Origin of the sequence: Methylomonas sp. 11b (assembly GCF_000515215.1) — a bacterium.
GTDB lineage: Bacteria > Pseudomonadota > Gammaproteobacteria > Methylococcales > Methylomonadaceae > Methylomonas.
This window is the reverse complement of record NZ_KI911557.1, coordinates 5,172,287-5,228,824: the sequence shown is the minus strand read 5'-3', so window position 1 is coordinate 5,228,824 and position 56,538 is coordinate 5,172,287. Positions and strand designations below refer to the sequence as shown.

The following is a 56,538-nucleotide window of genomic DNA, read 5'->3' as shown; positions in this document are numbered from 1 at the left end:
CTCTTAAGGTCTCCGGACCGAAGGTTGAAAATACCAGTTGCCCACACTGGCGCAATAATCGCCGCACATCGGCAAACACCGCCGGCAAGTCCTGACACCACTGCACGGCCAGATTCGAATAAACCTGTTGCAAACTGTTATCCGCAAACGGTAGTTTTTCGGCATCGGCACAAACATATTCGACCGGTAAAGCACCGTTGTTCCGTCGCGACGTTTGCAGCATGGGCAACGCAATATCCAATGCCAAACAAGACTGATTCAGACAATCTAAGGGCAAACGGCGCGTCAAAAAACCGGTGCCGCACCCAACGTCCAGCACCCAACCCGGCGCGGATTGCAACGGAAATTTTTGCAGCAAGGCCAATCCCACCTGGCGTTGCAACATCGCCGCCGAATCATAACTCCCAGCCGCCGCCGCAAATGAACGCCTAATTTTGGCTTTATCCAACACGGCAAAACTCATTCAGCCGCGGCAACGATGTCGCATAGCTGCTGGGCGTGCGATAAAAATGGCACATGTCCGGCACTTGCCAGAACATGTAGTGTGACGCGTGTGTTTAAAGTCTTTACAGCTTGCCCGGTTTGCACCGGAATCAAAGTATCTTTATCGCCTTGCATGACCGTGATCGGACAGCGCAACCCCACGACTGACTTGCGCAAATCGCTATTTTTCAGAATTTGCAAACCACCCTGCAACGCATCGCGCGTCGGGGCATCGCACTCCTGCACGGCCAAGCGCAATTGCTGTAACAACTGCCGGCTCTCAGGCAAGCCTTGCACTTGCAAACCCAAAAAGCGTTGCAAGGTCAATTTCGTGTCATCGCTAAGCTGGGCGACAAAACCATCCAACACCTCCGGCCTCACTCCCGGCCAATCGGCAGTCTTAACAAACTTCGGATTGCCTGATAACAAGAACAGCGACTGCAATCGCTCGGGACAGCGCGCCGCCATATCCAAAGCCACCGTCGCGCCCAGTGACCAGCCCAACACGCTAAAGCGATTGACCGGAATCGCATCGAATAACGCGGAAGTAATAGCCGGTAGATCATACGCATCCAACCCGGCACTGCGACCATGACCGGGTAAATCCAGGCAAATCACCTGGCGATGCCGAGCCAACTGCCTGGCAAAATCACGCCAAATGCCGCTATGCATCGCCCAACCGTGCAGCATGACTAATGGTCTGCCCTGGCCGTATATTTCTCTATGAATTTCAGTCATGGCAAAGCCTTAGCCAATGCCTCCAACAAGGCATCGATCTGTTGTTCGGTGTGATTAGCGGAAAAGGTGATCCGCAAGCGAGCGCTGCCGGCCGGCACGGTCGGCGGTCTAATCGCACTGACCCAAAAACCTTGTTCCAGCAAGCGTTGACTAGCCGCCACGGTTTGGCCGCTGTCGCCAATCAGAACAGGTTGAATCGCGGTAAAAGAGTCCATTAGTCGCAGGCCTTGTTGTTGCGCACCTTGCCGGAAACGGGAGATTAGATTTTGCAACTGTTCGCGCCGCCAAGACTCAGCTTGCAACACCCGCAAACTGGCGCGAGTCGCCTCGGCCACAGCCGCCGGCAGCGCGGTAGTAAACACATAACTCCGGGCTTTTTGAATCAACATCTCGATCAAATCCTCGGAACCGGCCACAAAGGCACCGAACGTCCCAAATGCCTTGCCTAAAGTCCCGATTAGAATGGGTACGTCATCCTGACTCAAACCGAAATGCTCGACAATGCCGCCGCCGTTTTTACCGAGTACGCCAAAACCATGGGCATCGTCGATCAGCAAACCGGCATGATGCTTTTCTGCCAACGCCACCATGTCCGGCAGCGGTGCCAAATCGCCATCCATGCTGAACACGCCGTCGCTGACCACCAAAGCCTTGCCCACAGTATTCGACAGCTTAGCCTGCAAGTCTTGAACATCCGCATGCCGATAGCGCTGAAAGCGCGCCCGCGACAATAAACCCCCATCCAGCAGTGAAGCGTGATTCAAGCGGTCCTCCAACACAGTATCACTGCGACCCAGCAATGCGGAAATCACACCCAGATTTGCCATATAGCCAGTGGAAAACAGCAAGGCCCGCTCCCGCCCGGTAAAAGCCGCCAATTCTTCTTCCAAAGCATGATGGGCAGCGCTGTGCCCACAAATCAGATGTGCAGAACCACTACCAACGCCGTAGCGATCCACAGCCGATTTGAATGCTGCCGCGACCTCGGCATGATTGGCCAGCCCCAGATAGTCGTTACTGCAAAAATTGATTAATTGTCGACCATCGACATTCTGCATGATGCCTTGCGGACCATCGACTACCCGGCGGCACCGATACAGGTTGTCCTGCTCCAGCCGCCGCAGTTCACCGGCGAAGTCGTAGAAAGCGTTGGCCATTAAGCGTAACTTGATCCACCCATCCGCACACCCAAACGCTCGAACAACTGCTGGTCATGGTTGGTCATCGGGTTATCGGTGGTCAGCAGTTTATCGCCGTAGAAAATCGAATTGGCGCCGGCCAAGAAACACAGAGCCTGCATCTCGTCGCTCATGGCTTTGCGGCCAGCTGACAGACGTACCCGCGATTGCGGCATTAGAATTCTAGCGACGGCGATGGTGCGTACAAACACGATAGGATCTAGCGCTTCTATTCCGTGCAACGGCGTACCTTCCACCTGCACCAACATATTGATAGGCACACTTTCCGGATGCTTGGGCATATTGGCTAGTTGCAACAACAACTTGGCGCGGTCAGTCTCCGACTCGCCCATACCGACAATCCCGCCGCAGCAGACGTTGATACCGGCATCGCGCACCCGCTCCAGCGTATCCAAGCGGTCTTGATAGGTACGGGTGGTAATGATTTCGGAATAATAGTCTTCGGATGTATCCAAGTTGTGGTTGTAATAATCCAGGCCGCCGTCTTTCAAGGCTTGAGTCTGCTTATCGCTGAGCATGCCCAACGTGACGCAAGTCTCCATACCCAGCGCCTTCACGCCCTGCACCATTTCGACTACCCGCTCTATGTCCCTATCCTTGGGGCTCCGCCAAGCGGCGCCCATGCAAAACCGCGATGCGCCCTGCTCTTTGGCTTGCTGTGCGGCTTTTAACACCGCATCGACCGGCATCAAAGCTTCAGGGTTCAGATCGGAATCGTAGCGCGCACTTTGCGGGCAATAACCGCAATCCTCGGAACAGGAACCGGTCTTGATACTCAATAGACTGCTAACCTGTACCTCGTTAGGATCGAAATACACTCTATGCACGCTTTGCGCCTGATAAATCAGATCGTTAAACGGCAGTGCCAACAATGCTTCGACTTCGGGTAATTGCCAGTCGTGACGGATGGTAGCCGCTGATTCCAAGGGTTTCTGGCTTGCAGACATTCTGATAATCTCCGAGAGTAAGGACAACAGCGGCGCTAGCCGACTTATCAACCTATATTTAAAATTATGGTAAACAACTGGCTGAACATTATACAGAAGAAATTGCTGCCGCCACGTTGTGTGTTATGCGCAAGTCCGGGATACGGCAATTTGGATTTATGCCTGGGCTGCTTAACCGACCTGCCGCGCAACCTGTCTTGCTGCTACCGATGCGGGGAACACTTCGAGACCGCAATAGAGGTGCCGCAACTCTGCGGCCGTTGCCTAAAGAAATCGCCCGCCTTCGATGAGACCTATGCGCCATTTTTGTACCAAAGCCAAATGCGTTATTTGGTCGGCCAATTGAAGTTTGCCAACGATTATAAAAACGCCCGCTTAATGGCAGCCTTGCTGGCTCAACATATTGCCGATAGTGCGGAACTGCCGGATTGCCTGTTACCCGTACCGCTGTATCCCAGGCGCTATCGGGAACGTGGTTTCAATCAGTCGATAGAAATTGCCCGGCATTTGTCCAGGGAACTCGGCATTCCGCTGGATTTAAATAGCTGCGCTCGCCAGCGCGATACCTGCCATCAAACCGGCTTACCGGCGAAGCAGCGCCGGAAAAACATGCGTTTGGCGTTTAAGGTCGTTAAACCATTAAATTTTCAACATATTGCAATCATAGACGACGTCATGACCACCGGCGCTACCGCCTCTGCGCTGGCGGCAGCGCTAAAGCAAGCCGGGGTTGGCAAAGTTGATGTCTGGGTTTGCGCCCGCGCTTAAAGAAACACCTCAATTATCCCGGACGGCCGAGGCTGGGTGCGGCAAACCGGAATTTTGCAAGGCGTTCAGAACAGTCAGCAACTTTTCTCGCCGCGAACCCAGCAATTGAAAGCCATGCATCAGCATAGTGATTTCATCCTGCAAATTTTGTTGATCGACGCCCATGACTTCTAAGGCATCGACGGCAGAGGCCAGCGCCACTTCGTACTTACTTTGGTAAGGCCGCTTGAAGCGCGCCTGAAAACCATCACGCAATTTTTGCAGCAATGCCTCGAAACGCTGCTCGGTGAAATCCTCGGCTTGCATGCGCTCCAGCAACAACTGCTCGGCATCGAAGACCTCTTCGTGAAAAGCCTGCCGATAGGCCGTGCATAGCTGCTCCACCAACTCGCGATGCGGCCCCTGCTGCCCTTGCAGTTGCGCAACCAATCGAGCCGCGTTTTCTTCCAGGCTAAACATCGGCCGTTGATAACGCATCGCATGCAAAGCCTCCAAGGTCGTCAGCAATTCGACCAATCTAGGCTCGGCATAATTTTCAGTTTCCAGCCAGCGATAAAACAGCTGTTTGAAGGTATTCGGAAAACGGCCGAACTGCTCGCAGTAGGCTTCTACAAATTCGCCGGTAAAACGCTCCAGCTCCGGTTGATCGAGCAATTGATGTTTCATCGCCGACAACAGCCGCCGGCTCAACTCGCTGACACTAAGCTCCGTTTTATCGGCTGCAAGCCAGGAATTAACCGCCGCAGTCGGTTCGCTATCGGCAATATCGGCCACCGTATGTTTGAACGGCGCGGGGGTTAACAAGGCTTGCCAGTAATCCAACAGCCCATTGCCGGCCGTTTCGCTGCCGATATGCTTGATAATATTGTCCGCCAACGCAAACAAACAACGGCTAGCCGGAGAATTGGCGGCTAAATCCACCACCGACATTTGCAAAGCGACGGCTTTAGGCAGATTTTCGTCGCGAATGACAAAACCGCCGTACTCCACTTTCAGTTTCAAACATTTTTCCGCCACGGCGGCAAAGCGTCGATAGGTATCGGTCGCGGCCGGATAATCAACGGCCTGATTGACGACCACGCGCAGGCTGCCCGAATACTGACGGGCATTCAAAGCCTTCAGCAGCGCAAAGGCATCGGTTAGCGCCGCCGGATCACCGCTGACCACTAAAAACGTAGATTGCGCCAACTCGATAAAGCGCAACACGGTTTCGGTATGCGTCGCAGCGGTGTCGATCAAAAAATAATCGAATTGCGCCTCCAGCTCGGTCAATGCTTCCAACAGCTTAGTCATCTGCGCGGCAGAAACAGGTATGCCGCCCATTAAACTTGCGGCGGACACCACGCCCACATCCTCGGCGGTTTTCAGCAAAACCTCAGCAATCGTTTTTTCGCCGGATAGCACCTGCTCCAAACGGTGCGCCGGCCGCAGCCCGAGTAATGTGTTGATATTGGACAAGCCGGTATCGACATCCAATACACAAACGCGCTTGCCGCGCAATGCCATCGCTGCCGCTACATTAGCCACCACACTGGTTTTACCGACGCCGCTCTTGGCCCCGGCAAACGCAATAATGTGCGGTTTTGATTGAGCGTCAGCGCTGTCCTGTTCTGAAAAATGTAAACTGTCCATCGTGGCAATGAAATAGGCTGTTTAGGTCGGATTTAGATCGGCAAACCAAGCCAGCCGAATTCAAACGATATTGTAAGCCCAATCTTACAAATTCATGAATTCATAGCATAAACCTAGGTTGCACATATCGGGGCCTTAGCGGCGAGCGGTCGATTCGCCGCCATCTTCACGTATAATGCACCATCCACAAAACTACTGCATACCCCATGACCACCCCTCGTCTCGCCTGGGCTATTACCGGCTCCGGACACTATATTGAAGAATGCCTTGACTTCATGCTGACGCTGGATAACGTCGATCTGTATTTGAGTCAGGCCGGTGAGGAAGTATTGAAAATGTACGGCATCCGCCTGGACGACGTCAGAGCCAAGATGCCTGTATATCGGGACAAAGCCGCCTCCGCGCCGCCAGTGGGCTTGTTTTATAAGGGCTATTACCACACCTTTGTGATGGCCCCCACCACCTCAAATACCATCGCCAAATGCGTGCTGGGCATTGCCGACTCCTTGGTGACCAACTTGTATTCCCAGGCCGGCAAATGTCGCGTGGAAAGTATCGTCTACCCTTGCGACACCCAGCCGGAAATCGAAACCACCGCGCCCGGTAAGAAAAAATTCATGGTCTATCCGCGCCCTATCGATCTGGAAGCCACCGATAAAATCCGTTCTTTTCCTTACACACAAGTGGTTGATGATGTCGAGCAGCTAATCGTCGCGGTAAACGCCCGCCTAGCCAGCCTATGACCGAGCGCATCCTGTTCATCACCGGCCGACTGGCGGAAAAGCAAGTCCGGCAAGTATTGGAGAAAATGCAGCCGGAATTTCAATACAAAGTGTATGTGATGGGCGTAACGGTGGCCGCGTTGATTACCAGCGACATGATCATCCGCCGCATGCCCGACGCGCAAGGCGCTGATCGGGTGATCTTACCTGGCCGCTGCCGCGGCGATCTGGAGGCGCTGGGCCAGCACTTTGGCGTGCCGTTCGAGCGTGGTCCAGAAGAGATCAAAGATCTGCCCCAGCATTTTGGCATGGCCGCCCAGCATTACGACCTGAGCCAATACCAAACCAAAATTTTCGCGGAAATTACCGATGCACCCAGCATCAGCGTCGAGGCGGTGATCGAGCGGGCTTATTACTACAAAGCCAACGGCGCCGACGTCATCGACATTGGCTGCCTGCCCGGCACGCCGTTTCCGCATCTGACCGAGTGCATTCGCACCTTGAAACAAGAAGGCTTCACCGTCAGCATTGACTCCTTGGAAGACGCCGACCTGCTGGCCGGCGGCCAGGCTGGGGCCGATTACATGCTCAGCTTGACCACCAAAAGCCTGTGGATAGCTGAGGAAGTGGCGACCACGCCGATTCTGATTCCGGAAACGCACGGCGACTTGAGCACGCTGGATAAAGCCATCGAAATCTTGAGCGCGAAAAACCGCGCCTTCATCGTCGACCCGATTCTGGACCCGATTCACTTCGGTTTCACCGACTCCATCGTCCGCAATCATGAATTCCGCCGCCGCTATCCGCAGGTAGAAATGATGATGGGGGTCGGCAATCTCACTGAACTGACCCACGCCGACACCTCGGGCATAAATGCGATGTTGCTGGGGATTTGCTCAGAGCTGAATATCAACCATATTCTGGCTACCGAAGTGAGTAAACACGCGCGGCGGGCGATCAAGGAAGCCGACAGCGCCCGCCGCATCATGTACACCGCCAAGCAGCACAATACCCTGCCCAAACACATCGCCCCGGATTTGCTGACCGTGCATGATAGCTCGCCGTTTTTGAATAGCCGCGAGGAAATCGCAAGTTTGGCAGCGGAAATTAAAGACCCCAGCTACCGTATTCAAGTCAGCAGCGAAGGCATTCATGTGTTCAACCGCGATGGTCTGCACACGGCGCAAGACCCCTTCGATTTGTACCCTAAGTTGCACGTGGAAACCGACGGCGGCCACGCCTTTTATCTGGGTGTGGAACTAGCGCGCGCCGAAATCGCCTGGCAGCTGGGCAAGCGTTTCACCCAGGATCAGCAACTAAGCTGGGGCTGCGCCGCGCAAGGCACCGAGCCAACCGTGGATTTACATACTTTCAAACCGGCTGGCAGCACCCTAAAAAAGCACGAAGACTAAGCCGTTTGTCAGTGGCAGTTGTTGCAAACTCGACAAGCCGCTACGCTTTTCTCCGCATTGATCCTCGCTAAAACCCCGTAATTAAGGCCCTAGCCGCATTTGGTATTGCTCTTGCTTGGGTTTAACCAAACCTAATCAAGAGCCTCTTACATGAAATCTAAACAAGCGAATGCGCATGACTAAGTTCCCTTTAAAACTGGCCGTCGCCACCAAAGACAATATTTCCATCAACGAACATTTCGGCCACGCCACAAAATTTTCGGTGTATAGCGCCAGCGAGACCCGCTGCGAGTTACTGGAAACCCGTGAAGTGGCACACTACTGCCTGGGCCAACACGCCGACGAGTCCGCAATGCCCGGCATTTTGGAAACCATTAAAGATTGTTATGCGGTGTTCGTGGCGCGCATCGGTGACGGTCCGACCGCAAAAGTTAACGCCATCGGCGTCCGCGCCGTATCGGAATATGCGTATGCAGCGGTCGAGGAATCCTTGCTGGACTATGCTAAACGCACCGCCGCCGGCGAGGAGATCGGATGACGCCCGAACACGTCGCACAATGGGTGAACAGCCATCCCCTAAGCCCCATCCACGTCGATTGCGCGGTAACGGTGATGCTGAAAATCATCGACGGCAAATGCAAAATGCGGGCAACTGAAAAAGTGGTGATGGAACTGCTCTACGACTGTGTCAAACACTTGCCGGGGCAAATTCTGCAAGCCGATCTGCATCCTTTGATCGAGACCGCCCGCGCCGACGAAGACGACGAAGCTTTGAAAAACTTGATATACGAAAAACGCCTGATGGCGGAAACCGCGATTTCTCGCCCGGTGATGAAAGGTTTTAAAGCCATGATCCGGGAGCAAGGCCTGCTTGAGCGTCGAGAAGAACAGGAAACGGAAGAGTAATGCCTCATTCAATCGAAAAAATCGAAACTCATTTGTCCGCCTAAGTTTGGCGGGCGAAACAAATCGCTACGTAGCGGTGGCAGCGAACGGGTTAGTTCCAGCTTTCTGGTAATCAACTTGAAGCGCTGCGCAATCAAATCGGCATAACTGCCACTGCCCGTTTGGCGTTGATGAAAAGCCGCATCATAGGCTTTACCACCCCTGCTATCCCGCACCCGATTCATTACATGCTCGGCTTTTAAGGGGTAGTTTTGTTGCAGCCATTCTTTAAATAAATCCGCAGTTTCCAAGGGCAGACGCAGCAGAATGTATTGCACACTCTGTGCGCCGGCTTGATGGGCGGCGCCAACAATGCTTTCCAATTCGTAATCGGTCAGCACCGGAATCAGCGGCGCCACCATCACCCCAACCGGAATCCCCGCTGCCCGCAAGCGGGCGACAGCCTCCAACCGCCGCTGCGACGCCGCAGCCCGCGGCTCCAAGGTTCGCGCCAGCGTTCTATCCAGGGTGGTAATCGACAGATAAACTGACGCCAGACCTTGACCGGCCATGTCCGCCAGAATATCGATGTCGCGTTCGATCAACGCCGACTTGGTGACGATGCTGACCGGATGCCGGGTCTCGGATAACATTTCCAAGATTTGCCGCATGATGCGCTGCTGCCGTTCCAGGGGTTGGTAAGGATCGGTGTTGGTACCCAGGGCCAGCGGTGCGCAGCGATAACTGCGTTTGGCTAGTTCCTCCCGCAGTAATTGGGCGGCATTGGGCTTAACCAGAATTTTACTTTCGAAATCCAGTCCGGCGGAATAACCCAGATAAGCATGGGTCGGCCTGGCAAAACAATAAATACAAGCATGCTCGCAGCCGCGATAAGGATTTATCGACCTGTCGAACGGTATATCCGGCGAATCGTTGTAAGTAATCACGGATTTGGTGCTGTCGATGATCACTTCGGTCGGCAGCGGCGGAAGTGCCGCATCCAGACTGCCCCAACCATCGTCCTCAGCCACCGCGCTTTGCCTTTCAAAGCGCCCAGCAACATTACTGATACTAGCGCGACCTTTATAAATTAATGGCGTAGACATAGCTTCATCTGCAAGCAGCACATAATTTGAGTAAGGGGATTATACCGATCACACGCGAATTCAAGCTTCATGGGTTTTTCGAAGCAGTCCGCTCATGGCATTGGGTAGCCGGGTCTGAGGCTTAGTCGAAGATTCAGTCTAATAGGAAAAATGACCGTGCAAAAAAAAGCTCGCATCGCTGCAAGCTTTTTAAATTCAGGCCGTTGGTTTATCGGGACCACTAATTGATCAAAAACTCCGAAAAGAACACGTCGCGAAAGCCGTCGCTATTTTGACTCTTGGTCAACAAATCGGTGATCAATTGTTTGGTCTTCATTCGCAGCGCTTCGCGCTGTTCCATGGTTTGCAAGTCGGCGCTTTTCATGCCGCTCAGCATCATGATCATCTCATGCCGTAAAACCGGCATATATTTTTTGATTTTTTCGACGTGTTCGGCGCCTTCCGCCAGTAGTTGCACATTCAGCATCAAATATTTTTTAGGCTCGGCCAGATTGACGGTGAATTTAGGTTTCATCTCCACATACTCAATAACCGGACCTGCGCTCTCGTCGGCTTTCTTCTCGCCGGAATTGGCCCAAGTCATCGTCGGTAACAGCATCAAACTGATCAACAATATAAATGTTCGCACGGTTTCCTCATATAATGTGATGGTTAGACCAAAAGTATATTCCATTTTCACCATTAATCACCATGAAACCACAAGCTATCGGCCCGGTCATGATAGACATTGAGGCCCACAGCCTCAGCGCGCTGGACAAAGAAAAAATTGCTCACCCCAATACCGGCGCCTTAATCCTGTTCGCTAGAAATTACGACAGTCCTCGGCAAGTCGCCGATTTGATTAAACAAATCCGCGCCGCGCGTAATGGCGACATTTTGATCGCCGTCGATCAGGAAGGCGGTCGGGTGCAACGCTTTCAAACCGGCTTTACCCGCTTGCCGGCGGCAGCATTTTACGCAGAGCAACCCGAGTTGGCAGAAGCTGCCGGCTGGCTGATGGCTAGTGAACTGCTGGCGGTGGATGTGGACTTTAGTTTCGCGCCGGTGCTGGATGTGGATTGCGGCGTTAGCGAGATCATCGGCAACCGCTCATTTTCCCAAGACGCGAAATTAGCCGGAGAACTGGCCGGCGCGTTTCGACAAGGCATGCGTAGCGCCGGCATGGCGGCCACCGGCAAACACTTTCCCGGCCATGGCGCGGTGGCGCTGGACTCGCATTTGACGCTGCCGGTCGACGAGCGCGACTTGGAAACCATCCGCCGGCAAGATCTATTGCCGTTCAAACAACTGATTGAACAAGGCCTGGAAGCCATCATGCCGGCTCATGTGGTTTATCCGCAAGTGGACCGCTATCCGGCCGGTTTTTCCAGCTTCTGGTTACAGACCATTCTGCGCGGCGAACTGGGCTTTGATGGCGCCATTTTCAGCGACGATCTAAGTATGGAAGGTGCGGCGAGCATAGGCGACTTCACCGAACGCGCCGGTCTTGCCCAGCAAGCCGGCTGCGATATGCTGCTGGTTTGCAACAATTCGGCAGCCGCCGAACAAGTGCTGGACAAGTTGCCTATCAGCCAAAGCAGTAAACGCGAACAACGCTTACAAGCCATGCGCGGTAAATGCCTGCTCGACAAGGACGCCTTGGTAAAAAATGACAAATGGCAAACCGTTTCCAAACAAATCACGGAGTTTTATGAATCCCATGCTTGAAGAAATCGGCATCGTTAAACAACACGCGCTGTTGCTACACAGCGCCGAGGAAGTCGAAGCGGCGTTGGATGGCATGGCGGCGGCGATCACCGACAAACTGCAAGACAGCAATCCGTTGGTGTTGTGCGTCATCAACGGCGGCATCATCGCTACCGGCAAATTACTGCCCCGCCTGGACTTTCCGTTAAATCTGGACAGCGTCCACGCCAGTCGTTACCGCAACACCACCTCCGGCAGCGACATACATTGGCTGTTTAAACCCACGACACCGTTGGCCGGCCGCACGGTCTTGATAGTCGACGATATTCTCGACGAAGGCCATACGCTGCATGCCATTGTCGAATATTGCCGGGAACAAGGTGCTAGCGCCGTATACACGGCCGCACTGTTCGACAAAGACCTGCAAGTCACCAAACCTATCGAGCCGGACTTTATCGGCCTGACAGTCGCCAACCATTATCTGTTTGGCTACGGGATGGATTACAAGGGTTATCTTAGAAATGCGCCAGGCGTATTTGCCTGTAAGGAAGTGTTATGACATTAGCCATCATCGGCGGCACCGGCCTCACTCAGATCGAAGCATTGACAATCACCGGTGAAGAACGTCTCTCGACACCTTTCGGCGAGCCATCCGCAGCTTATGTGCTCGGCGAGTTAGACGGCCAGAAATTGGTTTTCCTGGCCCGCCACGGCAATCCGCACCGGATTCCGCCGCACAAGATCAACTACCGAGCCAATATCTGGGGTTTAAAACAGCTGGGCGTTTCCGAGATTATCGGCGTCGCGGCGGTCGGCGGTATCGGCGCAAAGATGGCACCGGCCGTTATTGCGATTCCGGATCAATTGATAGACTACAGCTATGGTCGGGAACATACGTTTTTTGCCGACGATCTGGAGCATGTCACGCATATCGATTTCACCGAGCCCTACACACCGTCACTCCGCGCCCGCATTATGCAAGCCGCGCATCAGGCAAACATTTCGATAACTTCCTCAGGCACTTACGGCTGCACCCAAGGACCGCGACTGGAAACCGTAGCCGAAATCAAACGAATGGCTAACGACGGTTGCGACTTGGTGGGCATGACCGGCATGCCGGAAGCCTCACTGGCGCGGGAACTGGGTTTGGCTTATGCAAATATCTCGGTGGTAGCCAATTGGGCGGCTGGTGTGGTGGAGGGTGAAATCACCATGGCCGAGATCGAGAAAAACTTGGAAGTTGGCATGGCCAATGCGATCGCCTTGCTGAAAGCAACAGTATTGTTCAACGACTAGCAGAAACAGAAACGGATTTTGACGGAGCCCGGATGCCCCACCAAAATCCGCAAATTTGGGAAACGCAGATTACATTTCCCGAAACGCTGAAAAGAGCTTATCTTTTCGCGCCACCGCTGTGAAGTACATCATTGCGGTAAGCTGAGTTGGCGGAGTCTTCGGCGATATTTTTTGCCGCGGTAGCATATTTATCATGCTCGGCATTTTTTACCATCAGTACAGCGCCAGCCGCCAAGACGACAGCAATGACGATATAGAGCCAGAAATTATCTTTTTCTTGTACTTCACTCATTTTGTACCTTCCTTTTGTTGTTTGTGATGGTGGTGCTGAAAAAATTTCAACGGGGCAAAAGATAACAAGCCGAGGCTTAAATTTTTTGATATACATCAAACTTTTTATGGTTATTAAAATTTATGCCTAGTCGCCGCCTATTTCTAAAGCACTCCGGTATTTTGCTGGCCGGGGCTTTGTTGGCGAGTAAGTCCGCCAGCGCACTTGCCGAGAGGTTGGCAAAGCACTTTGCCGCCGACGACTTCATCGCCCTCTACACCCAAATTATCGATCAGCGAACGGTGATTAATAGCGATAAACTCAATCTGATCCTGCCGGAGATTGCCGAAGATGGCGCAGTGGTGCCGGTGAGCATTGCTAGTGAGCTGGACGGCATCGAGAAACTGTTTCTATTCGCCGATAAAAATCCTACGCCGCTGCTGGCAGAATTCGAACTCACGCCGCTAGTAGCGCCCTTCCTTAGCGCGCGGATTAAATTAGCCGAATCTTGCAACGTGATTTTGCTTGCTAAACATAACGGAGAGCTATTACGCACCAGCCGTTGGGTCAAGGTAATGCGTGGCGGCTGCGGAACAGGTTGAGATGAACAACAGCATAAAAATCAGAAGCCAACGGCGCGACGGCCACATTGAAGTCAAATTGCTGATAATGCATCCGATGGAAAACGGCCGCAATCGCGACGCTAACGGCGAATTGATTCCGGCGCATTTTATCGAGCGGTTGGTGGTTAAATTAAACGATCAACTAATCCTAACCACCAACATGGCCGGCAGCATCTCCAAAAATCCGTTTTTTACGTTTAGATTGATAGCAAACAGCGGCGATAGGCTCAGCGCCGAATGGGCTGACAATAGACAAAACCAAGATAACGCCGAGCACGTGCTCGACTGAAGCAAAGGCTAGTTAAGAATAATTTCGGCGGTCTGATTCCGGGCGCTGACCACCAAAAAACTTAACGGCGATGCGGCGAATTGCCGTTCCAACTGCGCCAGCAACTCTGCCGCCCGTTGCGGATTGGCAACCGCGCAAAATCCGGTCGGCCCCCACGAGGTCTGGCCTATCGCCACGGCCCCTTGCACGGCGAGACTAGCCATTGCCGCCGCGACATCCGGGCTGGTAAACACCCCGCCCTGTACCGGCGCAAAATGCTCACCCACCGCCTGCTGCAGCGAGGTAATCACTTCGCCGAATTTATCAAGATCGCATTCCGCCAGAGCCGGCAAACCCTGCATCAACAGCAAGTAACATAAGCGCTCGGCCTGGGCTTGCGGAAACGGCGGCAATTGCTGAAAAGCGCTGACTTCCTGTTCGCCATGCAAACCTTGGCCGCGTTGATCGAACACCAAAATAAATCGCCAGTCTTCCGGCACCGCCATTTGCGCGACCATAGGCGGGGTTTTGGTGTCCGGTCCGCGACCGCCATCCACTACCAAGCCGCCTGTTTCGAAGATACCGATACCAATACCGGAACGCGCGCCGCGATCGGAAAGTTGCGCTATTTCCCGCACCGACAGACCCAAATCGTAAAAAGCATTCAACGCGGCACCAACAGCCAAAGCCATTTGCGTACCGGATCCTAATCCAATGTGTTCAGGGATGGCATTATCGATAGTGATATTGAGTGCATCGGAAACGCCCAGCAATTGACAAAATTGCCGGGTACATTTCAGGGCGCGCTCCGCTGACGGACCGCTGACTTGCAGGCTATCCGCCGCGCTTATGGTGAGCCTGGTATTGATTTCGTTCAGCGCCAAACCGATGCTACCGAAATGCCGCCCCAACGCGCCACTTAAATCGATAAAGCCCATATGTAAGCGAGCCGGAGCTATGACCGTCACTGATTGGTACCGCGCTTTCACCACCTGGATTCCGTCAAATACTAAGGAGCCGGCATTATAGCGGATGATGTTGGCGGGCCGAGATAAAATCGGCCACTTGGTGTAGATCTTCCATTAGAAAATCGGCGTGTTCGACAGCCCAGGCATCCGCCGGATGGAATGACGGCACGAAGACGCAGGGCGTCCCAGCGGCTAGAGCGGCGCGGACGCCTGTCGGCGAATCTTCCAGCACCAAACAGTCCTCAACCGGTTGTGCCAGTTCTGCGGCAGCGCGCAAAAAAATATCCGGGGCCGGCTTTGCCGCGGCGACCATATCGCCGGCAACAATATATGAAAAAACATCCGACAATCCGGCCCAGGCCAAGCACTGTTGCGCCGCCGCGAGCGGGCTATTTGTTGCCAGACAGAACGGCAAACCGTACTCAGTCAACACGTCCAAAACGGCAAAAAAACCGGGTTTTACGGCGATACCGTGGTGCTGAACATGAGCGAGCCAATAAACGCTACTTAATTGCTGAAACTTTTCCAGATTGAAACGAATCCCGCTTTGCTCCTGCAAACGCCGAGTCACCGTCATTCCGGAGCAACCGGACAAGCCATCCCAAAACTCCGTCGGCATCGCAAAGCCAAGCTCATCGGCAGCGGCCTGCCACGCTTTAACATAAGTCGGCTCACTATCCAAAACCAGACCGTCCATATCAAAAATAATCGCCCGCCAGCGCCGTTCCTTCACCGGATGACCTTAATAAATTCGCCTATGGCTTCCCGATTCGAACCGACTACTATGCGCTGGACACCGTCTTGATCGACTTCTAACTGCCCGGCCACGCGAATCCGTTCGCCGACTTGCGCCTGACCGTTATAAGTCGCGGTAAAACACACTACGCTATCGACTTGCGGATGCTTAATAACAAACCGAGCGGGATAATCGAAACTGAATTGGTCTTCACACACTTCGGCGTCGATAGTGACAAAGCCCAGTTTACGGTAACTTCTGTCCTGTGCTTCCGGGTCGGCAATCGCCAGCGACAAATCGAATTTACGCCCATTGATCATGCCCTTGTTGTATTTGCGCTGCTCATGCCAGACATAGTCGTCAAAGGCAAAATCGCAGGCTCGCCGCTGGTAAGCCTCCAACCAATCTTCATCGTTTAATGCTTGGCAACGATCTTCGGCAATCAAGGCTTGGACGATATTGCGCGCACGATGAAACTCGCCGCGCTCGTAGCAAACCAGATCAATATCGGAACTATGTTTTTGCATACCCACCAGCAGCGAGCCGGTCACGCCGAATCGGCTAAGTGCCAAGCCATTGGCCCGCAACAAGGCGCACAGTTTATGCAAATCGGCCAATACCGGGTCGCCGGGTTCGTCAGCCAACAAGCGTTGCAAGACTTGTCGAGGTTGGTAATGCCGAACAATAGCGGCGCTAGGCACGGCGTGTAAATGCGCATCGAGCAGTGCCGAGTAATGCAGATATTGCGGGCAATATTGCTCAAGATGGCGGTTCGCCAGCGCAGTGTCGACCTTACGCCAAACGCCCGCCAGACAGAGGTAGCGCAGAAAACATAAAACCTTCCCATTTTCCTGGCCCTGAACTACGACCGCGAAAATCAACCCTTCCGCAGTTTCTATAAAATCTTTGGCTCGATACACGATTTAATTGACTTCCACCCGGTTACGACCGCTTTGCTTGGCCTTGTACAAAGCGGCATCCGCCGCTTCCAACATCTCCAGCGCGGTTCTATATTGGCCTACATAGGTTGCCACCCCCAAACTCAGGCTAATACACTGAGTCTCAGTCTCGCCGTAAACGAAGTTTTTTTCAAAAACTTGCCGGCGAATATTTTCAGCGAGTACACGAGCATGTTGTAACGATGTATCGGGCAGGATCGCTACAAACTCCTCACCACCGTAACGGCAAATGAGATCGCTGCTACGCTCCAATTGCTCCGTGAGAACTTTCGCCACTGCAATTAAACACCCGTCGCCTTGCGGGTGCCCTAAGGTGTCGTTGTATTTCTTAAAGTAATCGATATCGCAAATAATCAAAGACAACGGCGCTTTATTGCGGCGGGACAGCGCAAACTGCATGGATAGATTGCTATCGAAATGGCGGCGATTGCCCAAGCCGGTTAATTGATCGCGCAATGATAAACGCTCCAATTCCAGATTGGCTGCCTGCAATTCGCGCTGGGTTGTTTGCAGCTTTTGCCGCATCACATAAATCCGCTCCATCGCGATCACTGTCAATCGCAAACGGGTAGGATTCAGCGGTTTAGGCAGGTAGGCATCGCCGCCGGCCAAAATGCCGTTGACGAACGATTGATCATCGTCATGCATGGTAAAAAAAATGATGGGGAACCAATCAGCCTTTTTTAACTCGCGGATTGCTTTAGTGGCCTCTACACCGGTCAGCAAGGGCATTTCCACATCCATCAGAATCAAGTCCACATCGTGGTCGGCGACATATTGCAAGGCTTCGGAACCGTTTTCCGCATAGGACACCGCATGCCCCATTTCTTTTAGGCATTCCACAACCAGCTGCCTGATCACTTTGCTATCATCGACCACCAATATTTTCATTGTTCTTCTAGTTGGCTTAAGCAGACTCTAGGATTCTAGCGTAATTCGCTGGGCTCACAGAAAACAATTGATAAAACCGGTTCAATCCCCTATCCTCGCCCGCTGGCTTTTCAGCCTAATAACCGTCCGTTATTCCCCTCCAAACCTTAGGAGAAATCATGAAAATCGGTGTTCCAAAAGAAGTTCACGACGGCGAAAAACGCGTCGCTACCACGCCAGAGGCCGCTGAAAAAATCATCAAACTAGGTTTTGAAGTACTGGTGGAAAGCGGTGCCGGCGACAATGCCAATATTTCCGATGACGCTTATCGCGCGGCAGGCGTACAAGTCGTCGCCTCGGCACAGGAACTATGGCAAAACAGCGACATTGTCATGAAAGTCCGGGCGCCCGAATTTCATCCGCAGTTGGCTATCGACGAAGCCGACTTACTGCGAGAAGGCCAACAATTAATCAGCTTCATCTGGCCGGCGCAAAATGAAGCGCTGATGCAAAAACTGGCAGCGAAAAAAGTCTCGGTATTGGCGATGGACAGTGTGCCACGCATGTCCCGGGCGCAAAAAATGGATGCACTCAGCTCCATGGCCAACATCGCCGGCTATCGAGCCATCGTGGAAGCCGCCCAGCATTTTGGCCGCTTCTTCACCGGCCAAATCACCGCTGCCGGTAAAATTCCTCCTGCCAAGGTGTTGGTAATAGGTGCCGGCGTAGCCGGTCTGGCCGCCATCGGCGCCGCAAAAGGCATGGGCGCCATCGTCCGCGCCTTCGATACTCGCCCGGAAGTGAAAGAACAAATCGAAAGTATGGACGCCGAGTTTCTGATGCTGGATTTTCAGGAAGACGGCTCGGGTAGCGGCGGTTACGCCAAAACCATGTCCAAAGAATTTATCGAAGCGGAGATGGCTTTGTTTGCCCAGCAAGCCAAGGAAGTGGACATCATCGTCACCACGGCCTTGATCCCCGGCAAACCCGCACCGGAACTGATTACCGCCGAGATGGTGGCATCGATGAAACCCGGCAGTGTCATCGTGGATTTGGCCGCCGAACAAGGCGGTAACTGTGCCTTGACCGAGAAAAATCAGGTTGTGGTCAAACACGATGTGACCATCATCGGTTACACCAATTTACCCAGCCGCTTGGCCAATCAATCCAGCCAACTTTACGCCACCAACCTGCGGCATCTGCTCACCGACCTCACCCCGGGCAAAGACGGCAACACCGTCATCAATATGGAGGATGAGGTGATTCGCGGCGCGACCGTGATTAAGGAAGGCAATATCACTTGGCCACCACCACCGCCCAAACTGTCTGCCGCGCCCAAGCAGGTGGCAGCAACGGAAGCGGCAACCACTGTCGAAACTAAATCGTTAATACCGGAACCGATAAAACAATGGCTACCGATTGCCTTGGCTGCTCTGGTGTTTTTTGCGGTCGGCGCGACGGCGCCTACCTCGTTTTTGTCACACTTCACGGTGTTTGTGTTGGCTTGTTTTGTCGGTTACCAAGTGATTTGGAACGTCTCGCCGTCGCTGCATACGCCTTTGATGAGCGTGACCAACGCCATCAGTGGCATCATCGTGATCGGTGCTCTGGTGCAGGTGTCCTCGCCTGACTCGATAATCGGCATTTTGTCCGCAGTGGCGATTCTGATCGCATCCATCAATATTGCCGGCGGCTTTCTCGTGACGCGCCGCATGCTTGAAATGTTTAGAAAATAAGGAGAGCTACATGTCAAACGGTCTAGTTACGATGGCATACATCGCAGCCTCGATTCTATTCATTCTCAGCCTCAGCGGCCTGAGCAAACAGGACACAGCGCGGCGCGGCAATTATTACGGCATGACCGGGATGGCGATTGCGATTGCAGCCACGGTATTCGGCGGCAGTGTCACTGCCTACGTAATACTCACGATTGCCCTGCTGATTGGTGGCTTCATTGGTACCAAAGCCGCCGCGAAAGTGGAAATGACACAAATGCCGGAATTAGTGGCATTGATGCACAGTTTGGTCGGTATGGCCGCCGTGTTAGTCGGTTACGCTAATGCGATGGATCACTCCAACAGTTTGGTCGGCGCCGAAAAAACCATCCACGAAGTAGAAACCTACATCGGTATATTTATCGGTGCGGTGACATTTTCCGGCTCGGTCATCGCTTTCGGCAAGCTCTGCGGTCGCATCAGCGGCAAACCGATCTTGCTGCCGGCGCGGCATTGGTTGAATCTGGCCATGTTGGTCATTACCGTGATATTGGGCGGCAACTTTTTGAGTGCGGCAGAATCCGGCGGCGGGATGATTCCGCTGGCGATTATGACCGTAATCGCCCTGGTTTTTGGCGTACACATGGTGATGGCCATCGGCGGCGCCGATATGCCGGTGGTGGTATCGATGTTGAACAGCTATTCCGGCTGGGCCGCGGCCGCTACCGGCTTCATGCTCAGCAACGACTTGCTGATCGTCACCGGCGCCCTGGTCGGCTCCAGCGGCGCAATTCTGAGTTATATCATGTGCCGCGCCATGAATCGGCACTTTCTTAGCGTCATAGCCGGCGGCTTTGGCAGCGCAGGCGGTGAAGCGGCGGAAGTGGTCGGCGACGTGCAGCCCATTGAAGTGGAAGAAACCGCGCAACTGTTGCTGGACGCCAAAGATATCGTGATCATCCCCGGCTATGGCATGGCCGTGGCACAAGCGCAGCACACAGTCAACGAAATCACCAAATTCCTGACCAGTCGCGGCAAAAAAGTCCGGTTTGCGATCCATCCAGTCGCCGGGCGCATGCCTGGGCACATGAACGTCTTGCTGGCCGAAGCGAAAGTCCCGTATGACATCGTGTTTGAAATGGATGAAATTAACGAAGACTTCCCGCATGTCGATGTCTCCATCGTCATCGGCGCCAACGACATCGTCAATCCCTCCGCTTTGGACGATCCTAACAGCCCGATAGCCGGCATGCCGGTCCTGGAATGCTGGAAAGGTGCAAACACCATCGTGCTGAAACGCTCGATGGCTTCAGGTTACGCCGGCGTCGGCAATCCGCTGTTCGTGCATGAAAACACCCGCATGCTGTTCGGCGATGCCAACGACAAATTGCAGGGATTGTTGAAGGCTTTGCAGGGTTAAATCTGAGGTAACTTATCGACCCGTAATTGCCAACTTTAGTTGTTGGCAATTACGTCAAACAAAATGGCGGGCTTTATCTTTAAATATTGGGAGGATTATTCAGCCTTCCCGGAATGCTTTCCATTGCCGCAATATGAATCGACCAAGTTTCGGCACAGGAGTTGATACTCTGTTCCGCTCATGGGACATTCAAACTGCCATGGCTAGATAGACCCAAAGCCATCTGACGATTTTGACAAGCAAATTTCGACCCATTTTTGCCACTCGAGTTTCTCCAAAGCCGCCAGTCGACCGAAGCCAGACTCTGCAAACTGGAGGACTACAAAGGCGACGTTGCCGACCTCAACCAAACGGCCAAATAGCAGCCTTTGGCCGCTACTGTTATGCTCTTAATTTCTCCATTCATTTGAGATTCTAATGACTATCGTCAAATGTTGAATCCTCTCAATTTCCTAGCTACCAAACCCAGGAAAGCAATCCAGGAAAAATCGCTAAGGGTGATCGGGCCAGTGAGGTTGTTTACTCCAATTAGTGTGCCAATCAAGCATTTCCTCAGCAGGCATGGGTTTGGCTATGCCATAACCTTGTGCCAACTCACAGCCGAGTTGCAGCAATAAGTCCCCATGTTTCTGACTTTCAACGCCTTCGGCAATAACCTGCTTACCAAAAGCGGCGGCTAAACTAATGACGCCATTCAAAATGGACAGATCGTCAGGATCGTCAAGCATGTCGCGCACGAAGCTCTGGTCAATTTTCAGCATTGCGACCGGCAAACGTTTCAGATAGGTTAGAGACGAATAACCGGTGCCAAAATCATCCAGAGCGAATGCCACCCCCATCTCGCTACAGGCGTTAATGACATCGGAAACATGGCTAATGTCTTCTAGCGCACTGGTTTCCAGTACCTCAAGCTCTAGGCTATTGTGACTAATTGCTGTATGGGCCACCAGCAACTGTCGCAGACGGTCGACAAAGTCCTTTTGCTGCAACTGGCGGGCACCGATGTTGACGCTAACCGGTATTTTCAACCCGGCGTTGTGCCAGATCTGTATTTGGGTTAGCGCCGTGTCTACTACCCATTCGCCAATTTCGACAGCCAGCGGATGCTCCTCGATTATCGGCAGAAATGCGGACGGTGGGAGCAGGCCGCTTTCCGGATGTTGCCAGCGGATTAACGCTTCCGCACCAATGACGCCTCCAGTACGAAGATTCACCTTGGGTTGGTAATACAACACCAGCTCATTTGCAACTAAAGCCTGCCTGATACGATTCAGTGATTCATGATGATTGCGTATACTGATGTCTTGGTCGGCATCGAACATATAAAATCGGTTTTTGCCGGCCAGTTTGGCCTGATACATGGCCTGATCGGCTTGACGTAGGAGTTGGTCGGCATCGACATCGTCGACCTGTGGAAAAAAGGTCACACCTAAGCTGGCCGAAACAGTAAACGCAATATCATCAGTCTCTATCGGTTTGGAGGCGGCGCCTAACAACCGGTTTAGCATGGGGATACTCGACGCCGTATCGGGCATATTCGGTAACACCGCGACGAATTCGTCGCCGCCAATTCTGGCCAAGGTATCTACTTCGCGCAGGGTTTGTTTCATCCGTTCGGAAACAGCCATCAACAACCGGTCGCCGGCCGCATGTCCATAGGTATCGTTAATGGCCTTGAAACCGTCTAAATCCAGATAGACTATCGCCAACAACCGTTGATCTCGATCCGTCTGCGCCATGGCCTGCCGCAGGCGGTCGGCTAACAGCACGCGATTGGGGAGGTTGGTCAGGGCATCGAAGTGCGCGATATGTTCCAGTTTTTTTTCATGCTCCTTGTGGGTGGTGATGTCAGAGAATAAGGACACGTATTGGCAGACATTGCCTCGAGCGTCTCGTATCGCGCTGATGTTTTCCATTTGGGCGTAAACTTCGCCATTTTTGCGTCGATTCCAGACCTCGCCATACCAGTGGCCGTTCTCAAGCAATTGACGCCAAAGCCTAGTATAAAAGTCACTACCATGGGATACCGGAACTTAGAATGCGCGGGTTACGGCTAACCGCTTCTTCGCGACTGTAGCCGGTAATCTGGACGAATGCGTCGTTGACTTCAATGATCCTCCCGTCTGTCTCGGTAATCATGATTCCCTCCCGAGCATTCGCGAAAACACTAGCGGCAAGCTGCAGTTTCTGTTGGGCTTGCTTACGCTCGGTGATATCGGTATGCGTCCCAATCATTCGCAATGGTTTGCCGTCGTGGCTCCGACTTACCAGCATGCCGCGCGCATGAATGTATTTATAGCTGCCATCCTTGCATTTCATCCGAAACTCTATGGAATAATTCGAGGTCTGGCCAAGCAGATAATCCTGAAGCATTGCGGTGACATCGGCTCGATCATCAGGATGAAGCCGATCAGCCCATTCCTGTTTAACCGCGCGAATGTCTTCGTCGGAATACCCTAACATCTCCTTGTAACGCTGGGAAAAATTCACCTCGTCCGTGACGATATTCCAGTCCCAAACGCCGTCGCCGGAACCTTCGATTGCGAATTTCCAGCGAAATTCGCTTTCGGCCAGTTGGGCCTCTGCGTGTTTACGTTCGGTAATATCCCGTGCCGTAGCATAAGTCACTCCGTCGACTCGATCAAAATAAGCCGTCCAAGACAAATAAACCAACTTGCCATCTTTGCAAAGGTAACGGTTTTCAAAAGCCATGGATTTTTGACCCAATATCTGGTGTGTCATTTCATCCTCGGTTTTTTGTCTGTCCTCGGCAAACACAAAGTCTATAAAAGGCTGGGTCAACAACTCGCTTTCGTCAAAGCCTGTCAGCGAAATAAATGCGGGATTGACTTGCTTGAAACAACCTTTGGGATCGGCTATACACATCGGCTCCGTGGTGAGTCGGAAGAATCGGAAATACTGCTCCCTTTCTTGTGCAAGGCGCTCTCGTTCGACGATTTCCGCCTGAAGCTGCTCGGTAAATGTCTGTAAGCGAGCCGTCATCGCATTGATAGAGGCAGCAAGCTCGCTAAATTCATCCGTACCGTCGCAGATAATACGGTAATCCAGATTGCCCCCGGCAATCCTCTTAGCTCCTTGATGCAAGGGCAATAATCGCTTGTTGATCAACCTACTGAGTCGCATCGAGCTTAGAATAGTGGTCAGTGCCAACAGCAAGGCGAATAGACAGACAATGCCAACCAAATATTGGTAACTTTTCTCAACCCGCTGGGCGCTGATATCCAGTAAGGCTGAAGCCAAATTAAGGCTCTTGGTGGACCTTAGCAGTAGTTGACTAACGAGTCGATGATCTAATTCCTCATAAATGCGTCGCTTATCGGTTACGCTTTTTAATGACTCGCTGTTTTCGACAATGCGCTGAAAAATATTTGCGGATTCGCCAAAACTCCTGCGCAACTCCTTCAAAACAGGCTCATCTTCTTGGTGGCCGTGTTGAGCCGAAATCCGGTCTATCACCTGGTTGACTATTTCCTTGTGGATGTCCCATTCCCCTCGCGCCCGCTCCTCGCGATACAGGAAATATTGGTCCCTGAAGACAGTCAGGTCGAAAAAACCATGATGGAGTTGGTCCATCAGCACGTAGTCGTTTTTTTCATGCTGGTAATGCACGAACGCCCAGAACAGGATTGGCAACAATACGATCACTGCGGTGATGGTTGAAGTTGACAGGATTTGTAAGCGTTTGATGACCCGCATGCTGGTCTAACGGTATAGGGTTAAGATTGCAGGTTTGATGGCCGCTAGACTATCCATATGAATAGATTGCTGGAAGTTAGGCATCGCGACTTGATCGGTTAGCCGGTTTTTCATTGCCCATCGGGTTTCATCTTCCAGGGTAATCAGCAGAGTTTGATCGAGTGTCAGCTCATAACTGAAATCGTCCCAGACACTCTTGATCAGCCCCAACTCGACCTTAGTTGCGCTTGCCATGATGGTTTGAGCCGCATCCGGTTGTTCGGCCACGAAACGTTCGGCCTTGAGCAAAGCGCGCAGAAAACTTTTGATTGTTTCGGGCTTTTTTTCGATAAACGCTTGCAGGACAGCGATATTGAAAGTTTCGGTGTAGATGTCCCGGTCGTAAAAAACCGTCACAGCAGAGCCGAGTTGTCGTTGAATTTGTATCAGCGGGTAGTTCCAGGTGCAAACTGCATCGACCTTTTTGAGGGTGAGACTCTCCTGCATTTCCTCGGGGTTTAGGGCGACAGGTTCAATCTCGGATCTCATCAGGCCGGATGCGGTCAAAATTGAATCCAGAAAAAATTCGGATGTGGTGCCGGGAGTAAAGCCCACGCGCTTGCCCTTTAAGTCCGAGAGTTTGGAGATGCTGGCATCTTGTCTGGCCGCAATCGCATGATTACTTGAACTGGTGACGATGTTGGCGATTACGGCGACCTTTTCTCCACGCAATATACTGAACATCAAGGGCGTTTCCGCGACGGTTGCGAAATCGGCTTTCCCCTCAACCACCGATTGTAAGGCGGCCTTGCCGAAGCTATGTATTTGAGGTTCAACTTCCAATCCTTCCTCGGCAAAATAGCCTTGCGCCATGGCGACATGCATCAGCACGGATTCCGGTTGATAAGTGAAGGCTACAGTGATTCTGCTGACGGACTTTGGGTTTTGTGGCGACGATTCTTGGCAGGCGGCCAATAGCGTGCAGTAAATTAATATGAGGAGGGATTTTGCCAGGATAGAGCCGCCGTGTCTGACATAAAACACTAGTTCAATACTCTCAAAAACGATCAAATTTGGTCAAGCGGCAAGGAGATAATAGCGGACCTGTTATGGCGTGCGACTGCTGCCGCGCACCTGTTATACAACAACTCGCTTGGTTAACCAAACACTTTCAGAAAAGGATTAAACGCCCTAAATTGTTGATTACCTTGGGCGTTAGTGCGTCTTTGCATCGGTCGGCAGCCGAATTGATTGAAGGTGGATTTAGTTGCTTAGTTGAAATCGGCTGGTCCGCAATTGGATAATAAGCTGAATCTGCGTTCGTGGAAGTAGTCTGGTTTGAATGATAATGAAACCCAACTAGAAGCCATTTAAGCTGGGTACGCTACCGCTCCACTCAGCCTACGGCCCTGCCAATCGGTATAGCTCGGAGTAGTATGAAATGAAGACGACAGGAATCGGGCGTATCGTGCTTTGGCGTGGAGGAAGTCTGTGGATCGGTCGAGCTGGTGAGCCCACGGATTTTCATTCCCATCATGCAGTCCAGATCACGTTGTCATTCTCCGAAGGCGGGATGCGATTTCGGCGCCCCGACGGAAACTGGAATGCCTATAATTCGGCAATCATCGCTGCGCACCAGCCTCACGCATTCGAGGCGCGTGGCGAGTTTGTTGCGATGATCTTTGTTGAGCCGGAGTCACGCGAGGGACGGGTGCTACACCAGTTATATCTCGGTGAGGGGATTTCGGCGCTTGCCTTTGGAACGCTTAAACTCGAACGTGCAGCCCTCGCCGCCTCCTACATGGAGGGCGCCCTAGATTCAGAACTCGCCTCCTGCGCACGATTCGTGATTACCAAACTTGCCGCAATGACCACGGTTCCGGTGGTAGCGCTGGATAAGCGAATTGAATATGCTGTGGAACTATTGCGTGAGAATATCGGTGAAACGGTTCAGCTTGCCGATATTGCTAATGCCACCTGTCTTTCTCCAGATCGCTTTCGCCATCTCTTCATTGAGCAAACAGGTATGCGGTTTCGGCCCTACCTGCTGTGGCTGCGCATCGAAATCGCGCTCACTGCATTAGCATCTGGCAGCAATCTGACCGAGGCTTCGTATGCCGGCGGATTTGCAGACTCCGCGCATTTTTCGCGGACGTTCAAGCGCATGTTCGGGATTGCGCCTTCTAGTTTCCAGCGCGAATAGCCGTTTCGTTCAAGCCGTAGCTGATGTGAGCTCGTAGACTAGGCCCCGCATCAAATCAATTTGAAAGGAAACATCTCATGAATAAAGCCTATGAAATTCTCTGTCACTGCGCCCCCTGTCCATGTTCGCACTTTAGCGTTGGCAGCCAAAAAACCATAGAGCAAAATATTTTTGCCCGCAGTTCGCTGGTCGGGTGTGCAACAAGCGTCCGGACAAGTCTGTTTAGCTGATATGAGCCCCAAGATACCATTCATGGACGCTGAAAACATTCATCAAGTATTTGACTGGCTCTGGACTTCCGGCCAATTATCTGAAAGGGACATTGCAAGTCTGACGGACCTTGGAATAGACGCCGTGATCAATTTGGCTCCCCCAACGTCATCAAACGCCCTATCCGGTGAGGCTGAATTTGTTACACGGCAAGGAATTACCTACATTCATATTCCCGTAGCTTGGGAGCAACCCGAGCTTCATCGGCTAACGCAGTTTTTCAGCACACTCAAGGCCCTCGAAAAGCGTAATGTTTGGGTGCATTGTGCAAAAAACATGCGGGTATCGGTTTTTATATACCTCTATAGGAGATTATGTCGCCTAGAGAGTGAGGAAGAATCAGTCCATCCAATGCAGGAGCTTTGGGTGCCCAATCAGACATGGCAAACATTCATTCGTAATGCTTTGAGTATGCACTCTAGCCCTACATTAAAGTTTTTACATCAGCCGGAATCTTCATAATGAACGCTATTGAACTCAGAGTTCCACCCGTCGCTTTGTCACTTTTCTTTGCAGGCACAATGTGGCTTACATCAGTGCAGTTTCCGGTTATGTCCCTTGTCATACCCGGGCGTCTTATCATATCGGTTGCATTGTGCGGTATTGGCATCGTCTTCGCTGTTGCCGGCGTAATAGCATTTCGTGCTGCCAAGACAACGGTTAATCCAACACGACCAGATGCCGTGTCTACCTTGATTAGTTCGGGCATCTATAGTTTCAGTCGGAACCCCATGTATGTCGGCTTCTTATTTGCGCTAGGCGGCTGGGCATTTTTTCTCGGGCATGTCCATGGATTTATTCTCTTGCCGGCGTTTGTCATATATATGAATCGCTTTCAAATTTCACCCGAGGAAAGAGCGCTGTCTTTAAAGTTCGGCAAACATTTCGTCACCTACACGCAGTCCGTTCCGAGATGGCTATAAGACATGACTCGACGGTCACTAAATTCAAACATTAGATAGCTGGAACCAAAATGGAATATCTCGCAGGTATTATCATCGCCTTAGTTGTTTCGTTGTTCGCTTCACTCGTCGGCTTTGACAAGGAACGTAGCTTCTACCCAACCGTGTTGGTAGTGATTGCATCCTACTATGGTTTATTTGCGGTGATGGGCGGCTCGTTTCAGGCTGCCCTTAGCGAGTCAGTCGTAATGGCCGTATTTTTAGGTGCCACTGTTCTTGGCTTCAAACGCAATTTGTGGTTTGTCGTTTTTGCGTTAGTTACCCATGGCATATTTGATTTCTTTCACGGCCATCTCATTTCCAATCCAGGCGTCCCTAATTGGTGGCCAATGTTTTGCCTGACCTACGATGTGGTGGCCGCAGCGTATCTCGCCTATCTTTTGCGGCATTCAAAAGTCATTGCAAATGCGCATTGACCAATGATTGAGGAAAGCAAATGAAGTGTTCCGCTTTGATAAAAATTACCAGTTTCGCGATAGTGCTGCTTGCAGCGTCAACGTACTACACGCGATCATGTCTGGGCGCAGAATCCGCACATGCGAACATCGCTGAACTGACGAAGAACTCGCTCACCCTTCCAGCGCCGAAAGACCGGCGTTTACGTCCGCTGGTCGTCATACTTGCCGACAATGCCGGTACAGAAACCACTGATTTTGTAATTCCTTACGGAGTCTTGAAGGAATCCGACGCAGCAGATGTGGTGACGGTTTCGACTGAGCCGGGCACGGTTGAGCTGATACCTGCGCTGCGGATACGCGCGCATATGACGATAGGGCAATTCGACGAATCAACCCCGAACGGAGCCGACATTCTGATTGTTCCCGCCATGGATAGAGCGGAAAATCCGGTGTTGCTCAACTGGGTGCGAGCCCAGTCCGAAAAGGGCGCGACAGTGGTATCGATTTGTGAGGGCGCACGAGTTATCGCGCATGCAGGACTACTCGAAGGCAAAGCGGCGACCACACACTGGTCTGGTTTGGAGGAAATGGCTAAAGCATTTCCTGGTACGACATGGGTGCATAACCAACGCTTCGTTATTGACAGACAGGTGATGACGACCACTGGTATCAGCGCTTCCCTGCCGGCATCGTTGGCGCTGGTCGAAGCGATTGCCGGTCGGCATGCTGCCGAGCTTACTGCACAACGACTGGGCCTGAGCACTTGGAAAATCGATCACGATACGTCTGCGTTCACTCTAACCGCAGACCGCATCTTTCTCGCAGCCGGCAATTGGCTCGCCGTGTGGCGACACGAGGTTGTCGAAATACCCGTTGACGGCGGTTTCGATGAAATTTCCGTGGCACTCATGGCGGATGCGTGGTCCCGAACCTTTCGCTCCGAAGCATTGGCGACGAATGTAAGCGGTGCGGTGCGATCCCGCCACGGCTTGCTCATGGAAACTGAGGCCGGCTCCGAGTTGGGTCGATATGTCCTACCCGTTTATGCCGGCACTTCGGCGAGCGCATTGGATGCGGCAATAGAAGGTATTGCCGGACGCTATGGTGCGCCGACTGCCGATTTTGTGGCCCTGCAATTCGAATATCCGCGACGGTAGTTCAATGCCTCATGCCTAACTTTTTAGACTCTGATGTAACTGATGTGAGTAGCTGGTTAATGTAAACATGACTTATAGTAAACTTTAAGGGTCAGGCTGCGGAAAACTGCGCGTCCAAGGAAAAACTGCTTCGGTTTGACGGCCAGTTAGCTTGCTTGGAATTGGGGCGATTATCGGCCGAAACGCATTGCTCGGCACGAAGTACGGAAGGCCCAGACGAAGAAAAATCTGATTATCGACTATATGAATCCGTTGCAGCGTTTGGCCGCTGGACGCCCATATCAATTCCTCCATTAGTCATAGAAAAATTGAGATTTGCCTGAATGAGGGCTTAGGAACATCGTTAGCCGCTCGCGATCTACGATTTGGTGACACCTTTTGGCCAGGTCGAGCCAAAGAGGACGTAAGGTTACTTGCCGAAAAGCTGCCATTCGCTGAATCAGAGGCCGGTTTTGGCCGAATGGGAGCATTTGAACTGGATAGCCATCAGCCCAACCAAACGGCTCGTCGGCATTGCGATCAAATTTAAATCCGTTAACAAATCAACCCCTCTTAATATTAGAGTTCGGATAGGTTTGAATCCTTGCCGATTTTCCACTACACTCAGCCGGCAACCGGTAGGCGAATCATTATAGACGTTTATTAGTTATGCTTTGCTGATCGGTTGTTTAAATAGGCGGTTTAAGCATGCAGAGACTGCTATCTCTCTACCCTCCCCTTTAATTACTGGGATTCGATCCGTTCGATACAAACATCGACAGGCATCCCGGTATCAATTTTTTTGACAAGGAGCGATTATGAACAACGATTTAGTCAAGGGCTAACTCTCCGCCGACCAACAGAATGCCGTGATGGGTTTGATCGGTCAAATTCAAAACCTGTTACCGTTTTTGATCGACTTAAACGCCGACGAGCGCCGGGCCTTGCCCAAGCTGGGCGATAAGAGCCGGGCGTTTGTGGACCAGGGCTTGGTGTTGGCCGTGCAAAATCCGGGCATCTTGCCTCGCAATTTCGATTTGGACGAATATCAGCGCGACGTGACCTTAGTCAGGCAGTTAGAACCGCTGGTGTTGGCCTTGGGCCAACTGCAAGGCCGGCTGGAGGATACGTTTTTGGCGGCAGGCAGCGATGCTTACAGCCAGACTTTACTGGTTTATCAAGCGGCGAAACTGGCCGGCAAGAATGGCGCGCTAGAACAACACCTGGACGGTTTGAGTCGCCGCTTCGCCAGAAAATCGACCAGCGCGACCGCCGCAGCAAATCCCCCGTCCGCTCACTAATCGCCCTCCCCGATTCGACTTATTTTCTTGGCCATTGGACAAATTTTCTGCAACGGCCAAGTTATTTTCTCCATCATTGGACAAAATAACGCCAACATTTTAGCTCGGAGCTTGAACGATGCAGTTCTGAGTGAGAATGATCGAGAAAATAGCTCGGCCGTTCTAGCTCAGAGCTCGATCAATTGAGAAAATTTCTCGGCCAATTGAGCTCCGAGCTTGATCGTTCAAGAAAATTTCTCGGTCATCCAAGCTCCGAGCTTGATCGATGCAGAAAATAACTCGAACATTGCTGATTGGAAACGATCACGGACTCTCCCGCCGGAACCATTCTCAGTAAACAACAGCTGTTCACCATTTGTCGGGGAGAATAGGCATAACGGCAAATTCGCTAGAGATAAACAAGCTTTTCGGATCGAATTATCCTGATTACCTCGACCGTTTAGCATGGTGGATTGCCTATAGGCAAATGGCGGAACGCCTGTCAGCTAGTCCGCGGCAAACATACGCGAAAGCAAGTGCCCTTACCGAGTTCGCTCTTCACTTCTATCCGCCCGTTGTGCTTTTTAACGATCCCATAGGATAACGATAGACCCAGGCCTGTGCCCATGCCGACCGACTTGGTGGTAAAAAATGGGTCGAAGATTTTTCCGAGCTGTTCGGGCTTGATGCCCTTGCCGGTATCCTCCACCTCAACCCAGACGCTTTGCTCGTCATAAGCGGTGCGAAGCGTAATTCGGCCATGATCCTCGATAGCTTGCACGGCATTGATCAGCAGGTTCATAAACACCTGGTTAAGTTGGGACGCGATGCAGTTGATTTCCGGGATTCCGCCATATTCCTTAACGACGTCGGCTTTGTACTTGATTTCGTTCCATACCACGTTAAGCGTGCTGTCGAGACCCGACTCAAGATTCGCCGATTGCTGTTCCAGTTCGCCAACGTGAGAGAAATCCTTCAGATCTTTAACGATGCGCCGCACTCGCTGCAAGCCGTCGAGGGATTCCGCCAGAAGGTCGCCGATATCTTCGCGCAGATAGCCGATATTAATTTCCTGTTTGAGGTGCGTAATATTTTGCAAGGCCTCATTCACCAACGACCCTTCGATCCGCTCGTATGCCGCCAACAGTCTGAGCATCCCATCGACATACTCCTGCAAGGTACTCAAGTTGGAGTTGACGAAGCCAATGGGATTATTGATCTCGTGAGCCACGCCGGCAGCGAGCTGGCCTATCGAAGCCATTTTTTCGGATTGCAGCAGTTGCATCTGAGTTTCTTCAAGCTGCCCGATAAGCTCCTCTTGACGTGCCTTCTCGGCCAACAATTGCGTATTCGCCATTTGCAGGGATTCAGTGCGCTTTCGCACCTGCTCTTCAAGTTCGTCTCGGGAATCGCGCAACGCTTCCTCGGCCCGTTTGCGTTCGGTAATATCGTTGAAGCCGAAGACGCGGCCGATGATGTGCTCGCCTAGATATTGCGGCCGCGATCTGCATTCGAAAATCCGGCCATCATTGAGACTCAGGATATCTTCGGTTTCGCTGTTGCCGACGAGTTCCTGTAGGCGAATACGCAATACTTCCGGCTCGGCAACCAGCCCGGCAATGAACTCGAGAATATCCGCTTCCTCCCTCTCCAGCAGCAACTCGTCGGAAATGCCCCACATGCTGCTGAACTGGCGGTTCATGTTGGCGATCTTGCCATGCCAATCGATGACCAGAATGCCGTTGCCTGTCGATTCCAGCGTTGCCCGCAGTTGCGACAATATTTGGGCCAGGGCATCCTCGGCCTTGTGTTCGTTCTGTACATCCCTGGCCTGAATCAGAATCAGAGGGCGCCCTTCATGGTGAATGACCTTGACGGATTTGGTCACCGTCAGCATCGAACCGTCGGCGCATTGGTAAAGTCCGTCCTGGGTCTCGATATCCTGGTATTGCCCGTTACGGACGTCCTCCCAATAAAAGACGTCTTGCAACGAACTTTCGATATTCGTGATGGCCATAGCCAGCAATTCCGCTTCCGAATAGCCAAGCATCTTCTCGACCATCTTGTTGGCAATGATGATCCGCAACTCACCGGGTTCAACCAGCAACATCATATGCTGGCTGTAATCAATCATCAGATGTTCGAGGCTGCTCATCTGGCGCTTTGCTCCTGGCCGGGATTGTTCGGATCGAAATAATAATTGACCCGCTTGCGTGGACTGAGATAGTTGTATATTTCCCGCGGAACCTGCGCCGGTCTGATCGCCTTCGCGATATTCGCATCCGCTTCGCACGCCATGTCCACCAGGATCGCTTCATCCCTGGGAATATCCGCATCGTAAATCAGCACCAGCGGTTTCATCGGCTTGGCCGTATTGACGGTGACGACCATGCCGATCACGCCATTGGAAAACTGCACGATCGTGCCGGGCGGATACACACCAAGACAATGGATGAAGACCTGAAGCAACTTCTGATCGAATTTGTTGCGCAACTTGGCGAACATCGTCGACAGAGCCTCATGAGGTGTCAGCGCATCGTTAATATTCATCGGGTTGCACAGTTCATCGTAATGGTTGGCAATGACGACAATGCGGGAAAGTAAACTGATCGCTTCGCCTTTCAATTTACTGGGGTAGCCGGTCCCATCGAACAGTTCGTGATGTTCGCGGATGATGGCCAAGACGGCAGGTGCAAGCCCCAGTCGCCGGCCGATATCCGCGCCGTACTGGCAATGCATTTCGAATAAATGACGCTCAGCCTGATTGAGCGGCTCCTTTTTCATCAGGATCTTTGACGGAATCTCCTTATGACCAATATCGTGGAACAGCGCGCCCAGCCCCAAGGTGCCGACCACCTCTTGGGGCAATTCGATGTCGCGCGCCATCATCAGGGACAGCATGGTGACATTTAAAGAGTGGTAATACATTTCCTCGGCCCCCGCCTTGCCTATCATGACGTGTATAGCAAGTTCCGGCGCGCAAAGCAGCGAGTCGACAATTTGGTCCACCAATTGTGTCGCCTTTCGCAAAGTCTCCGCCGGCATGGTATACAGGCTTTTCTCGATACCGTGTATCGTTTTAGCAGTATCGATAAAGGCATTTTCGATCCGTGCCGCCGCCTCTCGCTGCTGCTGGATTCGCTCGACTAGCGCCAGTTTGGTCGCCAGCGCCGGCAAAATATCCGGCTTGGTTGCAACCTGTGTTTGCTCTACCTGCTGTGGTTTTTTTGGCAGTGGATTGACATCGCTGAGGGCCGGATCGTAACGAATTGACTTCAGCCCAAGACTCTGGAGGGTCTTGATCTGTGCCTCGTTCTTTATCTTGAAATGGCTGAACGAGAATGGGTGATCAAACCACTTGAGATCGAGGTGAATATACAACCCGATTCGCAGCTGATCCACGGTAATGTTGAAGTCATCTTGCATCGGGATGGGCGGTCCGATCAACTTTTGTCAAATGGAAGAATGCCGAATTCATACCGTCTCTACCAATACTCTGCCCCAGGCCAATCCCAGCTTTGCGATCATCTTCAAACGGATTAGACGCGCCCTCAGTGTGTTTGTCCAAAAGCGTATGGGAAATAAGGAAAATAAGCAAACCAGGGAACTGAATAGCAAGTAATTCTCCTCTCTGCGATCCGCTAGGGAATTGCACCATGCGTTGCTATTCCTTCTGCATCCATGCGTTGGTCCATCAGCAGATAGCTAAGAATTGCCAGCTATTGCGTTAGCAATTACAAGAACGTGTTTAGCTTGATTTGTGGGAACTACCGGGATCTTTTATCCCGTTCCGGTTCCAAATATTTATGCCGTAAATCGACATAATTGCCGCCTATCCATTGCCAAAATGTCGCTGCTGCTTCCGGGTCGGTGCTGATTAATTTCACGGCTATCGCGCCGTTACTGCTGATATCGGTAATCTGTGCGTCGATGTCGATGCTGGCTTTGGTTTTGACAACGCGTCTGTCGGTATCGACCCGAAAAGTCACCGGCTCGCCCACTTGAAAGAGGATGTCGCGTTTTAAGCCGCCTAGAAACTTTAAGCGATATTCCGGAACGGATTGAAACGGCAATACAAACTCGGCATGCCAACGAAACGGCGGACACTGGATAGGTCCGGCGTTTTTGGGAAAGTGCACGGTGTAGCCGTCATCGACTTTGGCTTTAACCACCCCCCGGGTATAAATTTCGTGGCAATTGGTGAGCACTGCATCACCAGGCTCCAGGCCATATTTTGCAGCGTTTGCAGCCAAGCTGTTGAAAGCCAGGACAAATCCCAAAACGATTATTTTCATGCTGCTCTCCTGATTATTATTGTTAACTTTCATCCCTAAACTTTCGGCTCGGCCAACCGCATACTCGACATCAAATCCAATCCCTAACTTCGCGGGTGTGCCCTCAGTCTGTATCCGCCACCAGGCGTTGTCAATATGTTGCATGCAATGAAGCACAGCAGCAGACAGAAAACCCAATCTAATCTTTATCTCGGTTGCGGCGTGCTCGGTTGATATGGGCCAAGCAGGCTGCGCACCAAGGTATTGGTTTCGTCTATATCCACAGTGATCATGTGCCCGGTGTTAGTGCCTAAATAGGCCTGCATTGCCGCCGCCATATAAGGGAACACGAGGCGCAAGTCATTGCTGGAACCGTTACTTTGCACGCTGGTTTTCCATAGCTGTTTGCGTTGTTGCTGTTGCAAATAGGCTTCTTTATCGCAGGCTTCCAGCACCAGATAGCGCCGAAATGTCGTATAGGATTCGGTCCGTTGCGAATAGCCGCCGACGCCGAAACCCGGATAATAGCCGTTGTAAAATCTGGACATTCGGTACGGATAGTAATAACCCATGTCGTTCCACAACGGTACCTCGTAAGTGTATTGATGCACTTCCGGGGCACCGACACCGTAACTCAGGAACATCACCAAGTTGCTGTCCTGGATACTGTTGGCCTTGCTGTAACCGCGATTAGCCAGGACTTTTTCGATATAGGTTTTAAACTCGATAAACTGCAAATCCTGTTCGTTTGCGCCGGCATTGCCCGGCAATACGACGAATCGCATATTGCTTTGCGGAGCGCTTACGGCGACTAGCGAATCGATTTCCGTGCGAAATTGCAGCGGACGTGGTGTGGTGCTGCAAGCCGCCAGCAAGCCGGTCAACAGCAAAACCAACACCCGGTAACTTACACCTATCAATTTATTGCTCTGCATGATCACTCCCTGTTTCGTTCGTTGAACTATTCTCTTGCCATAAGCTTTGCGTGCGTTGCTGCAAGCGAATGTCGGCAAGTACCTTTTTATCGTGCAATTCCGCCTGATGGGTCAGTTGTTCTGTAAGTTGCTGACTTTCTGCAAGCCTTTGCCTAACCTGCTGGGTTTCCTGGGCCAGCAACTCCGCTTCCAGACGCATAGCCTTTAATTCGTTTTCGTGGCGTAGCTGTTCGGCATACAAACGCTTCTCAAGTTCCAGTTGCTGACTAAGCTGATCTTGTTTGTCTTCCAGCAAGCGCCGCTGTTTTTCCGCTTCCTGAGCCTGCATCTGCAATTCCAGCTCGGATACGCGACGCAAATGTTCCAGTTGCAGGCGCTTTTCGTGTATTTCCTCCTCTTCCAGCAACCTCTGCTGCCGGGATAGCTCTCGGGTGCGTTCTTCATTCAACTCAAAAGTCTTTTTCAACACGTTCAGATAAACACTGTCGCGGCCCAACTGCACGCTCGGAAATTCGTTAAAGCTGGCAGTGAGACTACAGAGGGCTTGCGATTGAATATGCTGTTGCATCAACACTTGGTTAATAGCCAGCGCAATGCGTTTCTCGGTGTCAATTAGACCGGTTTGAATCCAGTTGCCATCAGCCAGCGTTTGCAGTTCAAGATTAACCACATCGTCGATAATGTCGGCATACAACTGCTTGATGTGTTGGTTAATCGTGGGCAGCATTTCACTATTCTTCAACACATAAGCCAAAGTAGCCTGAAAGCGCAAATCTAGCGCCAAGTCCACCGTGCAAAAATCGTCGAACATACTCAGCTGCCGCCGGTATTGCCAGCTTTCTATCGTCAGAGGGTGAATGTGGTGATAGAAGCGTTTGACGAATTTCTTCGGACGTAAAAAAAGTTTTTTATACGGCCCGAGTTTTAGCTGCACCACTTGCCGGTCGGCGTCGAAACCAGCGATCCATTGCTCCGCCGAATCGGCAAGTGACTCTTCGAATAAATCGCCGCCTGCCAGCCAGATTTCCAATTCGCTACCGGCGCTATTCATGGCTAACAACACCGGCTGCGGCAACCGCTTTTTGTTTAAGCGCGGCGATTTTGTCGGACATTTTTTCCGCAATCAGCGGGTAAAGATTCGGCGCAAACTCCACGGTTCTATCGTCCACTTTACGCAAGAAGCCGCGACTGAGCAGCAAGCCGACCACGAACATGCGCGACCAATCGGAATAGCGTCGGGCTTTTTCCAAGTCGGACTTTTCGATGACCATTTCTAGTTCGTCATTTTCGTTGATCCGAAACTCGGTGAATTGCCGTAGGCATTCAAACACCAGTTCTTCTTCCTGGATCGTTAACGGTCCCGGTGCGGTAAATTCCAAGCGGTAAGACAGTAATACCGTGAAAAAATCCACCATCGCCGCACAGGCAAATGCGAACCAGGAAAACCCGCGCCACATCGCGAACGATGGCTTAACTTCTTCGACAAACTGTTTATAAGTCATTAGCAAGGGCGCGTCGGGTAAAGATAAGCCCATGCTGCTGGCCAGTTGATTCACGCCGAGTTGAATATCCTGATAATTCTTTAAAAATTGTGAATAAGTGGCTTCCTTGTCGTTAGTCACATCCAGTTCATTCAGGTTACTTTGCAGCAGCCTAATATTGCTGTCCAAGGTTTGAAACGCTTGTTCCTGCTGTTGCAAGGCCTGCTTTTTTTCTTGATAAATCTGATTGTAGTGGCGCCAGAACGGCCCTTCTCCCACCTGATTTTTATAGCCGGGTCCAATTTGATTATGCGTGCCAAAATACGCCTGACTGGCATCCAGCGAAGCTTTTTCCAGATCAAGTTTTTGTTGGTGCAGCATCTGGCTTTTAACTTGCAGAATGCCGTCCACATAGCTTTTAGTTTGCTGTCTTAACTCATTCAGCCGATTGATATGCAGGGTTTCCTGCTCGGATATTTCGTAAAACTTGAAATAGGAAAAAGTCACCGAAGCGGCAATCGCCACCGCTAGAGACGCTACCACAGTAAAATAGCGCATCCTGTTGGCTTTCCAATGGATGCCGGCCATTTCCAAAGAACAGATAACGATGATGGATTGAATGGCGACGGTAATCACCAACGCAATCCAGGGCGTAATAAAATGCGATAAACCGTAATAAGTGGTAAAGCCGGACGACAGGCTAAGCATCAGGACGATGGGTATCGTCCAGATACGCAACATGCTGACAAACAGGGTTTGAATGCGGTTGATAAAATAACCGAGTCCGGTGGAACGTATTTTGATGCTGGGATTTGTCATTGTTATTTTTTTTTGCTCCAGCAGAATGCGGGATAAAACGGCGTTAGCTCATACTCAAATAGCGCTCACCGGTATCGTGAATAATGGTCACCACGGTTTTACCGGCACCCATCTGCGCCGCGACGCGTACCGCCGCGCAAACAGTGGCACCGGAAGAAATACCGGCCATAATGCCCTCTTCTTCGATCAGCCTTTTGCGCATCGTAAAGGCTTCCTCGGTCGTGACCAATTCGATACCATCCAGCAGATCGACTTCGAGATTCTTAGGCACAAAACCTGGCCCTATGCCCTGAATTTTGTGCGGTGTATGCGTGCCGCCCGAGATGACCGGGGATTCAGCCGGCTCAACGGCAATCACTTGAAATTGCGGTTTACGGTTCTTGATCACGTCGGCAACCCCGGAAATGGTGCCGCCGGTACCTACTCCGCAAACAAAAGCGTCGACTTGGCCGTCGGTAGCCGACCAGATTTCCTGGGCGGTGGTTTGTCTATGAACTTCAGGGTTAGCCGGATTTTCGAATTGATGGGGCATAAATGCCCCCGGTGTCTGTCTGACTATTTCCTGCGCCTTGGCAATTGCGCCGGTCATGCCTTCAGCACCCGGCGTCAACAAGATTTCCGCACCATACAATGCCAATAATTGCCGGCGCTCGATCGACATAGTGTTCGGCATTGTCAAAATACAATGATAACCGCGGGCGGCGGCAATCATGGCTAAGGCAATACCGGTATTGCCGGAGGTTGGCTCCACAATAGTGCCACCGTTGCGTAAGCGACCCGCTCTCTCGGCGGCCTGAATCATGGCCAGACCGATTCTGTCCTTGACTGAACCGCCGGGGTTTCTCGATTCCAACTTTGCCAGCACAGTCGCGGAGTTTTCCAACACGACTTTATGTAATTTCACTAATGGCGTATTGCCGATCAATTGCGTTACATTGCTGGCGGTAGGCATTGAGTTACCTCAATTATTTCTCGATTTTAAACGCTAAAAACACCGGACTGCCGTTACGTTGTACCAAAAGTGCTATCGATTTTTCAACCGGTAATTTCGCGACGATGGAATTAAACTCGGCGGCATCGCGCACCACATTATTCTGAATGCGCAAAATAATGTCGCCTGGCTGAATGCCGGCATCCATCGCAATACCTTTGTTCACTTTTTGAACTATTACACCGTTTTTTTCCACCTGTGATTGTTGACGTTGTTCGGCGGTTAAATCGGCCACGGCCAAGCCCAGACGGTTCACGGCCACTTCAGGGGTAGCCGCAGGCCCGTTAGCCAAAGAGGAGGGTTGCGCAGGCAACAAACCGATTTTCACACTAAGATCCTGCTTATCGCCTTGGCGAATGATTTTAACCTTGGCTTTTTCATCGATAGGTGTCATTCCCACTCTAGGCGGTAACTCGCCGGAGGTCTCGATTATTTGCCCATTAAACTCGACAATAATATCGCCGATTTGAATGCCGGCTTTTTCGGCCGGTCCGCCTGGAATAACTTTAGAAACCAAGGCGCCGTGCGGCCGGTCCATACCAAACGACTCCGCCAACTGCCGGGTCACGTCCTGAATTTGTACACCCAACCAGCCACGCGACACTTTACCCTTGCTTTTGATTTGGTCGACTACGTTCATCGCCACATCGATAGGAATCGCAAACGATAAACCCATATAGCCGCCGGAACGGCTGTAGATTTGCGAGTTAATCCCTACGACCTTGCCTTGCATATTGAATAAGGGGCCGCCTGAATTGCCAGGATTGATGGCGACGTCGGTTTGGATGAACGGCACATAATTGCCATCCGGCAGACTGCGCCCTTTAGCGCTGACGATACCGGCGGTGACGGATTGATCAAAACCAAACGGCGTACCGATGGCCAAAACCCACTCGCCCACTTGCAATTGCTCCGGCGAACCGACTTCCACTACCGGCAGGTCTTTGGCCTCTACCTTCAACAAGGCCACATCGGTGCTTTCGTCGGAGCCGATCAATTTGGCGATCAACTCCCGGCGATCTTTCAATTTGACGACAATCTCGGAGGCATTGTTGACTACATGGTGGTTAGTCAAGACGTATCCGTCTTTGGAAATCACAAACCCCGAGCCTAGAGAGTTAGTCTCCCGTGGGGAGTTACCACGCCCCGGCCCCTGAAAAAACCGTCGAAAAAACTCTTCCATTTCCGGTGGCATATCCTCCGGCATTTGCTGCTGATCGACGCCGGCTTGCGGGTCGGCGGCCTTTTGGGTCGTGCTGATGTTGACCACCGCATCCCCATTGGTTTTCACCATTTCGGTAAAATCGGGCAATTGCGCATAGCTTGCGTCAATCGCCAATAAAAATATCAAAACTCCATAAAACAGCTTATTAAGCATGTAATCTCCACTCATACATTTGATTTGTTACAAAAAGGACACGCTAACGTAGCGCTATGCCGTCAGCAATTAGCTCGACTGTTTTGGCGGGTACTTCACCCAATACGGTGAATTGGGTATCGCCAATCACCTTACTGAACGAATTAACAGAACCCAGACTATGCAAACCGTTCATACCTTGCGATTCTTTGGCTTCCAGATACACCGACACCGTAGAAAAACCGTCGCTAATCAATAAATGATCTACGGCTTTTTGAGATTGCTGGATAGAATTGCGAATAAAAAATACCGGTTCAAACCCAGCCGGCCAATTCTTCAATACGAATGTGGCGTTTTCAAACGGTTCGGCTTGAGCAGTGTGGATATGTTTGACATGAAAGCTGTTGTCGTCGACATTGCCGGTGTGGGGCTCGGCTAAGGAATCGGTCATTAAATCGGTGAACACTACTTGCTCAAGGATACTGCCGTCCAAATTGTAAACTTCGACTTTCAGCGGCAAAAAATGTTGGGTATCCACCCAGATTTTTCTCGGGTAGCGAAGCGCATCGGTAGGCTCGACACTGACGATTTGCGTCGGCAACATCGCGATGGATTCCTGACCCGACAAAACTAATTGATAATTTTTTTCCAGGTTAGCGGTGTTCTGCGGCAAATTGACGATAAACGAACTATCCAGCGGATGGTGGTTGACCACTTTTTGACTGGTTTCCTTGAATGTGCAAGTCACTTCGTTCGATTTACGCGTCACTTCCCGCATCGGCGAATTCAAAGAAGCCAAGCGTTCCTGTTCGACGCCGTTTTCAACACTATGCTGATATTTCATCGTATCGAGCTGACCGTTTTTCATGAAGATCACGGTACCCCGATAGTTGAGGGTTTTCATCGCCCGGTTCATATGATCCAGCCATTGTCGGGCCGTCACTTGATCCTTCTCGGCAAAAGCGCTTTGGCAAACAACGCATAGCAAAAAAGCTTTTAAAACTCTCACGCGCTTATTCCTGCCGATAGCCCACCACCCGTGCGTAGGGTTGCCCCGCTTGCACGCTATTGACATACATCGCGTTGTCATGAGCTTCCAGATAATCCTTGAATCGAGCATGCATTTCCTCGGCTGACGCCTCTTTACCCTGAGCCACCATCTCGACCGCGCCGAAAGGGTTATGCATTTGCTTATCCACTTTAGTGCTGACCCACACCACGGCCAGTGCTACCGACGCGGCAATCGCCAACGCAGCTTTTTGCCAGTTTACCGCCGACTTTTTCCGAGGTAAGAAATAGGTAGGTTCTTGCCGAATCTGTTCGTGAATCTTGTCCACAAAATCGCTGGTAACGTGAGAATATTCGCCACTCCTCATGACTTGACTGGCAATTTGATAGCGACGCAACTTGTCTTTCAGCAAACCGTCGTTCTGCAAAGTTTTTAATAGCGACAGTGCTTGCTGACTATCCAGTTCGTCGTCTATCAGTTGAGAAAGTTTTTCGTTAAGTTGTTCTTGCATCGATACACCTTTAGTCGAGCAATGGGTTTAATTTTTGGTCTATGGCTTCGCGAGCCCTAAAAATCCGCGAGCGTACCGTCCCGATGGGGCAATCCATTGCTTCCGCGATTTCTTCGTAACTCATCCCTTCAAACTCCCTGAGCGTAATTGCAATCCGCATCTCTTCTGGTAACCTCTCGATAGCCGATTTAATGACCGCCACGATTTGTTCATTCATCAACAAATTTTCCGGCGTTTCTATATCTTTTAGTTGTGGCGCGTTTTCTACTTGTTCGGCATCTTGAACATCAATCTCGTAATCAAAATGACGGCGCGAACGCGACAACAAATAGTTTTTGGCAGTATTAATCGCTATGCGATACAACCAAGTGTAAAAAGCGCTGTCACCGCGAAAATCTCCCAAGGCCCGGTAAGCCTTGATGAAGCTATCCTGCGCCACATCCTGAGCTTCGCTCGGATCCTTGACGTACCGATTCACCAAGTGGACGATCTTGTGCTGGTATTTGATCACCAAAAGATCGAAGGCGGATTTATCGCCTTGCTGCACACGGCGCACCAGCTCTTGATCCAGATCTTCGGTATTCGTTTCTTGTTCGTTCACTGCGCTATTTTGATATTGAAGTGGACAGAATTAAACCTCATTAGTTCTGGCAACACAAAAAAAATTACCGCAAGATTAAAACCAGATATTATTCAAAAACGCTAAAACTATTCATCCGGCCGCAAAGTTGACCACACTGACAGCAAACCAACCCATCAACACCGCTGATTCCTATTATGACATCCTTATCGCCGGCAGCGGCGGCGCCGGCCTGAGTCTTGCGCTCCATCTCGCCGACACCTACAAGGTGGCGGTGCTCGCCAAATTCGCACTGACCGAATGCAGCACTTATTACGCCCAAGGCGGTATCTCCGCGGTATTCGACGAAGAATACGATTCCATCGAATCGCATATAGAAGACACCTTGATTGCCGGCGCCGGCCTGTGCGACCCGGAAATCGTCAGACTCACCGTCGCTCAAGGCCGTCAAAGCATCGAATGGCTGCGTCAGCAAGGGGTAAACTTCACTGAAGAGCGTAATGCCGACGGCGCCAAACAATTGCATTTAAATCGCGAGGGCGGCCACTCGCACCGCCGCATCGTCCATACCGACGATGCCACCGGCAAAGCGGTATCGCTATCGTTGATAGAACGCGCCCAGGCTCACCCCAACATTACCCTGCTGGAGTATCACAATGTCGTCGAACTAATCACCGCCAACAAATTGGGCGTGAGCGACCAACGTATATGCGGTGCCTACGTGTTGGACAGCAAATCCGGCAGCATCAAATCGATAGCGGCGAAAGTGGTGGTATTGGCGACAGGCGGCGCCAACAAGGTTTATCTGTATTCAACGAATCCGCATATTTCCAGCGGCGACGGCATTGCACTGGCCTGGCGGGCCGGCTGCCGGATCAGCAATATGGAATTCATGCAATTTCATCCGACCTGCCTGTATCACCCGACCGCGCGTTCGTTTTTAATCAGCGAAGCGGTGCGCGGCGAAGGCGCACATTTGATCCTGCCTGACGGCGAACGCTTCATGCGCCGCTACGACGAACGCATGGAACTGGCGCCGCGCGACATCGTCGCCCGCGCCATTGATAGCGAAATCAAAAAACACGGTATCGAATGCGTCTACCTGGACATCAGCCACAAATCGCGAGAGTTTATCCAGAAGCACTTTCCCACCATTTATATGCAATGTCTGGAACTGGATATAGACATCAGCCAGCAACCGATTCCCGTGGTACCTGCGGCGCATTATACCTGCGGTGGCGTGTTAACCGACGCCAACGCCCGCACTGACATCCCCGGCTTGTACGCCATCGGCGAGGTCGCCTGCACCGGATTGCACGGGGCTAACCGCATGGCCAGCAATTCACTGCTGGAGTGTTTAGTATTCGCCGAACAAGCCAATCAGGACATTCGCCGCAGATTCGCGCAATTGCCGGAACCGCTGCCACTACCGGATTGGGACGAATCTAAAGTCGGCGACTCTGACGAGGAAGTGGTAATCGCGCACAATTGGGACGAATTACGCCGCTTTATGTGGGATTATGTCGGCATCGTCCGCACCAACAAACGTTTGGAACGGGCGATGAACCGACTAGTCTTGTTGAAAGAAGAAATCGCCGAGTATTACGGCCAGTTCCGCATTACTAGTGACCTGCTGGAACTGCGCAATCTGGTCATCGTGGCCGAGCTGATCATCCGCTGCGCGCAGCAGCGCAAGGAAAGCCGGGGCTTGCATTACACCAAGGATTATCCGGATCTGGACAACAGTCAGCCGCCGCAAAACACCGTATTGACACCCGAGAAACCCAGCCGGAAAGCTCACTGATTATCGTCGTTGTTGTTTGAAAGCACGACTAAAAACGGGTTCGATAACCTATTTCGGCCCGCCAACATCCGACACCTAAACCGCAATTTTTGCTAAGAATAAACCACACCAACAGCCTTCTCTGCCGTTTGGGGCAAGTCGTTTAGGGCTTATCAACCATTGGCTGACTGGCATTTTCATCAGCCTGCGGCTGACATATTTCTGACATATTTGCCCACTAGAATCGCCGCCATACTCCTTTTTCCAGGACACTGAGCGATGATCGATGCTGAACGCATTCTGCAAGAAACTTATCCCGACTTTAAATTTGGCAAAGACAATAAGCTGGTCGTACAAGCTTTAAAAAAACTGATCCACGAAGACGATTTCAACGACGTCATCCGCAAAAACCAACACCTGCGCGGCTTCGCCTTTCTCGACAAGCTACTGAATTACTTCAAATTCAATTATCAAGTCAGCAACGATTGCTATAACAATATTCCCTCGGAAGGCCGTCTACTGATCGTTGCCAATCACCCAATTGGAACGCTGGATGGTTTGGCCTTGGTGAAATTGATTCGTTCCGTGCGGCCCGATGTGCGTATCGTTGCCAACCGAGTCTTGTCGCACATGGAGCCTTTGCAATCCATATTTCTGCCGGTCGATGTACTGTCCGATAAGAAAAAGCTAAAAGATGTTTATAAGGTGATGCTGGATGCGTTGGAAAACGAAGAAGCCATCATTTTCTTCCCGGCCGGCGAGGTTTCGCGCATCACACCCAAAGGCATCCGCGACGGCGCCTGGCAATCCGGCTTTATTAAGCTGGCCCGCCGGGCACAGTGCCCTATCCTGCCGATCTTTATTAAGGCCAAGAACTCGGCCTTATTCTATAGTGCATCGACGTTGTACAAGCCGTTGGGCACGATGCTATTAGTTAAGGAGATGTTCAACAAAAAGGGCCAGGAGATTAAATTCATGGTCGGCGCGCCGGTGCCTTATCAAGTCGTTGCCGATAGCGAGGAAAGTAATAAACAGCTCAGTCAGCGCTTTCGTAAGCACGTGCAAAACCTGGGCAAGAAAAACAAACCGGCGCTATTCGAGACCGTCGCCACCGTGGTGCACCCTTCGGATACCAAAGCCGTGAAGAAGGCGCTGTACCAATCACGTTTGCTTGGCGAAACCCGCGACGGCAAAAAGATCTTTTTATACCAGTTTCAAGACGATTGTCCAGTGATGCGGGAAATCGCCCGTTTACGCGAACTGACATTCAGAACCGTCGAAGAAGGCACCGGGCTAGCATTGGATCTGGACAAATTCGACATTTACTACAGCCACATCGTGCTGTGGGACGATAACGATCTGGAAATCGTCGGAGCCTACCGGGTCGGAGACGGCCCTGCCATTATGGCCAGCCATGGTATAGACGGTTTTTATACGCAAACCCTGTTCGATTTACGTAACGAATTCGAAGCTTATCTACCTCACAGCATCGAGCTAGGCCGCAGCTTTGTGCAACCGCGTTATTGGGGACAACACAGCCTGGATTATCTTTGGTACGGTATAGGCGCCTATTTGCGCGAACGGCCGGACATAAAATATCTATTCGGCCCGGTCAGCATCAGCAATGCCTACCCGCAGGCCGCGAAAGAACTGATTATCGGATTTTATCAACAGCAGTTCGCTTCCGACTTACAGAACACCAAGGCCAGAACGCCCTTCGTGATGTCCCAACAGTGCAAAGCTTTCGCGGCCACGGAATTCAGCGCCGACTACTCCACCAGTTTCAAAATATTGAATAGCGAACTAAAAAAACTGGGCGTCAAAGTCCCTACTCTTTATAAACAATATGTGGAATTATGTGTCGATAAAGGCTGCCATTTCGTCGCCTTCAATATCGACCCGGACTTCAATAATTGTATCGACGGCCTGATCATGGTGGAGGTCGATAAAATCGCGCCCAAGAAAAGACAACGCTACATCGAAAAATCGCTGGCCGGTTAGAGTTGCGCGAATTCATGGAAAATCGTTCATTCCCGGAGCTGGAACAGCTGGAAACTCTGATCGAGCAATTCGGCGACCGCGCCCATTGCGAGATCGTCGAGCAAATCACCTATAAAGACAGGCAATTTCCAATCCACTGCCTCAGCCTTGGCTCAACCAGTCCGGATGTTCCGGTATTGGCTTTTTTCGGAGGCGTGCATGGCTTGGAGAAAATCGGCTCGGAAGTAATCCTGGCGTACTTACAAACCATCCTGCAATTATTGGATTGGGATGAGGAATTTAACGCCCGCTTGCAACATTCGCGGCTGGTATTCGTGCCCATCGTCAACCCGGTAGGTGTCTATCGAGGCACGCGCTGTAACGGTAATGGCGTGGATTTGATGCGTAACTCTCCCATCGAAAGTATCGGTAATACGCGGCTATACAGCGGTCAGCGTTTCAGCGCCAAGCTGCCCTGGTACCGCGGCGATGAATCGAAAATGGAAAAAGAAGCCCAGGCATTATGTCGGGTGGTGCATAAACATCTGTTTGACGCGCCCTTGTCGATTGCTATCGATCTGCATTCGGGGTTTGGCATCCACGATAGATTATGGTTTCCCTATGCGTCCTGTCAAACGCCGTTTCCGGGCATAGCAGAAGCTTATTGCTTAAAACAATTGTTTGATCGCTGCTACCCGCACCATTTCTATAAAATAGAGCCTATGAGCCAAGAATACGTTATCAGCGGGGACTTATGGGATTATCTATATGACGATTTTATAGACCGGCACGGCAAACAACGCGTATTTCTACCCTTAACCCTGGAGATGGGCTCTTGGCTGTGGCTACGCAAAAGTCCGACGCATTTGTTTCAACGTCACGGCTTGTTCCATCCCTTGCTGCCGCATCGTCAACAGCGCATTATGCGCAGGCATCTAACCTTATTCGATTTCTTATATCGCAGCCTGCTCTACCCGAAAAAATGGGCGACGTTGAACAGCCAACAACAAGAGCACAATCGGCAAAAGGCTATGGATTTCTGGTATGCCTGAGTCATCAGCCAAGCAGCATTGGTTATTACTGCGTGGACTGTGCCGAGAGGCTGCACATTGGGGAAATTTTCCGGATTTGTTGCAGCAGGCTTTTCCACAATCAACCGTCAGCACTATCGATTTGCCAGGTACCGGCCGATATTACCGAGAACCCAGTCCGGACAGTATCGAAACGATAACGGAACAAGTCCGCCGCGAGGCTTTAGCGGTCGGTTTACTGGCAAAACCTGTCACGGTACTCGCATTTTCCCTTGGCGGCATGGTGACCTGGGAATGGTTGCAGCGCTATCCGCAAGACATCGCTGCAGCCGCCCTCATCAATACCAGCTTTGCGGGCCTAAGCCCATTTTATCGGCGCATGCGTTGGCAGAGTTATCCGCAGTTTTTTGAGTTATTGCTAGAAAGGGATTTATATAACAGGGAACTGGCAATTCTTCAGCTGGTTAGTAACCGGCAAGACCTCTACGCGGAAACGGCCAAGGCCTGGAGCGCCATACAGCAAGTTCGGCCTATCAGCCTTGCTAATGGTGTCAGACAGCTGAAAGCAGCGGCACGCTATCGACCTAGCCAGAGAAAACCGGAAACACCATTGCTGTTATTGAATGGCCGGGGCGACCGTTTAGTCGCACCGGCTTGTTCCGACGCCATTCATAACAAATGGCAAATCGACATCTTCACGCACCCGTGGGCGGGCCATGATCTATGTTTGGACGATGGAGCCTGGGTAGCAAACCGTTTAAAAGACTGGATAAACCAGACTACGGTTTAAATCCGAAGATTATTTGATTTCAAACTCAGCTTTACTGCGACCGGAAGCCAGCAATTCCTGCATCCATTTCGGCGCCAATCCACGGCCAGACCAGGTTAAAGATGCATCGTCAGGACTACGGTACCTAGCCGCAACTTTACCGGTTTTTCTTTCGGATTTCTTCTCGCCGTCTTGAATATCGACAGTTACGCCAATAGAAGCCGCCAATTCCTTTATTTGCGCAATAACTTCCTTGCGTTTACTGGATTGTCTTTCTTTTAATGCTTTTTCGGCATTATCAATAACAGCCTGTAATTCGGCTTCGGATAGTTTATTAAAGTCAGTCATATTTTCCTCGTTAATCAAAAAACGCAATCAATTCTATCACCCGGCGTTTCTAAATAAAACTATTATTCAGAATTTACTGAAAAATTGACTTCGGAATATACCTTGCCTTTCTTATCCGTCAACTGTACTTGCCATTCGCCCTTATCTTTGGCAGACAGGGTTTTACTAGACCATACCTTGGTTATTTTATCTTTCATATCCAATTGTTTTTGATGCACGATTTGACCGTTACGCGACCATCGATGAAACAAAGATCTACCCTTCATGTTTTTTATCTCACTAAAATAAAAAACTTCCTGGGATTGGTTAGGAATAACTCTCAGCGGCGACTTAATCGGCTCACCGGGTTCATCATCCTTGGGCTCGGTATTTAAAGATGCTCTGATAACCTTTCGGTCCAATATAATCGCCGCCGGCTTTTTAACACTGTCGATTTTTTTAACACTTTCAGAGTGGGCTGCTTCCTTAGGCACTATCGCCGGCACTGGCTTTTCTATTAGCGCCGACTCTTGCCGTTCAACAATTTCAGCATCCGGTGTATTAAATTTTTGAACTTTTTCCGTGGTATCGATCAGAGTATCACTATCTTCGTCAGCGCCGCCAAACCATGAAAACAATACTATTAGCATCAAAACTAACACCAGAACCGCAACCAGTATCCTGCGAATATGCCAAACCGTTACCGTTTGCGGCTCCGTGCTTATGCCTGGGTGTTTCTTATCATAATTAATTTTGATAACTACTTTATTATCAGCCATGTTTTTTCCCGATATTGAATCAACCAAACGAAACTGGAATCATTTGATGCACTAGCCCGTTACAACACATTGTCCTTGGTAATATAACATTTTAGTTCTAACATAATCGGTTCAACTTGCCGAAAACCTGGATGTTTGCATGAGTAGCCTGCTTAAACAATTCGAAGAGTCCTCCTCATTGTACGGAGGCAACGCCCATTTCATCGAGTACTTGTACGAACAGTACTTGAGCAATCCGGAATCCATCAGCCCAAGCTGGCGGCAACGCTTCGACCACATTCGCAGCGGCGCCACCGAAGACACACCGCATAGCGTGATTGTGGAGCGCTTCGAAAAACTGGCGATTGCGGAACCGGGCAGGCTGGCCAGAATGCAGGGGTTTACCGAGCAAAGCGTCAAGAAGCAATCAGCGGTAGCCCGCTTGATCAATCATTACCGGGTCAAAGGCCATCAGATAGCCTCTAACAATCCGCTTGGTCAATCGCAAAGCGTCCCTGCTGACTTGGAACCTATATATTATGGTTTGACCGATGCGGATATGAGCACGCTGTTCGACACCGGCGGCTTGTGCGGCGTTGATCGCTTACCCCTAAAAGCGATTATTCAAACGCTTAACGAGATTTACTGCGGCAGCATCGGCAGCGAATACATGCACATCGTCGATGACGAAAAGAAACGCTGGATCAAGGATAAACTGGAAGGCGCGAAACCGGATTTCAGCAGCCATCCGGAAAAACGCCAATGGCTGTTAAAGTTGTTGATTGCCGCAGAAGGCCTGGAAAGATTCCTGCACCGCAAATATGTCGGCCAAAAACGCTTTTCGCTGGAAGGCGGCGAGTCTTTGATTCCAGTGCTGGACGAATTGATCCAACGCGCAGGCGAACACAAAGGCAAGGAAATCGTCATCGGTATGGCCCATCGCGGCCGTCTGAACGTACTTATTAATATACTGGGAAAAAGCCCGGCGGTACTGTTCGGGGAATTCGAAGGCACCCACACGTCCTCGCCCGGCGTACTAACCGGCGATGTCAAATACCATCAAGGCTTTTCGTCCAATATTGCCACACCGGGCGGCCCGATTCATTTGACGCTGGCCTTCAACCCCTCGCATTTGGAAATCATCAATCCGGTGGTGGAAGGCTCGGTAAAAGCCCGCCAAGATCGGCACGGCCCGGATGGTTTTGACGCGATCTTGCCGATATTGATTCACGGCGACGCCGCTTTTGCCGGCCAGGGTATTGTGATGGAAACCTTGAACATGTCGGAAACGCGCGCCTTCTCCACCGGCGGCACCGTGCATATTGTCATCAACAACCAAATCGGTTTTACCACCAGCAATCCCTTCGATGCCAGATCCACCCTGTACTGTACCGACGTAGCCAACATGATTCAGGCGCCGGTATTTCACGTCAACGGCGACGATCCGGAGGCGGTGATTTTCATCACGCAATTGGCATTGGATTACCGTAACACCTTTCATAAAGATGTGGTTATTGACTTAATTTGCTACCGCCGTCATGGTCACAACGAGGCGGACGAACCGGCGGCTACCCAGCCGATGATGTATAAATCCATCCGCGATCACCAGACCCCGCCGCAAATCTACGCACAGAAATTAATTGCGGAAGGCGTGGTCACGGAAGACATGGTGCAGAAAATGGAGCAGGATTACCAACAACTGCTCAACGAAGGCCAACCGGTATCACGGCCGATTATAGAAAACAACGTTTATTCATACTCGGCGCGCTGGGTGCCTTATCAAAACAAACATTGGGACACGCCGGCCGACACCTCTATAAGCTTGGAGCATCTCCAATTCTGCAACCAGCGTTTGCAAAGCTTGCCGGAAGGTTTTGAACTGCATCCCAGAGTCGCCAAAGTCATGGAAGACCGCAATAAAATGGCGGCCGGCGAAATTCCAATGGATTGGGGCTTTGCGGAAAATTTGGCTTATGCGACGCTACTATTGGAAAAATACCATATGCGCTTGACCGGCCAGGACATCGGCCGCGGCACGTTCTCGCATCGCCACGCCATTTTGCTGAATCAAGCCAACGGCGAAAATTACATCCCGCTCAAACATTTAAGCGAAAACCAGGGCCGCGCACAAATCTTTAACTCCTTACTGTCGGAAGCCGGCGTGTTGGGTTTCGAATACGGCTACAGCTCCACCGAACCGAATAAACTGGTGATCTGGGAAGCGCAATTCGGCGATTTCGCCAACGGCGCGCAAGTAGTCATAGACCAGTTCATTTCCTCCGGCGAAACCAAATGGGGCAAGCTCAGCGGCTTGGTCATGCTGCTGCCACACGGTTTTGAAGGTCAAGGCCCGGAACATTCCTCGGCTCGCCTGGAACGTTATTTACAGCTATGTGCCGACCACAATATCCAAGTCTGCGTCCCCACTACACCGGCACAAATTTTTCATTTGCTGCGTCGACAGATGCTGCGCCAATATCGCAAACCGCTTATCGTCATGAGTCCGAAAAGCCTGCTACGGCACAAGCTAGCGGTATCGACACTAAGCGATTTGACCCATGGCGAATTTTTGAACGTGATAGGCGAACAGGACGATATCGATCCCTACCACGTCACGCGCATCGTATTGTGCGCCGGCAAGGTATATTTCGATTTGTTGGAAGCTCGCCGCCTGGATCAGGAGCAACTGCGCCATGTCGCGATTATTCGTATCGAGCAGCTCTATCCGTTTCCGAACGAGCAATTCAAACGCGAAATCGACAAATACCCCAATGTCGAACATATTGTCTGGTGTCAGGAAGAACCGAAAAACCAAGGCGCCTGGTACCAAAGCAAGCACCATTTTTTCGATTTGCTAGACAAGAATATCCCGATCAGCTATGCCGGCCGGGTCGCGTCGGCATCACCGGCGGTCGGCAATTACAAAACCCATCTCAACGAACAACGCGCCGTGGTAAACGCCGCGCTCTATGGCAGCAACGAAGGAAATACACATGAGCTTTGAAATACTGGTCCCCAGCCTTCCCGAATCCGTATCCGATGCCACCCTAGTCGCATGGCACAAACAGGCGGGCGAATGGGTCAACGAAGGCGACAATCTGGCCGACCTCGAAACCGACAAGGTCATCCTGGAAGTACCTGCACCAAAATCCGGAACACTGGTAGAACTGGTGGTACAAGACGGCGAAACCGTAGTCGGCGGTCAGCTACTAGCCAAACTGGATGCCCAGCCAGCCAAACCGGCTCAGGTAACCGAAAAAACCGAAGACGCCGTCCTTAGCCCTTCCGTTCGCAAATTGGTCGCCGAAAAAGACCTTGACCCGCAAGCCATCGCCGGCTCCGGAAAACATGGCCGAATTCTGAAAACTGATGTTTTGGATTTCTTGAACACACAAGCGAAAGACGCGCCACCTACTCCAGCCCCCGCGCCACCACCGGCAACGGAAACCCACTCGCCCTTATCGGCCACAGCCGTGGCCAGCCTAAGGCCGGAACAGCGGGTGCCGATGACTCGCTTGCGTGCCAAAGTGGCCGAACGCTTGCTGCAAGCCCAGCAAAACGCGGCGATGCTGACTACCTTTAACGAAGTCAATCTCAGTGCGGTCATCGATCTGCGCAATCACTACAAAGATCGTTTCGAAACCAAACACAGCATCAAGCTGGGCTTCATGTCGTTCTTCGTGAAGGCATCCATTGAAGGCTTAAAACGCTTCCCGGCGATTAACGCGTCTATTGACGGCAGCGACATCATTTACCACGGCTACTACGACATCGGCATCGCCGTCACCACACCGCGCGGCTTGATCGTGCCGATTTTGCGCGACGCTGATCAGCTGGATTTTGCCGGCATCGAAAAAGGCATACACGATTTTGGTAATAAAGCCCGCAACGGCTCGATCAGCGTTGAAGATCTCAGCGGCGGCACCTTTACCATCACGAATGGCGGAATTTTCGGCTCCATGCTCTCTACACCCATCCTGAATCCGCCGCAATGCGCGATTTTAGGCATGCACGCCATCAAAGACCGGCCGGTGGTGGAAAACGGTGAGATCGTTATTCGGCCTATCATGTACCTGGCTTTGTCCTACGACCATCGTTTGGTGGACGGCAAGGAAGCGGTGCAGTTTTTGGGCATCATCAAGGAATGTCTGGAAGCGCCGGCGCATTTATTACTAAATATCTAACTTACTGATCCATCACTCCCGCGCAAGCGGGAGTCCAACTTCCAGCCATCATCGATTTCATGCGCTACACCATTATTCCCGTCACCGCCTATCAACAAAACTGCACCTTACTGGTCTGCGAACAAACCAATAAAGCCGCTCTGGTCGATCCGGGCGGCGACCTTGATGTATTGCTGAAGGAAGTCAAAAAACAAGGCGTGGCGTTGGAATCGATACTGGTCACCCACGGCCATCTCGATCATGTTGGCGGTGTTGCGGAGTTGGCCGAAAAACTCTCGTTGCCAATCATCGGCCCGCAAATTGAAGATACCTTCTGGATCGAGGCCTTGGCGCAGCAATGCCGGATGTTCGGTTTTCCGGAATCGAAAAGCTTTACTCCTCAACGTTGGTTGAACGACGGCGATACGGTAAAGGTTGGCAACGAGGTATTACAGGTGATCCATTGTCCGGGACACACGCCGGGCCATGTGGTGTTCTTCAGCGAGGCACAGCGCTTGGCGCTGGTTGGGGACGTGTTATTCAAAGGCTCGATCGGTCGCACCGATTTCCCCAAAGGCGACCATCAAACTTTGATCGACTCGATTGAATTAAAACTCTGGCCCCTGGGCGAAGATGTGAAATTCATCCCCGGCCATGGCCCGATATCTACCTTTGGCGTGGAAATGCGCAGCAATCCCTTTGTTGGAGCCTACCGCTAATCGAACAAAACCAGCCCAAGGACAGGTTAAAACGGAGGAACTAGCATTCTGGGTAAATAGCTGCCAGCGGATTTTATTGACAACGGTAGGATGGGTAGAGGCGATAGCCGAAACCCATCGCATCAGTTTGAGGATACTTGATGGGTTTCGCTTCGCTCTACCCATCCTACACATTGCAATGCCTCAACCCTGTTTTAGCGGTACGCCATCCAAGCCACCCGGCCGGGGCCCTGGCACCAAATCGCTCAAAACCGCCTTATCCAAAGTCTGTAAAAACTGCTCTATAGCGCCGCCTAATAATCCTATCAGCCCACAATCTTTCTCCAGGGCGCAACGGCCCTGTTTTTTGGGATTGAAGCATTCGGCCATCTGAAAGTGTCCCTCCACTTCCCGTACCACATTGCCGACACTGATCTCCCGCGCCGGCCGCGATAAACGAATACCGCCGCCCTTCCCCCGCACAGTTTGCACAAAGCCTTTTACGCCCAGTTTGTGTACCACCTTGACCAAGTGGTTTCTGGAAATGCCGAAATACTCGGCCAATTCAGTGATTGTCACCAATTTCTCGGTGTTAATTGTCAGATAAATCAATACGCGCAGCGCGTAATCGGTGTGTGCAGTCAATTGCATGTCGATGAGTTCAGTTAAAGCTGTATTTGAAATAAATGTTAATGACGCTTACACTTGCCAAAAGTTGCATTTATAAACCATGTTATAAAACTGTCCGGCGGTAAATTTAATGTTGATCGAACCCGTTGCCCTGTCCGATTTTTTCCTGAGCTTTTTCAGCGCGGCGTTGATCATCTTGCTGGCTACCGTGTATGCCGCTTTATATGCCTGGTCCAAGATCAGCGGCCGCCGCGCGTTCGGGATTGCCGCTTGGGTAATCTACGCCGGGTTGCTGATTTGCGTCGGCGTGTTCAGCTACGTCAACCATTTTAACGATTATTGGCTGCTGCTGTCGTTGTTAATGGTACTCGGCTACGGCTGGATGCCGCGTCTGATCTGGAAGTTGTGTGCCGCGACGCACGACGACGAAACTCATCACTCTCATCAATCTGGAGGTCATCATGACTGAGCAAAGCCCGCCCCGCTGGGCGTCGGAAACATTCTGGAAAAAAACCGCGATCTGGGTCACCGGCGGTTCTTTTGTGTTACTGGTCATTTTAAGCTTCGATTCGATGAAACAAATCAGCGCCGGCGGTCCCCGCGTGCCGGCTTACAGCGTGATAAACAAAGACGTCAGCTACCGCTTCGACAAGGCCAAACAGCGTTACCAACCGACCATAGGCGACGACGCACCGTTGTTCGGTAAAACTTTAAGCGAAGCAGAAGCCGAAAAACTGGTCGATCATGGCAAGAAAACCGTACAAGCTAAAAACTGCATGAATTGCCATACCTTGCTCGGTAACGGTGCCTATTTCGCGCCGGACTTGACTAAAGCCTGGCTGGATCAAGGGTGGGGCGCCAAGGAATCTCGCGAACAAATGATGGTGAACTTCCTGCTCGATCCGGAAAAAAATGCCCGCACTTACGGCTCCAACCGCAAGATGCCCAATCTGGACATCACGCCGCCGGAAGCGGAAGCCATCGTGGCCTTCCTGAAATGGATGTCGTCTATCGACACCAACGGCTTTCCGCATAATTTCATCGCGCTCGGCGAAGAGGACAAATAAATGACGCTACAAGCCTATCAAGAAAAAGCCGAGGTTTGCGCGGCCAATTGCAAGCAACGCTATGCCGCATTCATGGCCAATCCAAATTTGAGCGGCGGCCAAAAACTGGCCGTGCATTATTTTACCGTGGCGATGGTGCTGTTTATGGCGCAACTGTTGTTCGGCCTACTGGCCGGGTTGCAGTTTATCTTCCCGAGCTTTCTGTATGAAATCCTGGATTTCAACGTGAACCGCATGGTGCATATCAACGCCATGGTCATATGGATGCTTTACGGCTTCCTCGGCTCGGTTTACTGGTTTCTGGAAGACGAAAGCGGCGTACCCATCGTCGGTTTGAAATGGGGCCAGCTGGCGTTTTGGGTGCTGACCGGCGCTGTCACCATTGTGGTACTGGTTTACCTGCTGATTCAAATCGGCAGCGGTACCGATACTTCATTGTGGTTGATTAACGAAGGCCGCGAATACATCGAAGCGCCGCGTTGGGCCGACATCGGCATCGTCGTGGTGATGCTGACCTTCTTTTACAACGTCGCCGCTACCTTTGCCAAGGGCAAATGGTCGGGGATTGCCGGCGTTTTAACTCTGGACTTGGTCGCCTTAGCCGGCTTGTATCTGGCCGGCATGTTTTATGTCACCAACATTTCCGTCGATCAATACTGGTGGTGGTGGGTCATCCATCTCTGGGTGGAAGCCACCTGGGAAGTGCTGGTGGGCTGCATCATGGCC

The 56,538-nt window shown here is 51.6% G+C and carries 58 protein-coding genes (2 of these 58 only partly in view); 28 read left to right on the top strand and 30 right to left on the bottom strand.

Going from position 1 to position 56,538, the window contains the following annotated elements; translation table 11 throughout:
* The 4 genes in view from bioC to bioB are tightly spaced (each overlapping or abutting the next) and all read right to left on the bottom strand, a layout consistent with a single transcriptional unit that may run on beyond the window.
* Window positions 1-463, bottom strand: partial view of a malonyl-ACP O-methyltransferase BioC gene (bioC, locus tag METH11B_RS0125025; RefSeq protein ID WP_026604392.1) — the 5' portion only. Its footprint begins 326 nt before the window's first position; only the first 463 of its 789 coding nucleotides appear in the window; its start codon is at window positions 461-463; the stop codon falls past the left edge of the window.
* Window positions 460-1,221, bottom strand: coding sequence for a pimeloyl-ACP methyl ester esterase BioH (gene bioH, locus METH11B_RS0125020; RefSeq protein ID WP_026604391.1), 762 nt, complete (start codon window positions 1,219-1,221; stop codon window positions 460-462). The genes bioC and bioH overlap by 4 nt, the downstream gene beginning before the upstream one ends.
* A complete protein-coding gene (gene bioF, locus METH11B_RS0125015; protein WP_026604390.1) occupies window positions 1,218-2,378 on the bottom strand; it encodes an 8-amino-7-oxononanoate synthase in 1,161 nt (386 codons plus the stop codon). Before bioF ends, bioH begins: the two co-directional genes overlap by 4 nt.
* Window positions 2,378-3,367, bottom strand: a complete 990-nt coding sequence (bioB, locus tag METH11B_RS0125010) for a biotin synthase BioB (RefSeq protein ID WP_026604389.1) — start codon at window positions 3,365-3,367, stop codon at window positions 2,378-2,380. Before bioB ends, bioF begins: the two co-directional genes overlap by 1 nt.
* 66 nt (window positions 3,368-3,433) lie before the next feature.
* On the opposite strand from bioB, the gene METH11B_RS0125005 reads away from it, so the two are divergent.
* A complete protein-coding gene (locus tag METH11B_RS0125005) occupies window positions 3,434-4,135 on the top strand; it encodes a ComF family protein (protein WP_026604388.1) in 702 nt (233 codons plus the stop codon).
* A 9-nt stretch (window positions 4,136-4,144) separates the two neighbouring features.
* Here the strand turns inward: METH11B_RS0125005 and METH11B_RS28145 are convergent, their stop codons facing one another.
* Window positions 4,145-5,767 (bottom strand): AAA family ATPase, encoded by a 1,623-nt coding sequence (locus METH11B_RS28145; RefSeq protein ID WP_026604387.1) that lies wholly within the window; start codon window positions 5,765-5,767, stop codon window positions 4,145-4,147.
* A gap of 206 nt (window positions 5,768-5,973) precedes the next feature.
* On the opposite strand from METH11B_RS28145, the gene METH11B_RS0124995 reads away from it, so the two are divergent.
* From METH11B_RS0124995 to METH11B_RS0124980, 4 genes are all read left to right on the top strand, one after another.
* Window positions 5,974-6,510 (top strand): flavoprotein, encoded by a 537-nt coding sequence (locus tag METH11B_RS0124995; RefSeq protein WP_036276443.1) that lies wholly within the window; start codon window positions 5,974-5,976, stop codon window positions 6,508-6,510.
* Window positions 6,507-7,901, top strand: a complete 1,395-nt coding sequence (locus tag METH11B_RS0124990; protein WP_026604385.1) for a DUF6513 domain-containing protein — start codon at window positions 6,507-6,509, stop codon at window positions 7,899-7,901. The genes METH11B_RS0124995 and METH11B_RS0124990 overlap by 4 nt, the downstream gene beginning before the upstream one ends.
* Before the next feature lie 175 nt (window positions 7,902-8,076).
* Window positions 8,077-8,439 carry a NifB/NifX family molybdenum-iron cluster-binding protein gene (locus METH11B_RS0124985; protein ID WP_026604384.1) on the top strand — a complete coding sequence of 121 codons (363 nt, stop codon included), beginning with the start codon at window positions 8,077-8,079 and terminating at the stop codon, window positions 8,437-8,439.
* Window positions 8,436-8,807, top strand: coding sequence for a hypothetical protein (locus METH11B_RS0124980; protein ID WP_026604383.1), 372 nt, complete (start codon window positions 8,436-8,438; stop codon window positions 8,805-8,807). The genes METH11B_RS0124985 and METH11B_RS0124980 overlap by 4 nt, the downstream gene beginning before the upstream one ends.
* A gap of 8 nt (window positions 8,808-8,815) precedes the next feature.
* Here METH11B_RS0124980 and METH11B_RS0124975 read toward each other — a convergent pair whose 3' ends face one another.
* On the bottom strand, window positions 8,816-9,892 hold the full coding sequence (locus METH11B_RS0124975) for a PA0069 family radical SAM protein (protein WP_026604382.1): 1,077 nt from the start codon (window positions 9,890-9,892) through the stop codon (window positions 8,816-8,818).
* A 220-nt stretch (window positions 9,893-10,112) separates the two neighbouring features.
* On the bottom strand, window positions 10,113-10,520 hold the full coding sequence (locus tag METH11B_RS0124970) for a flagellar basal body-associated FliL family protein (RefSeq protein ID WP_033194064.1): 408 nt from the start codon (window positions 10,518-10,520) through the stop codon (window positions 10,113-10,115).
* 62 nt (window positions 10,521-10,582) lie between these two features.
* Between METH11B_RS0124970 and nagZ the strand changes: the two genes are divergently transcribed.
* The 3 genes from nagZ to METH11B_RS0124955 are packed head-to-tail and all read left to right on the top strand — an operon-like array spanning window position 10,583 to window position 12,874.
* Window positions 10,583-11,599, top strand: a complete 1,017-nt coding sequence (gene nagZ, locus METH11B_RS0124965; RefSeq protein WP_026604381.1) for a beta-N-acetylhexosaminidase — start codon at window positions 10,583-10,585, stop codon at window positions 11,597-11,599.
* Entirely contained in the window at window positions 11,592-12,137 is a 546-nt protein-coding gene (locus METH11B_RS0124960) for a hypoxanthine-guanine phosphoribosyltransferase (RefSeq protein ID WP_036278324.1), read from the top strand. Before nagZ ends, METH11B_RS0124960 begins: the two co-directional genes overlap by 8 nt.
* Window positions 12,134-12,874 carry an S-methyl-5'-thioinosine phosphorylase gene (locus tag METH11B_RS0124955; RefSeq protein WP_026604379.1) on the top strand — a complete coding sequence of 247 codons (741 nt, stop codon included), beginning with the start codon at window positions 12,134-12,136 and terminating at the stop codon, window positions 12,872-12,874. The genes METH11B_RS0124960 and METH11B_RS0124955 overlap by 4 nt, the downstream gene beginning before the upstream one ends.
* 97 nt (window positions 12,875-12,971) lie before the next feature.
* On the opposite strand, the gene METH11B_RS0124950 is transcribed toward METH11B_RS0124955, so the two are convergent.
* Window positions 12,972-13,166: a hypothetical protein gene (locus METH11B_RS0124950; RefSeq protein ID WP_020482153.1), complete on the bottom strand. Its 195-nt coding sequence runs from the start codon at window positions 13,164-13,166 to the stop codon at window positions 12,972-12,974.
* Window positions 13,167-13,288: 122 nt separating this feature from the next.
* On the opposite strand from METH11B_RS0124950, the gene METH11B_RS0124945 reads away from it, so the two are divergent.
* Both METH11B_RS0124945 and soxZ read left to right on the top strand, forming a co-directional pair.
* On the top strand, window positions 13,289-13,747 hold the full coding sequence (locus METH11B_RS0124945) for a thiosulfate oxidation carrier protein SoxY (RefSeq protein ID WP_026604378.1): 459 nt from the start codon (window positions 13,289-13,291) through the stop codon (window positions 13,745-13,747).
* A 1-nt stretch (window position 13,748) separates the two neighbouring features.
* Window positions 13,749-14,057 carry a thiosulfate oxidation carrier complex protein SoxZ gene (gene soxZ / locus METH11B_RS0124940; protein ID WP_026604377.1) on the top strand — a complete coding sequence of 103 codons (309 nt, stop codon included), beginning with the start codon at window positions 13,749-13,751 and terminating at the stop codon, window positions 14,055-14,057.
* An 8-nt stretch (window positions 14,058-14,065) separates the two neighbouring features.
* On the opposite strand, the gene METH11B_RS0124935 is transcribed toward soxZ, so the two are convergent.
* Genes METH11B_RS0124935 through METH11B_RS0124920 form a run of 4 tightly spaced genes read right to left on the bottom strand, consistent with a single transcriptional unit; the run spans window position 14,066 to window position 17,590 of the window.
* A complete protein-coding gene (locus tag METH11B_RS0124935) occupies window positions 14,066-15,004 on the bottom strand; it encodes a beta-ribofuranosylaminobenzene 5'-phosphate synthase family protein (protein ID WP_269319492.1) in 939 nt (312 codons plus the stop codon).
* A 55-nt stretch (window positions 15,005-15,059) separates the two neighbouring features.
* The gene (locus tag METH11B_RS0124930; protein ID WP_026604375.1) at window positions 15,060-15,737 is read right to left on the bottom strand and encodes an HAD family hydrolase; all 678 of its coding nucleotides are present in this window, start codon (window positions 15,735-15,737) and stop codon (window positions 15,060-15,062) included.
* Window positions 15,734-16,660, bottom strand: coding sequence for a hypothetical protein (locus METH11B_RS0124925; RefSeq protein ID WP_026604374.1), 927 nt, complete (start codon window positions 16,658-16,660; stop codon window positions 15,734-15,736). Before METH11B_RS0124925 ends, METH11B_RS0124930 begins: the two co-directional genes overlap by 4 nt.
* A gap of 3 nt (window positions 16,661-16,663) precedes the next feature.
* The gene (locus METH11B_RS0124920) at window positions 16,664-17,590 is read right to left on the bottom strand and encodes a GGDEF domain-containing response regulator (RefSeq protein ID WP_026604373.1); all 927 of its coding nucleotides are present in this window, start codon (window positions 17,588-17,590) and stop codon (window positions 16,664-16,666) included.
* Between the two features lie 158 nt (window positions 17,591-17,748).
* On the opposite strand from METH11B_RS0124920, the gene METH11B_RS0124915 reads away from it, so the two are divergent.
* Entirely contained in the window at window positions 17,749-19,305 is a 1,557-nt protein-coding gene (locus METH11B_RS0124915) for a Re/Si-specific NAD(P)(+) transhydrogenase subunit alpha (RefSeq protein ID WP_026604372.1), read from the top strand.
* Between the two features lie 10 nt (window positions 19,306-19,315).
* Window positions 19,316-20,704: a Re/Si-specific NAD(P)(+) transhydrogenase subunit beta gene (pntB, locus tag METH11B_RS0124910; RefSeq protein WP_036276439.1), complete on the top strand. Its 1,389-nt coding sequence runs from the start codon at window positions 19,316-19,318 to the stop codon at window positions 20,702-20,704.
* A 491-nt stretch (window positions 20,705-21,195) separates the two neighbouring features.
* On the opposite strand, the gene METH11B_RS29635 is transcribed toward pntB, so the two are convergent.
* Genes METH11B_RS29635 through METH11B_RS0124895 form a run of 3 tightly spaced genes read right to left on the bottom strand, consistent with a single transcriptional unit; the run spans window position 21,196 to window position 25,444 of the window.
* The gene (locus METH11B_RS29635) at window positions 21,196-22,689 is read right to left on the bottom strand and encodes a putative bifunctional diguanylate cyclase/phosphodiesterase (RefSeq protein WP_231499671.1); all 1,494 of its coding nucleotides are present in this window, start codon (window positions 22,687-22,689) and stop codon (window positions 21,196-21,198) included.
* Between the two features lie 28 nt (window positions 22,690-22,717).
* On the bottom strand, window positions 22,718-24,421 hold the full coding sequence (locus METH11B_RS29630) for a PAS domain S-box protein (RefSeq protein WP_026604369.1): 1,704 nt from the start codon (window positions 24,419-24,421) through the stop codon (window positions 22,718-22,720).
* A 6-nt stretch (window positions 24,422-24,427) separates the two neighbouring features.
* Window positions 24,428-25,444, bottom strand: a complete 1,017-nt coding sequence (locus METH11B_RS0124895; RefSeq protein WP_197027000.1) for an ABC transporter substrate-binding protein — start codon at window positions 25,442-25,444, stop codon at window positions 24,428-24,430.
* A gap of 397 nt (window positions 25,445-25,841) precedes the next feature.
* Between METH11B_RS0124895 and METH11B_RS0124890 the strand changes: the two genes are divergently transcribed.
* The 6 genes from METH11B_RS0124890 to METH11B_RS0124860 all read left to right on the top strand — a co-directional run bounded on the left by METH11B_RS0124890 (window position 25,842) and on the right by METH11B_RS0124860 (window position 30,670).
* On the top strand, window positions 25,842-26,603 hold the full coding sequence (locus METH11B_RS0124890) for a helix-turn-helix transcriptional regulator (RefSeq protein WP_026604367.1): 762 nt from the start codon (window positions 25,842-25,844) through the stop codon (window positions 26,601-26,603).
* 252 nt (window positions 26,604-26,855) lie between these two features.
* Window positions 26,856-27,335: a protein tyrosine phosphatase family protein gene (locus METH11B_RS0124885; protein WP_197026999.1), complete on the top strand. Its 480-nt coding sequence runs from the start codon at window positions 26,856-26,858 to the stop codon at window positions 27,333-27,335.
* The gene (locus tag METH11B_RS0124880) at window positions 27,335-27,796 is read left to right on the top strand and encodes a methyltransferase family protein (RefSeq protein WP_026604365.1); all 462 of its coding nucleotides are present in this window, start codon (window positions 27,335-27,337) and stop codon (window positions 27,794-27,796) included. Before METH11B_RS0124885 ends, METH11B_RS0124880 begins: the two co-directional genes overlap by 1 nt.
* A 50-nt stretch (window positions 27,797-27,846) precedes the next feature.
* Window positions 27,847-28,251 carry a hypothetical protein gene (locus METH11B_RS0124875; RefSeq protein WP_026604364.1) on the top strand — a complete coding sequence of 135 codons (405 nt, stop codon included), beginning with the start codon at window positions 27,847-27,849 and terminating at the stop codon, window positions 28,249-28,251.
* A gap of 20 nt (window positions 28,252-28,271) precedes the next feature.
* Window positions 28,272-29,390: a DJ-1/PfpI family protein gene (locus METH11B_RS0124870; protein ID WP_026604363.1), complete on the top strand. Its 1,119-nt coding sequence runs from the start codon at window positions 28,272-28,274 to the stop codon at window positions 29,388-29,390.
* 848 nt (window positions 29,391-30,238) lie between these two features.
* Window positions 30,239-30,670 carry a hypothetical protein gene (locus METH11B_RS0124860; protein ID WP_197026998.1) on the top strand — a complete coding sequence of 144 codons (432 nt, stop codon included), beginning with the start codon at window positions 30,239-30,241 and terminating at the stop codon, window positions 30,668-30,670.
* A 481-nt stretch (window positions 30,671-31,151) separates the two neighbouring features.
* On the opposite strand, the gene METH11B_RS0124855 is transcribed toward METH11B_RS0124860, so the two are convergent.
* The 12 genes from METH11B_RS0124855 to rpoE all read right to left on the bottom strand — a co-directional run bounded on the left by METH11B_RS0124855 (window position 31,152) and on the right by rpoE (window position 42,627).
* Complete coding sequence (locus METH11B_RS0124855) at window positions 31,152-32,804, bottom strand: ATP-binding protein (protein ID WP_026604361.1); 1,653 nt, start codon at window positions 32,802-32,804, stop codon at window positions 31,152-31,154.
* Window positions 32,801-34,075, bottom strand: a complete 1,275-nt coding sequence (locus METH11B_RS0124850; RefSeq protein WP_026604360.1) for an HD-GYP domain-containing protein — start codon at window positions 34,073-34,075, stop codon at window positions 32,801-32,803. Before METH11B_RS0124850 ends, METH11B_RS0124855 begins: the two co-directional genes overlap by 4 nt.
* A complete protein-coding gene (locus METH11B_RS0124845) occupies window positions 34,065-34,307 on the bottom strand; it encodes a hypothetical protein (protein WP_026604359.1) in 243 nt (80 codons plus the stop codon). Before METH11B_RS0124845 ends, METH11B_RS0124850 begins: the two co-directional genes overlap by 11 nt.
* 109 nt (window positions 34,308-34,416) lie before the next feature.
* Entirely contained in the window at window positions 34,417-34,944 is a 528-nt protein-coding gene (locus tag METH11B_RS0124840) for a hypothetical protein (protein WP_231499669.1), read from the bottom strand.
* Between the two features lie 185 nt (window positions 34,945-35,129).
* Window positions 35,130-35,858 carry a hypothetical protein gene (locus tag METH11B_RS0124835; protein WP_026604357.1) on the bottom strand — a complete coding sequence of 243 codons (729 nt, stop codon included), beginning with the start codon at window positions 35,856-35,858 and terminating at the stop codon, window positions 35,130-35,132.
* Entirely contained in the window at window positions 35,845-36,909 is a 1,065-nt protein-coding gene (locus METH11B_RS0124830; RefSeq protein ID WP_026604356.1) for a hypothetical protein, read from the bottom strand. The genes METH11B_RS0124835 and METH11B_RS0124830 overlap by 14 nt, the downstream gene beginning before the upstream one ends.
* Window positions 36,902-38,158, bottom strand: coding sequence for a hypothetical protein (locus tag METH11B_RS0124825; protein ID WP_026604355.1), 1,257 nt, complete (start codon window positions 38,156-38,158; stop codon window positions 36,902-36,904). The genes METH11B_RS0124830 and METH11B_RS0124825 overlap by 8 nt, the downstream gene beginning before the upstream one ends.
* A gap of 43 nt (window positions 38,159-38,201) precedes the next feature.
* Entirely contained in the window at window positions 38,202-39,110 is a 909-nt protein-coding gene (gene cysK, locus METH11B_RS0124820; protein ID WP_026604354.1) for a cysteine synthase A, read from the bottom strand.
* Between the two features lie 13 nt (window positions 39,111-39,123).
* On the bottom strand, window positions 39,124-40,527 hold the full coding sequence (locus tag METH11B_RS0124815) for a DegQ family serine endoprotease (protein WP_026604353.1): 1,404 nt from the start codon (window positions 40,525-40,527) through the stop codon (window positions 39,124-39,126).
* A 43-nt stretch (window positions 40,528-40,570) separates the two neighbouring features.
* Window positions 40,571-41,515, bottom strand: a complete 945-nt coding sequence (locus METH11B_RS0124810) for a MucB/RseB C-terminal domain-containing protein (protein ID WP_026604352.1) — start codon at window positions 41,513-41,515, stop codon at window positions 40,571-40,573.
* A 4-nt stretch (window positions 41,516-41,519) separates the two neighbouring features.
* Window positions 41,520-42,026 (bottom strand): sigma-E factor negative regulatory protein, encoded by a 507-nt coding sequence (locus METH11B_RS0124805; RefSeq protein WP_020482181.1) that lies wholly within the window; start codon window positions 42,024-42,026, stop codon window positions 41,520-41,522.
* A gap of 10 nt (window positions 42,027-42,036) precedes the next feature.
* The gene (rpoE, locus tag METH11B_RS0124800; protein WP_020482182.1) at window positions 42,037-42,627 is read right to left on the bottom strand and encodes an RNA polymerase sigma factor RpoE; all 591 of its coding nucleotides are present in this window, start codon (window positions 42,625-42,627) and stop codon (window positions 42,037-42,039) included.
* A 127-nt stretch (window positions 42,628-42,754) separates the two neighbouring features.
* On the opposite strand from rpoE, the gene nadB reads away from it, so the two are divergent.
* The 4 genes from nadB (at window position 42,755) to METH11B_RS0124780 (ending at window position 48,190) form a co-directional block, all read left to right on the top strand.
* Window positions 42,755-44,410 carry an L-aspartate oxidase gene (gene nadB / locus METH11B_RS0124795; protein WP_026604351.1) on the top strand — a complete coding sequence of 552 codons (1,656 nt, stop codon included), beginning with the start codon at window positions 42,755-42,757 and terminating at the stop codon, window positions 44,408-44,410.
* Between the two features lie 258 nt (window positions 44,411-44,668).
* Window positions 44,669-46,390 (top strand): lysophospholipid acyltransferase family protein, encoded by a 1,722-nt coding sequence (locus METH11B_RS0124790; RefSeq protein ID WP_026604350.1) that lies wholly within the window; start codon window positions 44,669-44,671, stop codon window positions 46,388-46,390.
* A 14-nt stretch (window positions 46,391-46,404) separates the two neighbouring features.
* Window positions 46,405-47,421, top strand: a complete 1,017-nt coding sequence (locus METH11B_RS0124785; protein WP_026604349.1) for a M14 family zinc carboxypeptidase — start codon at window positions 46,405-46,407, stop codon at window positions 47,419-47,421.
* The gene (locus tag METH11B_RS0124780) at window positions 47,414-48,190 is read left to right on the top strand and encodes an alpha/beta fold hydrolase (protein WP_026604348.1); all 777 of its coding nucleotides are present in this window, start codon (window positions 47,414-47,416) and stop codon (window positions 48,188-48,190) included. Before METH11B_RS0124785 ends, METH11B_RS0124780 begins: the two co-directional genes overlap by 8 nt.
* 9 nt (window positions 48,191-48,199) lie before the next feature.
* Here the strand turns inward: METH11B_RS0124780 and METH11B_RS0124775 are convergent, their stop codons facing one another.
* Both METH11B_RS0124775 and METH11B_RS0124770 read right to left on the bottom strand, forming a co-directional pair.
* Window positions 48,200-48,517, bottom strand: coding sequence for an H-NS histone family protein (locus METH11B_RS0124775; RefSeq protein ID WP_020482187.1), 318 nt, complete (start codon window positions 48,515-48,517; stop codon window positions 48,200-48,202).
* A 62-nt stretch (window positions 48,518-48,579) separates the two neighbouring features.
* Complete coding sequence (locus tag METH11B_RS0124770) at window positions 48,580-49,275, bottom strand: DUF2914 domain-containing protein (protein WP_026604346.1); 696 nt, start codon at window positions 49,273-49,275, stop codon at window positions 48,580-48,582.
* Between the two features lie 139 nt (window positions 49,276-49,414).
* Here METH11B_RS0124770 and METH11B_RS0124765 point away from each other — a divergent pair, with 139 nt between their 5' ends.
* From METH11B_RS0124765 to METH11B_RS0124755, 3 genes are read left to right on the top strand one after another with little or no spacing between them, the layout of a single operon-like run.
* The gene (locus METH11B_RS0124765; protein ID WP_026604345.1) at window positions 49,415-52,258 is read left to right on the top strand and encodes a 2-oxoglutarate dehydrogenase E1 component; all 2,844 of its coding nucleotides are present in this window, start codon (window positions 49,415-49,417) and stop codon (window positions 52,256-52,258) included.
* Window positions 52,248-53,438 (top strand): 2-oxoglutarate dehydrogenase complex dihydrolipoyllysine-residue succinyltransferase, encoded by a 1,191-nt coding sequence (gene odhB, locus METH11B_RS0124760; protein ID WP_026604344.1) that lies wholly within the window; start codon window positions 52,248-52,250, stop codon window positions 53,436-53,438. The genes METH11B_RS0124765 and odhB overlap by 11 nt, the downstream gene beginning before the upstream one ends.
* Window positions 53,439-53,497: 59 nt before the next feature.
* Window positions 53,498-54,136 carry an MBL fold metallo-hydrolase gene (locus METH11B_RS0124755; RefSeq protein WP_026604343.1) on the top strand — a complete coding sequence of 213 codons (639 nt, stop codon included), beginning with the start codon at window positions 53,498-53,500 and terminating at the stop codon, window positions 54,134-54,136.
* Between the two features lie 183 nt (window positions 54,137-54,319).
* Here METH11B_RS0124755 and METH11B_RS0124750 read toward each other — a convergent pair whose 3' ends face one another.
* Window positions 54,320-54,766: an Rrf2 family transcriptional regulator gene (locus tag METH11B_RS0124750; RefSeq protein ID WP_026604342.1), complete on the bottom strand. Its 447-nt coding sequence runs from the start codon at window positions 54,764-54,766 to the stop codon at window positions 54,320-54,322.
* Window positions 54,767-54,875: 109 nt separating this feature from the next.
* Between METH11B_RS0124750 and METH11B_RS0124745 the strand changes: the two genes are divergently transcribed.
* The 3 genes in view from METH11B_RS0124745 to METH11B_RS0124735 are tightly spaced (each overlapping or abutting the next) and all read left to right on the top strand, a layout consistent with a single transcriptional unit that may run on beyond the window.
* Entirely contained in the window at window positions 54,876-55,214 is a 339-nt protein-coding gene (locus METH11B_RS0124745) for a hypothetical protein (protein WP_020482193.1), read from the top strand.
* Entirely contained in the window at window positions 55,207-55,812 is a 606-nt protein-coding gene (locus METH11B_RS0124740) for a c-type cytochrome (RefSeq protein WP_026604341.1), read from the top strand. Before METH11B_RS0124745 ends, METH11B_RS0124740 begins: the two co-directional genes overlap by 8 nt.
* On the top strand, window positions 55,813-56,538 hold the 5' portion of the coding sequence (locus METH11B_RS0124735; protein ID WP_026604340.1) for a cbb3-type cytochrome c oxidase subunit I. Its footprint extends 780 nt past the window's final position; 726 of the gene's 1,506 nt are visible here — the first part of the coding sequence; its start codon is at window positions 55,813-55,815; the stop codon falls past the right edge of the window.

Excerpts from the sequence above, each read along its gene's own strand:
- METH11B_RS0124885 (WP_197026999.1), top strand. The coding sequence starts at position 26,856 with ATGGACGCTGAAAACATTCATCAAGTATTTGACTGGCTCTGGACTTCC.
- METH11B_RS0124770 (WP_026604346.1), bottom strand. The coding sequence starts at position 49,275 with ATGGCTGATAATAAAGTAGTTATCAAAATTAATTATGATAAGAAACAC.
- METH11B_RS0124830 (WP_026604356.1), bottom strand. The coding sequence starts at position 36,909 with ATGAATAGCGCCGGTAGCGAATTGGAAATCTGGCTGGCAGGCGGCGAT.
- METH11B_RS0124835 (WP_026604357.1), bottom strand. The coding sequence starts at position 35,858 with ATGCAGAGCAATAAATTGATAGGTGTAAGTTACCGGGTGTTGGTTTTG.
- METH11B_RS0124765 (WP_026604345.1), top strand. The coding sequence starts at position 49,415 with ATGAGTAGCCTGCTTAAACAATTCGAAGAGTCCTCCTCATTGTACGGA.
- odhB (WP_026604344.1), top strand. The coding sequence starts at position 52,248 with ATGAGCTTTGAAATACTGGTCCCCAGCCTTCCCGAATCCGTATCCGAT.
- METH11B_RS0124880 (WP_026604365.1), top strand. The coding sequence starts at position 27,335 with ATGAACGCTATTGAACTCAGAGTTCCACCCGTCGCTTTGTCACTTTTC.
- METH11B_RS0124805 (WP_020482181.1), bottom strand. The coding sequence starts at position 42,026 with ATGCAAGAACAACTTAACGAAAAACTTTCTCAACTGATAGACGACGAA.
- bioF (WP_026604390.1), bottom strand. The coding sequence starts at position 2,378 with ATGGCCAACGCTTTCTACGACTTCGCCGGTGAACTGCGGCGGCTGGAG.
- METH11B_RS0124950 (WP_020482153.1), bottom strand. The coding sequence starts at position 13,166 with ATGAGTGAAGTACAAGAAAAAGATAATTTCTGGCTCTATATCGTCATT.
- METH11B_RS0124740 (WP_026604341.1), top strand. The coding sequence starts at position 55,207 with ATGACTGAGCAAAGCCCGCCCCGCTGGGCGTCGGAAACATTCTGGAAA.
- METH11B_RS0124840 (WP_231499669.1), bottom strand. The coding sequence starts at position 34,944 with ATGAAAATAATCGTTTTGGGATTTGTCCTGGCTTTCAACAGCTTGGCT.
- bioB (WP_026604389.1), bottom strand. The coding sequence starts at position 3,367 with ATGTCTGCAAGCCAGAAACCCTTGGAATCAGCGGCTACCATCCGTCAC.
- METH11B_RS0124960 (WP_036278324.1), top strand. The coding sequence starts at position 11,592 with ATGCTTGAAGAAATCGGCATCGTTAAACAACACGCGCTGTTGCTACAC.
- METH11B_RS0124755 (WP_026604343.1), top strand. The coding sequence starts at position 53,498 with ATGCGCTACACCATTATTCCCGTCACCGCCTATCAACAAAACTGCACC.
- METH11B_RS28145 (WP_026604387.1), bottom strand. The coding sequence starts at position 5,767 with ATGGACAGTTTACATTTTTCAGAACAGGACAGCGCTGACGCTCAATCA.
- METH11B_RS0124995 (WP_036276443.1), top strand. The coding sequence starts at position 5,974 with ATGACCACCCCTCGTCTCGCCTGGGCTATTACCGGCTCCGGACACTAT.
- METH11B_RS0124780 (WP_026604348.1), top strand. The coding sequence starts at position 47,414 with ATGCCTGAGTCATCAGCCAAGCAGCATTGGTTATTACTGCGTGGACTG.
- METH11B_RS0124815 (WP_026604353.1), bottom strand. The coding sequence starts at position 40,527 with ATGCTTAATAAGCTGTTTTATGGAGTTTTGATATTTTTATTGGCGATT.
- METH11B_RS0124745 (WP_020482193.1), top strand. The coding sequence starts at position 54,876 with ATGTTGATCGAACCCGTTGCCCTGTCCGATTTTTTCCTGAGCTTTTTC.
- nagZ (WP_026604381.1), top strand. The coding sequence starts at position 10,583 with ATGAAACCACAAGCTATCGGCCCGGTCATGATAGACATTGAGGCCCAC.
- METH11B_RS0124790 (WP_026604350.1), top strand. The coding sequence starts at position 44,669 with ATGATCGATGCTGAACGCATTCTGCAAGAAACTTATCCCGACTTTAAA.
- METH11B_RS0124845 (WP_026604359.1), bottom strand. The coding sequence starts at position 34,307 with ATGGTGCAATTCCCTAGCGGATCGCAGAGAGGAGAATTACTTGCTATT.
- pntB (WP_036276439.1), top strand. The coding sequence starts at position 19,316 with ATGTCAAACGGTCTAGTTACGATGGCATACATCGCAGCCTCGATTCTA.
- METH11B_RS0124890 (WP_026604367.1), top strand. The coding sequence starts at position 25,842 with ATGAAGACGACAGGAATCGGGCGTATCGTGCTTTGGCGTGGAGGAAGT.
- METH11B_RS0124785 (WP_026604349.1), top strand. The coding sequence starts at position 46,405 with ATGGAAAATCGTTCATTCCCGGAGCTGGAACAGCTGGAAACTCTGATC.
- METH11B_RS0124875 (WP_026604364.1), top strand. The coding sequence starts at position 27,847 with ATGGAATATCTCGCAGGTATTATCATCGCCTTAGTTGTTTCGTTGTTC.
- METH11B_RS0124920 (WP_026604373.1), bottom strand. The coding sequence starts at position 17,590 with ATGAAAATATTGGTGGTCGATGATAGCAAAGTGATCAGGCAGCTGGTT.
- METH11B_RS0124955 (WP_026604379.1), top strand. The coding sequence starts at position 12,134 with ATGACATTAGCCATCATCGGCGGCACCGGCCTCACTCAGATCGAAGCA.
- METH11B_RS0124990 (WP_026604385.1), top strand. The coding sequence starts at position 6,507 with ATGACCGAGCGCATCCTGTTCATCACCGGCCGACTGGCGGAAAAGCAA.
- METH11B_RS0124750 (WP_026604342.1), bottom strand. The coding sequence starts at position 54,766 with ATGCAATTGACTGCACACACCGATTACGCGCTGCGCGTATTGATTTAT.
- METH11B_RS0124985 (WP_026604384.1), top strand. The coding sequence starts at position 8,077 with ATGACTAAGTTCCCTTTAAAACTGGCCGTCGCCACCAAAGACAATATT.
- METH11B_RS0124825 (WP_026604355.1), bottom strand. The coding sequence starts at position 38,158 with ATGACAAATCCCAGCATCAAAATACGTTCCACCGGACTCGGTTATTTT.
- METH11B_RS0125005 (WP_026604388.1), top strand. The coding sequence starts at position 3,434 with ATGGTAAACAACTGGCTGAACATTATACAGAAGAAATTGCTGCCGCCA.
- METH11B_RS0124945 (WP_026604378.1), top strand. The coding sequence starts at position 13,289 with ATGCCTAGTCGCCGCCTATTTCTAAAGCACTCCGGTATTTTGCTGGCC.
- METH11B_RS0124870 (WP_026604363.1), top strand. The coding sequence starts at position 28,272 with ATGAAGTGTTCCGCTTTGATAAAAATTACCAGTTTCGCGATAGTGCTG.
- METH11B_RS0124850 (WP_026604360.1), bottom strand. The coding sequence starts at position 34,075 with ATGCAAGATGACTTCAACATTACCGTGGATCAGCTGCGAATCGGGTTG.
- METH11B_RS0124915 (WP_026604372.1), top strand. The coding sequence starts at position 17,749 with ATGAAAATCGGTGTTCCAAAAGAAGTTCACGACGGCGAAAAACGCGTC.
- METH11B_RS0124775 (WP_020482187.1), bottom strand. The coding sequence starts at position 48,517 with ATGACTGACTTTAATAAACTATCCGAAGCCGAATTACAGGCTGTTATT.
- bioH (WP_026604391.1), bottom strand. The coding sequence starts at position 1,221 with ATGACTGAAATTCATAGAGAAATATACGGCCAGGGCAGACCATTAGTC.
- cysK (WP_026604354.1), bottom strand. The coding sequence starts at position 39,110 with ATGCCTACCGCCAGCAATGTAACGCAATTGATCGGCAATACGCCATTA.
- METH11B_RS29630 (WP_026604369.1), bottom strand. The coding sequence starts at position 24,421 with ATGCGGGTCATCAAACGCTTACAAATCCTGTCAACTTCAACCATCACC.
- soxZ (WP_026604377.1), top strand. The coding sequence starts at position 13,749 with ATGAACAACAGCATAAAAATCAGAAGCCAACGGCGCGACGGCCACATT.
- METH11B_RS0124980 (WP_026604383.1), top strand. The coding sequence starts at position 8,436 with ATGACGCCCGAACACGTCGCACAATGGGTGAACAGCCATCCCCTAAGC.
- METH11B_RS0124975 (WP_026604382.1), bottom strand. The coding sequence starts at position 9,892 with ATGTCTACGCCATTAATTTATAAAGGTCGCGCTAGTATCAGTAATGTT.
- METH11B_RS0124855 (WP_026604361.1), bottom strand. The coding sequence starts at position 32,804 with ATGAGCAGCCTCGAACATCTGATGATTGATTACAGCCAGCATATGATG.